Genomic DNA, 57047 nt, shown 5'->3' on the forward strand with positions numbered 1-57047 from the left:
GCGCAGAATGCCGCCGCGCGCGCATTCAAACACCGCCACTTCAACGCTGGGCTCGCGCAGTACAAGACCCGCGCTCTTTGGGCCCGAGCAATCACCCGAAGCAATTTTATCTGCGCCAAGGTAAATACCGGTGGTGGTGGTCAGCCCGACCGTGGCACCAGTGGCTTCAAGTATATGCGCCAGCATCCGCACGGTGGTGGTCTTGCCGTTGGTGCCAGTTACCGCAAAGATCGGGATGCGGCCTTGCGAGCCTTGGGGGAACAACAGTTCCAGCACCGGGCGGGCGACGTTGCGCGGCCGACCCTGAAACGGCTCCAGATGCATCCGAAAGCCGGGGCCGGCGTTGACCTCAATGATACCGCCACCTGTCTGCCGCACAGATTTGGTAATGTCAGGACAAACGAAATCTATCCCGGCGATGTCGAGCCCGACAATTCGGGCTGCCCGTCGAGCGACCAAAGCATTTTCCGGGTGAATCTCGTCAGTTCGGTCTATCGCGGTGCCACCGGTCGAAAGGTTCGCCGTGGGCCGCAGCCAGACCGTCTGACCCGCTTCTGGCACGCTGCCTGCGTTCATGTTGCAGCGGTCAAGGTAGCGCAAAGTGATGTCATCAATCTCAATACGCGTCAGCACCGAGGCGTGGCCGTGGCCGCGTTTGGGGTCAAGGTTCACCTCGGCCACAAGTTCGGCGATACTACGTTGGCCGTCGCCTGTGACGTGGGCAGGAACGCGTTCGGCTACAGCCACCACCTCACCGCCTATTACCAGAATGCGGTGATCGGAGCCGACGAAATGCTGCTCGACGATGACAACACGTCCGTACTCTCTCGCAGTTCTGAACCCCCACTCGACCTCTTGTGTCGAAGCGATCCCGATGGTCACGCCGCGCCCGTGATTTCCGTCCAAGGGCTTCGTCACTACCGGAAATCCCAGCCGCTCTGCCGCCCGGACGGCCTCGGCTTCTGTTGTCACAAGCTCACCTTTTGGCACAGGCAGATTGGCATCGTCCAAAAGCTGCTTGGTCAGATCCTTGTCGGCCGCGATGTCAGTGCCGATTTGCGAGGTCAGGTCCGAGCAACTGGCCCGGATGCGTTTTCGATGGATGCCTTGACCGAACATGATGAGACTGTCGTCATCCAGCCGCCGAGCGGGGATATTGCGCCGTTCGGCCTCTTTCATCAGCGATCGCGTCGTCGGCCCTAAAGCACGCCTTGCCGCAACCTCGCGCAAGTCTGCGAAGCCATCATCCAGCGTCGCGGGTAAGTCGCCAAGGCCGACCACGCCCTGCAGTTCGGCGGGCAGCAACTCATCAACCAAACGCATGGCAAGCCGTCCCGCAGCCAGCCCCACGGCTTCATCGACATAGGCGAACATGACATTATAAACGCCCAGCCGCCCCTTAACACCTCGCGTCTTTCCACGGCTAACTGGCATCCCCACCCCAGTCTGCAATTCAAGCGCGACATGCTCGATGACATGTCCAAGCCATGTTCCCTCGCGCATCCGACGCACGAAACCGCCGGGTTCGCCGTAGCTACAGCCGTGGTTTGCAAGCCCCGGAAGTCGCATAAGCAGCGCCTCGACAAAACCATCGAGCGTCGTGGTGGGCCGCTCTTCTAGCGCGCCAAGGTCGATCTCAAATCGGATCATCGGCGTTTGCGAATAAAGGTGCGGTCCGCGGAACACTCTGGTGCCTAAAAGCTGCATTGGCTGCGGTTTGGCGTCTTGCAATGCTGCGGATCTAACGGGCGTGATCATGTCTTTTCCAATCCCGGACGAGGTTCTTCCGCGATGGCGCACCTGATTTTCGAGTGGCAGCGCCAGCGTATGGCCTGTCAACGAGTTTGTATGATGGGCAGTTCCCGGCCTGTTCGCTCGGTACGGAAACGTACGTAGTCTTGGGCTGCACCACTGCTTCTGGTTGCGTTACATTGGAATCGTACACAGCCGAGCTGGCTGGAATGAGCGAGGTAAGCGAATGGGCAGACAGAACTTTTTTCAGGTCGACGCACGGCCCATGGCTCTAGAATCGGTTAGCCCGGATTGGGTGGCCGAAAGCAATCACCGCATCGCAAACAGTCTTAGTCTCGCGGCGGCGTTCCTTCGGATGCAGGTTCGCCAATCCGACAGTGAAGAAGTGCGCTCTGCTTTGCTCTGCGCCCAGTCGCGCTTGGCAAGCATCGCTAGGGTACATGCCTATTTGCAGCACCACGCAACGTCAGCACAGATTGATCTGGCAGAGTATTTTTCCGAAACACTGCCCGACCTTGCCGCCGCTGTAGGTATCCGATGCTCCCTGTCAATAAACGCGACCAAGCCGCTTAAGGTTTCTGCCCGGGCTGCGATGCAAGTGACAATCATCGTCAACGAACTAATGACCAATGCAATTAAGCACGGTTTGAAGTCGCATTCACGCGACACCTCATGTTCTGATGGATGCGTCTCGCTTGATGTGGACGCAGGTGAAGACGGAACTATACGGCTTCGGTTTGCGGACGGTGGCGCCGGGCTGCCAGAAGGCTTCGACATCAATCAGGGTAACGGCCTAGGGTTGAAAATCGTAGCCTCAGCGGTGCAGGATCTGGGTGGCTCACTGAGCGCCCAAACGGGCCGGGGTGCCGAATTTGTTGTCAGGTTCCCCGCAGACTATACCCAATGAGCCGCTCATATTCTGATTCCGGCTGGCCATAAGAGCCGCCCGCCCCCGCCTCAAGCCCCTCACGGTCTAGGATAACAACCAAGCCGCGCGTGGATTTGATAAGATGACGGCCCTCTAATATATGCAGCGCCGAAGTCACGCCGGCCCGCCGAACCCCAAGCATGATTGAAAGAAACTCGTGGGTGAGCTCAAGCTCGTCCTGACCGAGGCGATCATGGCTCATCAAAAGCCAGCGGCAAAGGCGCTCTTCCAGCACGGACTGTGCGTTTGAAACCGCGGTTTGCGAGGTCTGCATTAACATCGCCTGTACGAAGCGAAGAAAAAACACCCGAAGCGCCGGGGCATCGTCCATCGCCTTGCGCAGTGCATCGCTTTCAACGCGAACGCCCTTGCCGGCCACTTGGAAGAAGCATTCTTGCAGCGAACGGTCGCCACCCATCACGACGGGAATACCTGACATCCCTTCCCGACCGAATATGCCCACTTCGGCGCGCTTGTCACGTCCGGCCGACACAACAGTGGATGCGATACCGCTTACCGGGAAATACACATAATCAATCGGTGCCATAGGCTTTTCTACAAAAAAACGAACCGGCAATTCTACTGGCTCCAGTAGGGTATCTATGCTCTGCCAAAGCGTACCCGGCATCGCCAGAAGGAGAGTGTTGCTTGGTCGATTTGCGTAATTTGAAATCATCTGGTCCACCGTTATAAACGGGATGAGGAATTAAATCTGACACTCACAGATAGACTATCACGTTACCTAGTACTCAAAAAACGTATTCTGCGGATTAGCGCTATTGTGCGTTTACAGCGTAACTACTGTGGCGGCCCCACCGCAATTCTTTGAAGCAGCTTCCGCCGGATCAACGTTTGGCAAAAATATAAATCGTCCGCTTCTTCAACTAAGAACGCCTCGACGGTAGTCTTGCCTTCCAGCTCGATAAAGCGCCCATCCTCCGATCAGCATGGCCGCACCCCAGACCAAAAAACCTATATCCCAGTAGACCCATTGGTCAGCGGGCACCGTCTCGTTCACGTGGTGAAGCTGCAAGAGATGGTGATCGACAACGCCCTCCACCAAATTGAACGTGCCGAAGCCGATCAGCATGGTTCCCGCCAGCAATTTGCCCGACCACCAGAGATGCGAGCGGTGCGCAGTGCGCCACAGCAAGAGCAGACCGATGACGACAAAGACGTAGGTACTGGCGTGAAAGAGGCCGTCCCAAAGGGTGTTCAGCTTAAGCGCCGCCACGTCAATCGGTGGGTGCGTTTGACTCAGCATGTGATGCCATTGCAGGATTTGGTGGAGCACAATGCCATCGAAAAACCCGCCGAGGCCCAAGCCGAAGAAGATGCCCGCCGAAGTCGGAAATGCGCGATCGGCTAATCTGGCAGTGTCGCGCATGGGAGGCTTCCCGGTATTATGAAGTGCTTCAGACATAACGGTTTGAGGCAGAACTAGTTCCTACCGCGCATGAGGGCGGGGATTTAGATCAAACGGCATACAATTTAAGGCCACATGGACAGCGGTGAACCAAGAAGCGTCCTGCGCGTTATCCGTCGTTGACAGCTGGCGCAGGACAAAAGATGAAATTTCTACACGACAACGGGCTTACGCTCACGCTTCTGATCATAACGGCGCTTTGCATCTGCGGGATGGTGGCGTCCGGTCTGCAGGTCGAGAATGAGATGCTTGCTGCGCATGGTCAGACCCCGATAAGTCTTTTGTTCTACATCCAGTCCGGCACGTTTTTGTCAGCGCTTTTCGAGAATTGGGAAAGCGAGTTTTTGCAGATGGCGGCATACGTTATGCTCACTTCATATCTGTTTCAGCGCGGCTCAGCCGAGTCTCGAGACCCCGACGAACCTGCGCGGGACGGCAACGCAGTGCCGCTGTCGTGGCGCGCGCAAAGCTCCTTTTGGCGCTGGCTTTATGCGCATTCTCTGGGGCTCGCATTGGCAGCGATGTTTTTCGCATGTTTTGTAGTGCATTGGCTCGGAAGTTGGGCCGCATCGAATAGCGAAGCCTTGGTTCACGGAGAGGTGCCAACATCGGCGTGGGCGTACCTTGAAGATGCGCAGTTCTGGTTTGAGTCTTTCCAGAATTGGCAGTCCGAATTCCTATCGACGGCGGTCTTGGTCGTACTCTCCATTTTCCTGCGGTTTCGCAATTCTCCGGAATCAAAACCTCTGATCGCCGCCAACAGCGACACCGGTGCTTCGTAGGGAGGGGTGTTTTTACGGCCCTCGTTCGCTTGACCATGGCGATCACGATCCGCGGTCTATTTCTTTCCTAAACCAGAGCAACCCAACGAATGCTCCTTTGACCAACCGCAAAACCACCAGCGTCAATATCGCAATGATAATTGTCGTCCATATTAGCAGCGTTTGCGGTTCTGGTCTCCACGCAACATAACTCAGCCCAAGAACGGGAATCAGTAGCAGCCCCACTATCGACGTGGTGAAAAACGCCGGCCCATCTGCTGATCGGTATATCGCGAGCGGCTCGCCGCAGAAACTGCAACTGCCCTGAACCGACAGATAACCGTCGAATAGCTTTCCTTTACCACATTTAGGACATTTGCCGAGCAACCCCCGATAGAAAGCCGTTCCCGCGGAAATGTCTTCCGATGTCATGTTCACCACCTTCGAACGAAGAACTCCATCAATCTACTCTCGCGCTTGTCGTCGTCGATCGACTTAATGCGTGCAAGCGGCAACTCGGGCTCCGGCACACCTCATTTTCAGCGAGACAACGCATAGATCAACACCACCAGCACGATGAATAACCCAGCGGCCCATATCCACTTTGAAACTTTAACGTCGCGGGTATCGACCGATGGTTTCGGCGCAGAGCGGATTTCCTGCGCGCTCGCCATCCGCAGCTGTTCTTTCGTTGGGGGATGTCCACCTGCCTCATCATCCGTGCCCAAGGGAGCGGCCGCAGGGTCGCTGGCCGATACTTTGTCAGAGCCTGCACCGTGATCAAGCTGATGACGCAGGGCATCGCTGGTAACAATGCCTTCTGGCGAGCGCCCCGAAGATGCCTGGGCTTCGGCGCTGTCCAAAGGGCGATTGGGCGGCGAGTCAGAGTTATTCATCGGGGACTTCATTTTGCATCTTTCCATTGAGGTCATGCGAGCGCATCGGGCGTTTTTTAGTCGGAGCCGGATGAAAATATGTGCAGCGATTTACCGCCTTCACCCCATTGGGCGAGGGCGGTATTTTACTAGGAAGATTAACGCGACGCTTGATAAAGCTTGGCAGCAATTTCATACATCTCTTCCGGCGCATAATCCGGCGTGAATGCCGACGGCACGCCATTCAACTGCTGGATTTTACCGCCGTCGGGCATCCCCTCAACGACAGTCAACTCTCCCGGAGGATCATCCGGCAATGCAACTTCACCGTTACCCCAAATTCCCGACATTTCTTGGTAATCGTCCGGGCTGAAAGTATACAGTCGGCGGTGTGAGCCCTCTTCCAGATACTTTTGACATTCCGGGATGTTACCAAGGGGAATATTCGGCACGGGCAACATTTTCTCGATTGAAACGCCGGTTATTTTTTTCAGGGCCAAGGCATAGGCATGAGCATGGACCGAACCGCGTACCAGAAGGTACCCGCAGACTTCCCGGCCAGTAGGATCCGTCAACGACTCATAAACCCGCAGTTTGTGGAGGCGCGCGCCGCATTCGAGGTGGAAGTTGTGCAGAAGATCAAAAATTACGTTGCCGGTTGTGGTGACAAAATCGTTATTCCACGATTGCCCGTTGCTGTTTACCGGCACTGCGCCGCCGCCATTGGAGAAAAACGCGGCTGCGAGGCGAACGTCTGCCATCATTTCGTAAGGTGCGCCCGAGATGTCTCCGCCATATTCCTCGTCCAGACTCGTATCGGGGCCATTGTTCAGCATGGCGACACCGTTGCTGACCAATTCAACATGGCCCAATTCTTCAGCGGTAATCGCGGCTACCAAGCTGTAAAAAGGCCGAAGTTTGCTCTTGCTGCGAAAGTTAAAGCTTTGAAACATATAGTTTCCAAGCGTAGACATTTCACCGTATTTTCCGCCCAGCAATTCTTGAAGCGCAGCACCTGCGTTGGGATCGGCCCTGAGCGGAGCAGGCAGTTCAATTTGTAGCTTGTCGACACGAAGAAACATGTTGCATCCTTTCTGTTGGTTTTTCAGTTGCTCTTTCTCTTTCCCAACCATCAAGAACATCCCTCGTTCCCCGCAAATCGCCATATCAAGAAATTAAATTTCTCAATTTCAATTTATCCTGAAATAACAATGCGAGATGAGGATGCGTAATTTATAATTATTGCGGCGTGCTACGGATTGTTTCTGTGCGCTGTAATCTTCGCTACGGCTCGCATTCATATCCTTTGGTTAACTGCGATCTGGCCAATGGTGTTGCAGTTAGCTTGGAGCGTTTAAACACCGCTTACTGCGGTGCTTAATACCATAAGTTGTTGCGAGGCGGCCTGCACTTCGGATCGCGCTTGAGAGTGGTGGCGGCTGTTTGCCCGACATACGACACTCTCGCTTAGCTTCGCTCGTCGTAACGCCGACCATCGTCACAAACTCTTTCACGGGTAAGCGGAAAGGCCCTCCATTGGTTTGCCCTTCCGGCCAAATCAATTAGAGTTGGCCGTAACAAGCAAATGGTAGAGGTTCTTCATGCAGGTCACGCGGCGCAATTTTTCAATCGGCCTGTCCGCTTTGGGCCTGTCAGCCTGCGTCGGAGGTGGCCGCAGTTCCAGTCGTCCCGCAGCGCAAACCACAATGCCGATGGTGCCAGACGCGGGTTTTGACGCTTGGGTGCAAAATTTCCGTCCGCGTGCCGTCGCAAAAGGCGTCTCGGCGGCGACGTTTGACACTGCCTTTCGTGCTTCGGGTTTCATCCCTGGCGTGATTGAGAAAGACCGCAACCAGACCGAGTTCACCCGCACCACCGAAGATTACCTCGCCATTGCCGCCAGCGATGAACGCCTGAGCATGGGCCGCCAAATGCTGGCGCAGCAAATGGGCACCTTGCGCGCGATTGAGGCGCGTTATGGCGTGGAGCCGCATGTTGTTGCGGCGTTCTGGGGGCTCGAGAGCTTTTTCGGCACAAGGCGCGGCAATGTTCCGGTGATTTCGGCGCTAGCGACTCTGGCCTATGAAGGCCGTCGTGCGGCATTTTTTGAACAACAACTGGTTGCGGCGCTGAAAATCCTGCAAAACGGCGATACCAACACGCAGAACATGACCGGCAGTTGGGCGGGTGCGATGGGGCATACGCAGTTCATCCCGACCAGCTACCAAGCCTTCGCGGTTGATTTCAACGGCGATGGCCGCCGCGATATTTGGAGCGACGATCCCACCGATGCTCTGGCCTCGACCGCCGCCTATCTGTCGAAAAACGGCTGGACGCATGGGCAGCCTTGGGGGCAGGAGGTTACGCTGCCGTCTGGTTTCAACGTTGGCCTTGCGGGGCGTGGCAAGGGTCGCAGCGATTGGGCGGAACTTGGCGTGCGCGCGGTAAATGGCAGTTTGGGCGGTCATGGTGCCGCATCTCTGCTGCTGCCTGGCGGTCCGCGCGGCCCCGCTTTCCTGTTGTATCAGAACTTCAATGTCATCCTGCGCTACAACAACGCCGAGAATTATGCGCTGGGCGTCGGCTACTTATCGGACCGCTTGAACGGTGCTGGCCCGCTGCGCGCGGCTTTTGGCCCGGATGCACAAGGCATGACTTTGGCCGATCGGCAGAATTTGCAACGCAAGTTGACAGCGGCTGGGTTTGATACTCAGGGCTCGGATGGGGTGATTGGCGCTAAAACCATCGCCGCGATCAGCGATTTTCAACGCGCGCGGGGGCTTCCGGTGACGGGTCAGCCGAGCGTCGAATTGCTGCGGATGTTGTAAGCGTTAACGATTTCTTCACCACTGTCATGGCAGCTTGCTTGCCATGAACAAACCACGTGCCTTCAACGAAGCCCCCCTGCCGCTGTTCGCGCCCGACGTGGATGAGGCGGTGGGGAATGCGTTGCCGGGCAAGCTGCCGTCCTACATCGCCGATCATCGTAAACGGCTTCGTACCCGCTTCATGGAGGGCGGTGCTACTGCGATGCCCGACTATGAACTGTTGGAACTGCTGCTGTTTCGCGCCATTCCTCGCCAAGATGTAAAACCGCTGGCGCGTGAGTTGTTGGACACGTTCGGCGATTTCAACCGGGTGGTTACTGCAGTGCCGGCGCGGTTGATGATGGTGAAAGGTATTGGAGAGGCGGTGGTGCAAGAGCTGAAAATTGTTGAAGCGGCTGCCCAACGGATGATGCGAGCGCGGGTGATGAACCGCCCGCTGTTGTCGTCATGGGATGCACTGCTCGATTATTGTCACACCGCGATGGCGCACCGCGAAACCGAACAATTTCGCATTTTCTCGACCGTAAAAACGTGCTGATCGCAGATGAGGAACAGGCCAAGGGCACAGTCGATCATGTGCCGGTTTATCCCCGAGAGGTGGTCAAGCGCGGGCTAGAGCTGAACGCCTCGGCGCTGATCTTGGTTCACAACCACCCCTCCGGTGATCCGACGCCCTCGCAAGCCGACATCACCATGACCCTGCAAGTGCAAGAGGCCGCGCTCGTCTTGGGCATCACTCTGCACGATCACTTGATCATTGGCAAAAGCCGCGAGCTTAGTTTCCGGGCGGCGGGGTATCTATAGACTGCGCCGCTTTGCGGTTGTGCTTACGGGCATGCATCTTAGCTTTGGTCGCCTCGGCACGGCGCTGCTTCTCGGCGTCCCCCAGCTGCATCAGCGTTGCGTTGCCCGACAGAGCGACGACATTGTCAACCCGCTGCGGCTTGATGAAGAACCAAGAGCGGTAACGATTATAGGTCACGTCGCCCGCCTTATCGGTGATTTTCAGATGCAAGCCCAACTGCTGCACTAAATCATGTACTGCCCAAACCACCAGCGGCCAGCTTTTCACATCGTAATCATCCCCGGCCATAATGCCACCGGGCTTCAGCTTGGCATACCAGTTCAACAGGGTGCGGCCTCCCTCCTCGCCGGTGTGGGCGTAGCCGTCCACATAGATGAAATCGAAATAGCCGTCGGGGAACAGATCAATCGCCTGATCAAAGGTCATCCGCAGCAGATGATAGTTTTGATCCAAGCCCACCAGTCGCAGCGCAGCCTTATATTCGGCGGTGTTGTGCGAATCGGCATACATATCAACGCCCCAGAACCGCGCGAACTTGCCTGACGCCACCATCTTGGCCGAGAATGACCCCGCCGCGACGCCCAGCTCTATCCCCAGATTGCCACTAGGCGTTAGGTCGTCAATCACGTTCCAGCGGTAAGTGTCCGGCACTACTTCGGGCGTAACCTCAGGCATTTGGCTTTCTGCGATATCGCGCAGCTGGTCTTTTTGCATCTGGATTCCTTAAGGCTGGGATGGCGTGAAAGAAGGCTTTAGCCAAACCTCCACCCGGCGATTGAGTCGGCGGCCTGCGGCGGTTTCATCACATGCCATCGGCAACGCCTCACCAAAGGCTTCGACATGCGGAAAGGCGCTGTCCGGCATTCCGGTGGCTGCCTGCTTTAGCGCGGCAAGGATGCCATCGGCACGGTCTTGCGACAGGGCAAGATTGGCCTCCGCCGCGCCGGAGCCGTCCGAAAAACCCGCTAAGATCAGAGTCTTGTTTCGGAATGATCCAACTTCGATCTGTTGCGCCAAATCATTTAAGCTGTCTTGGCTTTCCGCATCCAGCGCCGAAGTGCCATCTTCAAAGCGGAACGTCAGCGACAGGCGATCCGCGCCGTCCATCAGGTCGACGAGGCGCTTCAGATCGGACAAAGTCGTCTCTTCGCCCGCGCCTTGAATGGCGTTGATCAGGCGCAGGCCGTCGGCTGTCATCGGTTGGCTTTCGAGGCCGCGATCAATATAGCCGCCGCGCGCGATGGCAGCTTGGGCGGTGGGTAACGCCAGAAATTCGAGAAACTCACGCGCCATCAGCGGCAGACGACGACGCGGGGTCAGCAAAAACACCGGAAGCGTAAGCGGATAGTCGCCTGCCTTCACCGCCAGAGCGCTGGGTGTCAGCGGAAAGCCGCAACTGTCCGACAAGGGCAAGGCGCGCGCTGCACCTTCCGAGGCGCGCCCGGTCAGCGCAATGCTCCATGGGTCTTTCGCCACCGCATCCGCCAGCGCGCGCAGATCGGCATGGGTGATCGTTGCCGCCGGGTCGCGCCCCAGCCGCGCAGAAAGTGCGCGTTGCAGATCGCTGTCTGGCGTAAGGCCGTGCAATACCAGCGGCATGTCGAGCCCACCGACTTCGGACCAGTTTTTCACCTCACCAGCCAGCACGCGCGCCAGATCAATCGTCGAAATCTTCGGCAGCGGATTGTCCGGCGCGACAATTGGCACCAAAGCATCGAGCGCAACGGCTTTTGAGCCGAAGTCTGGTTCGATTGCCGACGCGACCATTAATTCGGCGCGTCCAGCCTTCAACTCTGCGCGGGCCTGATCGGGAAGTAGCGGGCGAAAGGACATTTCGGCCAATACTTTATGGGTTGCGGGGTCTGTCAGCACTGCGCCTTCTGGGCCGACCGCATACAGCAAACCGCGCGATTTTGCGAACCCTGCGATCAGTAGCGGCAACAGCGCAAACCCCGCATCAGCTTCACCTACCAAGCGGATCACGGCTTTTGGGGCAGTCAGATCGGGGCAGGCCGGGCCATCGCAAATCACGCCGGAAGCGTCAATGGTCAGCAGGCCATAGGAGCTGTCGATACGGAAAAACTCGCCATCATAACCTTGCAGAGTGCCCGCAATCGCCAGCGCCCCATCGCGTGAGGTCAGCGTGACGTCTTGCGCCATCGCCACACATGGCAGAAGCGCGGCGAAAATCGCCGCGCGCCAGAAACTTATCATTAATCCCGCCCTGACCGTGAGTTGGCCGTTAGTTTGCAGAGGCGATAGTCATGTCCGGGACAAGATTTTTCAACACAAGATAGTCACCCACCGCGTTACAATCGGGCATTTCGAGTGACATATCACTAATCTTCACCGCTCCGGCGGTGGTGAGCAGAGTTTGCCCCAGCATTTCACGGCCGCAGGTGGCTTTGGTCACGGCGGCCTCTATCAAGATTTCGGGCTTGGTCGTGGTGTTTTTGGGATAGGTGTATACTTGCGCAAGCATCGGCAAGGTTGTTGAGGCATCACCCAGCACGGTCATAAAGCCGCCCTTCGCCGGAACTCCAGTCGCTGGCGCGTGCGGCATGGAAGCCGAGACATCACCGGCGCCGCCGAACTCAGAGGTATCCTCAAATGCATGGAGCTGAAAGGCATCGTCTTGTTGCCACTGTACCGCAAAACGCCGCAGGCTGGCCAGTTCTGGCACAAGTACTTTCGCGCTGACAGAGGTGTTATCCTTAAACATTACTTCGACTTCGGCATTTTGTACCAGTGCTGGCAAATCCGTCAACAACGCGCCCTTCGGCGAGGTTTTAGCGGTGAACGTCAGACCAGCGTGTTTCACCACGACCCGCTCAGAGGCGTGGCAAGGCGAAAGCAAGTTCACCTCAATCAATGCGTTTTCGCTGCTCGCAAGATTGAGCGCCACCGGGCAAGGATCAGATCCTGTCTTCAGGGGCACAGCAGGCACTGTCGCGTCAATGTGAGAGGGTTGCACTGAGACTGGCATCACCATTGTAACGGGCGAGGCGGGCTTCGGCGCCATGACGGTAAGTTGGAGCTTGGCGGCGTCTGTAGCTTTCGGCAACATCGCCACCGCGATCTTTTTAACCGGAAGCGCCACAGCCATATCTGTAGCAGCGAGACGCTCGATGTGTTTCGGCTGCTCGAGAAGCTGGGTGTTGGCGGGCTGATTGCTCGCATTGCGCGCGGCCATGGGCTTTTCCGACATGCTTTGCACCAGATGCCCTGCCCCCAAAGCAATCGTGATCACCGCGACGCCACGGGCCAGTCTGCGCTTCATATCGGCTGCCATCGGTTCCTCCAGCGAATCTGTTTGAGGGGTAGTGCCCGTCAAACACGGCGCTGATGCGGCGCAATCAAGGAATGTTTCCGAACTCCGCGGCAGCAAATAGGCAAGGGCAGCCGAAGCTGCCCCTGATCAATAGTGCTGTAACATTAAGTCGTTATCAGACCAGCTTGCCGTGACACGCTTTGAACCGTTGGCCCGAACCGCATGGACAGGGATCGTTGCGGGCCGGGTTGCCCCAAGTTGTCGGATCGGCTTCGTCAAATCCGGCGAGTGCTGCCGCCGTTGGAGAACCAACCGCAGGCGCTTCAATCGCAGTTGCTTCACGATCTGCGGCCTGTGCAGCTTGCTGTTGCGCGATAAACTGCGCCATCATGGCTTCTTGTTCCGCTTGGCTGACCGGGCGAATTTGCGCCAGTTTTTGCGTCACGTCTTGGCGCAAAGAGTTCAGCATGGACTCGAACAGCGTGAAGCTTTCGGTTTTATACTCGTTAAGCGGATCGCGCTGTGCATAACCCCGGAAGCCAACGACCGAGCGCAGGTGTTCCAACCGAAGCAAGTGGTCACGCCATTTCGCATCAATGCTTTGCAAAAGCAGCTGTTTTTCGATGTTCCGCATACTTTCCGGCCCGAAAGCCTCCAGCTTTTCGGCCATCAAGGCGTCAGAGGCCGCCACGATACGCTCGCGGATGGTTTGCTGGTCGGTGCCTTCTTCGGCGGCCCAAGTCGCTATCGGCAAATCGAGGCCCATCTTCTCGATCAGCGCCTCTTGCAGCCCGGCGGTATCCCAACGGTCGGCGTAGGTTTTGGCGGGCATGTAGTGATCGACCAAATCTTCGGCAACCTGATGGCGCATGTCCATCACGATCTCGCCCAGATCCTCGGCCTGCATGACTTCCATGCGCTGACCGAAGATGGCTTTGCGCTGGTCGTTCATCACATCGTCGAACTTCAGCAACTGCTTGCGGATGTCAAAGTTGCGGCCTTCGACCTTGGCCTGCGCGCGTTCCAGCGATTTATTGACCCAGGGGTGAACAATCGCTTCGCCTTCCTTCATGCCCAGCTTCGACAGCACGGCATCAAGACGCTCGGAGCCGAAAATCCGCATCAGATCGTCTTCTAGCGACAGGAAGAAGCTGGAGCGGCCCGGATCGCCCTGACGGCCCGAACGGCCACGCAACTGGTTGTCGATGCGGCGTGATTCGTGACGCTCTGTTGCCAGAACGAACAGACCGCCAGCCTTCTTAACCGCTTCCTCTTCATCGGCATGTTCAGCTTCAACCCGTGCGCGCACCTCATCCGGGTGCAAATGCGGATCGGCGGTGATCGCTTCCATCACCTTGAACTCAACGTTGCCGCCAAGTTTGATGTCGGTGCCACGGCCCGCCATGTTTGTCGCAATCGTCACGGCGTTCAGCTTGCCTGCATCGGCGACGATCTGCGCCTCTTGCTCATGCTGACGCGCGTTCAACACGTTGTGCGGGATGCCGGCCGCTTTCAACATTTCCGAAAGCGCCTCGGATTTATCAATCGAGGTGGTGCCGACCAAGATCGGCTGGCCCGTCGCATGGGCTTCCTGAATGGTTTTCACCACGCCTTCAAACTTCTCACGCGCGGTGCGGTAGACGGCATCATGCTCATCTTTGCGCTTCACTTCGCGGTTGGTCGGCACTTCGACCACGCCGAGTTTGTAGATTTCCATGAACTCGTCAGCCTCGGTCGAGGCCGTGCCGGTCATCCCGGCCAACTTGTCATAGAGACGGAAGTAATTCTGGAAGGTCACGCTCGCCAAAGTGACGTTTTCGGGCTGAATAGCCACGCCTTCTTTCGCCTCAATCGCTTGATGCAGGCCATCCGACAAGCGGCGGCCCTTCATCATCCGGCCGGTGAACTCGTCGATCAGCATCACTTCGCCGTCGCGCACGATATATTGCTGATCGCGGGTGAACAGCTTGTGCGCCCGCAAAGCCTGCGTGACATGGTGCACGATGGTGGTGCTTTCGGGCTCATACAGGCTTTGCTCGGCGGGCAGAATCCCGGCCTCGTGTAGCGCGTGTTCGATGAAATCGTTGCCGTCTTCCGAATAGGTGACGTTGCGAGTTTTTTCATCCAGCTTAAAATGCGTCTCATTCAGCAGCGGGATTAGCTTATCGACCAGTTGATAAAGCTCACTGCGGTCTTGTGACGGGCCGGAGATGATCAACGGCGTGCGCGCCTCATCGACCAAGATGCTGTCCACCTCATCGACAATCGCATAGTTGTGGCCGCGCTGGTTCATCTCCTCCAGCGAGGCTTTCATATTGTCGCGCAGATAGTCGAAGCCCAACTCGTTGTTGGTCGCATAGGTGATGTCGGCGCGGTAAGCCTCACGCTTTTCCGCCTCACCCTGATAGGGATAGACCACGCCAGTGGTCAGGCCCAAAGCCCCGTAGACCTTGCTCATCCATTCGGCGTCGCGCTTGGCGAGGTAATCGTTCACCGTAACCACATGCACGCCTTTGCCCGAAAGCGCGTTGAGGTAAGCCGGGAAGGTGGCGACCAAGGTCTTGCCCTCACCAGTGCGCATCTCAGCGATGTTGCCCTGATGCAGGAAGATCCCGCCCATCAACTGCACATCAAACGCGCGCAGACCCAAGGCGCGCTTGGCGGCCTCACGGCAATTCGCAAACGCCTCAGGCAGCAGCGCATCAAGGCTTTCGCCACCCGCAATCCGCCTCTGGAAATCGGCGGTTTTCGCCTTGATTTCATCATCACTGAGCGCCGCAAACTCCGGCTCTAACGCGCTAATCTTCGCAACCAAAGGGCGCACCGATTTGACCATCCGGTCGTTCGGTGTTCCAAACATCTTCCGCGTAAGCGATCCAAGACCCAGCATGTTTTCTCCGCCCGGTCGTATATACCACCGGTATTGACAATATCGTGTGAGGCTCTGGCTTGCTCGACTGCGGCGGCTTCCTTAGAAGGGCGTCAAAGCTTGGGCAAACTTGCATCACACGCGACCCGTGCGATGTAAGGGTAAGGCCCAGCATAGTCAACGTCGCGCAGGGTTGCGGACCGATCAGGAGAGTGTGAGATGGCAAAAGCGATGCGGTTTATGGCGGGAATGGCACTGTCCCTCGCCTTGGCAGCCCCAGCACTGGCGCAAGACCCAACCGCCGATACGGTGATCGCCACCGTCAACGGCACCAATATCACCTTGGGCAATATGATCGTGGCGCGCGAAAGCCTGCCAGAGCAGTATAAGACTTTGCCGCCGGATGTGCTGTTCAAAGGCATCTTGGATCAACTGGTGCAGCAGACAGTCCTGGCGGCGTCGCTGGAAGACAAGCTGACCAAAAAAGACACGCTGCAACTGGAAAACGACCGTCGCGGTTATCTGTCGAACGCCGCGTTGAAGCCGATTGTGACTGCCGCTGTGACCGATGCGGCGCTGCAAAAAGCTTATGACGAAAAGTTCAAAGATGTGGCCCCGGCGACTGAATACAACGCCTCGCACATTTTGGTGGATAGCGAAGAAAAGGCGAATGAGCTGAAAACCCAGCTCGCGGGCGGTGCCGATTTTGCCGAGCTTGCCAAGGCAAATTCCACGGACACCGGTTCGGGCGCGCAGGGCGGTGATCTCGGCTGGTTTGGTTTGGGCGCGATGGTCAAGCCGTTTGAAGATGCGGTTGTGGCGGCCAAAGTTGGTGAAGTTTCCGGCCCGATCAAATCGGATTTCGGCTGGCACCTGATCTTGGTGAAGGAAACCCGAGTCGCTGCGAAACCTACACTGGACGAAACACGCGATGAGTTGGCGCAAGCGATTGAGCAGAAGGCCGTCGAAGATCACATCAAGACGCTGACCGACGCTGCCAAGATCGAAAAGCCGGGTGAGGCGATTGATCCAAAGTTCCTCGGCGACGCCACGCTGCTTGATAAATAACAGTTACGCATTCTTGCTAATACGCTAAACATCGGCGCGCAGACCTTGCTGGTTTGCGCGCCGAATTCAGATAGACGCGGACATTTAGCGGGGGACGCAATGGCGAAAAAAGAGTTGAAGGCGAAGGTTAAGTCGTTGAAAGCCAAGCTGAAAGCCGTGGCACCTTCGCCTGTGGTTAAGGCAAAGAAAGCCAAGCCAGTCTCGCCGTTGGCTCCCGCCGCCTTCCCGAACCTACCGGTGATTGCGGGCGTTGAGTTTGCCGCTGTTGAAGCTGGCATCAAATACCAAAACCGCAAAGATCTGATGCTGGTGCGGCTTGCCCCCGGCACCGCGATGGCTGGGGTTTTCACCCGTTCGACCACCCGCTCGGCTTGCGTGCGCGATTGTCAGGTGAAGCTTGCGACCAAGGTGCCCGCTGGTGCTGGTGGCGCTATCGTGGTGAACTCGGGCAACTCTAACGCCTTTACCGGGCGCGTTGGCGATGAGGCCGTTGCTGCCGTCACCAATGGCGTGGGGGAGGCGCTGGGCATCCCCGCCTCCCGGGTGTTTTCATCCTCGACCGGGGTGATCGGGGAGCCGCTGCCCTATGCCAAAATCACCGACAAGATCGCTGATCTGGCGAGCGGATTGCGTGAGGATGCCATTGAAATGGCCGCCAATGCGATGATGACCACCGACACATTCCCGAAAGGTGCAGCCGCTTCCGTGCAGGGCGATGGCGGTGAGATTAAGATCGCGGGCATCGCCAAAGGCTCGGGCATGATCGCACCGGACATGGCGACGATGTTGGTTTATATTTTCACCGATGCCAAAATCAGCCAGACCAATCTGCAAAAACTGCTGTCGCGCAACACCGAGCCGACGTTCAACTCAATTACGGTGGACAGCGATACTTCAACCTCCGACACGCTTTTGCTGGCCGCCACTGGCAAATCTGAGGCCGCCGAGCTGAAAGGCGCATACCTGAAAGCCTTCGAGATCGCCCTGCGCGGCGTGATGATGGACCTTGCGCATCAAGTGATCCGTGACGGCGAGGGGGCGACCAAGTTCGTCGAAGTTCGCGTCACCGGCGCTGCCTCCAACTCTGATGCGCACAAAGTTGCGATGGCGATTGCCAACTCGCCGCTGGTGAAAACCGCTATCGCTGGCCAAGATCCGAACTGGGGGCGCATCGTTGCGGCGATCGGTAAATCGGGTGCCGAGGCGGATCGTGACAAGCTGAGCATCCGGTTTGGCGATGTCTTGGTGGCCGAAAATGGCTGGCGGAACCCCGAGTATAAAGAAGAAGACGGCGCGGCTTACATGCTGCAATCCGATCTGGTGATTGCCGTCGATATAGGCTTAGGCAAATCTGCGCGTTCGGTTTGGACTTGCGATCTAACCAACCGTTACATCGAAATCAACGCCGACTACCGTTCTTGATATATGAAAACCCTGCTCGTCTCTGCCGTGGCCTTGATCGACTCCGAAGGCCGGGTGCTGCTCGCCCAACGCCCAGAAGGCAAATCGCTCGCTGGTCTGTGGGAGTTTCCCGGCGGCAAGGTTGAGCCGGGTGAAACGCCCGAAGCCGCGCTAATTCGCGAGTTAAGGGAGGAGCTTGGCATCGATACTTGGGAAAGTTGCCTCGCGCCGCTGACCTTCGCCAGCCACACTTATGAAGATTTCCACCTGCTGATGCCGCTGTTTGCTTGTCGACGTTGGGCCGGTATCGCTGCGCCGCAAGAAGGCCAAAAGCTGGCCTGGGTGCGTCCGCAAAACCTGCGCGATTATCCCATGCCTCCCGCCGATCTCCCGCTGATCCCGATCCTGCGCGACTGGCTTTAGCGCATTGAAAAAGGCGTTCTGGGGCGAGCGGCATCAAATCGAAGCAACGCTCTTTAGAAACTGCATCATATTTCTGCAAGTTTTTCCATACGGCGATGAAATTGTGGTGGGAATTTTAACGAATCAGTTCTAGGCTTGAGAAATCATCGCTGATTGGGGGATTAGCACATGCTCAGAACGATTTCGGTAGGTAGTTGCGTTTCTATTCAAGGCTTGCTGGTGGGTCAGATGGCCGACGGCAAAATCATGGTAAAGGTCGATGAAAAAACTTTCGTAGGTTTTCCTGTCGCACGCATCAAATCGTCTTGAGTCTTACATCAGCGCTATGAAAAAAAGGCCGGGTTTCCCCGGCCTTTTCTATTTGGCGGCCCCCTGTTGCCGGAGAGCCAGTGATTAAGCCAAGGTGCGCTGAATTTCTTCGCGCTCGAAGATTTCGATGACATCGCCTGCGCGAATGTCGTCGTAACGCTCAAACGCCATACCGCATTCTTGACCCGAGATGACTTCCTTCACCTCGTCCTTGAAGCGTTTCAGCGTCTTCAGCGTGCCTTCATGGATTACCACGTTGTCACGCAGCAAGCGCACGCCCGCCGAACGACGTGCAACGCCTTCGGTGACCAAACAACCCGCGACTTGACCGATGCCAGTAACTTTGAAGACCTCTTTGATCGTCGCATAACCGATGAAAGTTTCGCGGATCTCGGCTTTCAACAGGCCCGAAGCTGCTGCTTTGATGTCATCCACCAGATCATAGATGATCGAGTAATAGCGGATTTCCACGCCCTTCTGATGCGCCGAGTTCCGCGCCGAGGCGTTCGCCCGGACGTTAAACCCGATGATCGGACATTTCGAGGCTTCCGCCAACATCACGTCGGTATCGGTAATCGCACCCACGCCATAAGACAGCACGCGGACACGAACCTCGTCATTGCCAACCTTTTCAAGCGCTTGCACGATGGCTTCGGCAGAACCCTGCACGTCAGCCTTCACAAGCACCGGGAGCTCCGCAACCGACTGATCCGCCTTGGCTTTCGCCATCAGCTGTTCCAGCGTAGTCGCAGCACCGGCCGCCGCACGTTTGTCTTTCGCGGTTTTCAGACGATAATCCGCGATTTCCCGGGCTTGCGCTTCGGTTTCGACCACGTTCAGCGTGTCACCAGCCGAGGGTGTCCCCGACAGGCCCAGCACTTCGACCGGAACCGAAGGACCAGCTTCGTCGATCCGCTCACCCTTGTCGTTGATCAAGGCGCGCACTTTGCCCCACTGCTCGCCGACAACAAAGATGTCGCCTTTGCGCAGGGTGCCATTTTGCACCAGAACCGTCGCAATCGGGCCACGGCCAACGTCAAGTTTAGCTTCAATCACAGCACCCGCAGCAGCCCGGTTCGGGTTGGCGCGCAGTTCCAGAATTTCAGCTTGCAGAGCAATGGCTTCCAGCAGTTCTTCGATGCCTTGGCCGGTCTTGGCCGAAACTTCGACGTCCTGCACGTCACCCGACATCGCCTCAACAACGATCTCGTGTTGCAGCAGATCGGTGCGCACCTTGGTTGGGTCTGCGCCGTATTTATCGACTTTGTTGATCGCCACGATCATCGGCACTTTCGCCGCTTTCGCGTGGGCAATCGCCTCAATCGTTTGCGGCATCACAGCGTCATCCGCCGCAACCACCAGCACGACGATATCCGTCACCTGAGCCCCACGCGAACGCATGGAGGTGAAGGCAGCGTGGCCGGGCGTGTCGAGGAAAGTCAGAACCTGACCTTTTTCGGTCGTCACCTGATAGGCGCCGATATGCTGCGTGATGCCACCAGCTTCGCCGGAAACCACATTCGCTTTACGGATAGCGTCCAAAAGCGAGGTCTTACCGTGGTCAACGTGACCCATGATGGTGACAATCGGCGGCCGGGTGATCCGGGTGCCATCGGCATCCGCCACCAGTTCGATCGCTTGCTCGACGTCAGCATCCGACACACGCACGACGCGGTGGCCGAACTCTTCAATCACCAACTCGGCAGTATCGGCGTCGATGGCTTGGTTCATCGTCACCATCATGCCCATTTTCATCAGGCTTTTGACAACATCCGCAGCACGTTCGGTCATCCGGTTTGCCAGCTCAGAAACCGTAATGGTTTCCGGCAACTGCACATCGCGGAATTGCTTTTCAGGCTTACCAATGCCCAAAGCCTTTTGACGCGCTTTTTCTTGTTTGCGCTTCATCGCAGCCATTGAGCGGGTCCGACCGCTTTCGCCAGCCAACGCATCATTCAGCGTCAACTTGCCCGTGCGGCGACCGTCATCGGTTTTAGCCTTGGCGTTACGCTCACGCTCTTCGCGGTCACGGTCAACTTTGCGGACGGCCAAAGCAGGCTTAGCGCCCATTGGAGCACGCGCAATCGCATCGTTAACAGCAGGTTGCGCCGGAGCGTTACGATCCGCACGATCACCACGACCCGAAGGGGCAGCAGCTTCCGCGGGTTTCTCAGGCGCAGCCGGTTGACGACGCGAGGTGCCAAGCACATCGGCCTTGCGAGCCGCAGCTTTGGAAACAGCCTCAGCGGCCGCTTCGACCCGAACGCGCTCTTCTTCGTCAGCTTTGGCTTTCGCCGCAGCCAGACGCTCACGCTCTTCTCGGTCTTTGGTTTCGGTTTCTTCGCGCTTGCGAGCACGCTCTTCGTCGCGGGCCTTGTCATCTTCAGCCCGGCGCGCATTGTCTTCGGCTTCGCGCGCTTTTGCTACGCGCAATGCCGCCAGACGGCGTTCCATTTCGGCATCGGAAATGCCAGCGGGGCGCTTCGAAGGATCGCCCAGATGTGATGCAGACCCCGGCGCAGCCGCAGCTCCGGGCGTACCCGGTTTGGCCGCTGCCACTGGCACGACCACGCGCTTGCGCTTCGTCTCAACCACAACGCTTTTCGTGCGGCCGTGCGAGAAGCTTTGCTTCACCTGACCGGGACGAGGTGCGCCGCCACCCAAGCCGAGGGGTTTCTTGCCGTCTGTATCGCTCATGCGTCCTACGTATCCTTCAAGGCGATCTCGTCGCCATCCTGCTGAACGATTTGCCCACGCAAACCAGCCAGCCTTGCCGCTTCCTCTACAACACGCGTCGTGAGTCCACCAGCCGCAAGCGCGGCGTGTATCGCACGTTCGCGCCCGAAAGCCAAACCCAATTCCTCCGCTGACAAAAAGCCGATATACGACCCCTCACCATCCGGTGCGCGCAGCTTCGTCTTACCGCGTTCGGACCCGTCGGCAGCTTGCAAAAGCACCCGAACCTTGTCCTTTTGCAGCCATTCTTTAACCTTTTCATAGCCCATCACGGCCCCACTGGCCTTGCGAGCCAAACTGATCAGGTCAACCACCCGCCGCAACAGCAGCGTTTCCACCAGATCGGCCAGATCATCCGGCACTTTCACCGGCTGACGCGCAGCCCGAGAGAACAGACCTTTTTTCGCGGCTTTCTCAATCGCCGCCCGATCTGCCGAGACATAGAATCCTCGGCCCGGCAATCGCGCCAGAATATCCGGCACGATCAAATCTTCTGGCCCCAGACAAAAGCGAATCAACCCCGCTTTCGGCTGGCTTTCACCGGTCGCAATACACTTGCGTTCCGGGTCGTCTTGCAGATTTTCCCGGCCACCGCGTGTCACGGTAATCCCCCGAGGCCTAAATTAGGCCTCGGCCTCCTCGTCTTGGGTGTCAACCTCTGTGGTTGCACCTGCGAGTTCGGTCGGATCGACCCAGCCCAGCATAACCCGCGCTGTCATAACCAAAGTTTGCGCTTCTTCCAGCGAAACGTCAAACTTCTCTAGAACGCCTTCATCCTTTTTGCGTTGACCGTTTTCTGTGGTCCAGCCACCGGCCAATTCCCAATCCGCACAGGTCGCGAAATCTTCGAGCGTTTTGATACCATCAAGCGCCAGCGCTTCCAGCATTTGGGGAGTGAGCCCCTCAAATTCAACCAGCGAGTCTTCGACACCCAATGCACGGGCCGCATCCATCGCTTTGGTGTTGACCGCTTCCAGATAATCGCGGGCACGCGCCTGCAATTCGCCAGCCGTGCCTTCATCAAAGCCGTCAATCGACAGCAGCTCGTCAGCCTCAACGTAAGCGACTTCTTCGAGATTCGCGAAGCCTTCGGACACCAGCAGCTGCGCCATCATCTCATCGATATCGAGGCTTTCCATGAACAGCTTGGTGCGTTCAGCGAACTCAGCCTGACGGCGCGCGGATTCGTCGGATTCGGTAACGATATCAATATCCAAACCAGTCAACTGGCTCGCCAGACGCACGTTTTGACCACGGCGACCAATCGCCAATGACAGTTGCTCATCCGGCACCACGACTTCGATCTTGCCCGCGTCATCGTCGATGACAACTTTTGAGACTTCGGCTGGCTGCAATGCGTTCACCAAGAACGTCGCCTGATCGGCATTCCACGGAATGATGTCGATTTTCTCGCCCTGCAATTCGTTCACAACAGCCTGAACCCGGCTGCCGCGCATACCAACGCATGCGCCGACCGGATCAATCGAGTTGTCATAGGAAATCACAGCGATCTTAGCCCGCGAGCCCGGATCACGCGCCACAGCTTTGATCTCAATGATGCCGTCGTAAATCTCGGGCACTTCCATCTTGAACAATTCCGCCATGAACTGCGGGTCGGTCCGGCTTAGGAAAACCTGCGGACCGCGAGCCTCGCGGCGCACGTCTTTGATGTAGCAACGGATCCGGTCGTTCGGGCGATACGACTCACGCCCGATCTTCTCGTTGCGGCGCAAGATAGCTTCGCCCCGGCCAATATCGACGATGATATTGCCGTATTCCTCGCGCTTGACCTGACCGTTGATGATCGTGCCTTTGCGGTCTTTGAATTCTTCATACTGACGGTCACGCTCAGCTTCGCGGACCTTTTGCAAGATCACCTGCTTGGCCGACTGCGCCGCGATCCGGCCCAAATCAACCGGCGGCACTTCGTCGACAATCTCATCACCCACAACCGGGTCTTTCAGGTGATCTTTCGCCTGTTTCACCGTCAACTGAGCGTGGTGATTCTCAACGCCGTCATCTTCAACCACCGTCCGAATACGCGCAAAGGTCGCGCGCCCGGTTTTGCGGTCAATCTTCACCCGGATGTCCATATCCGCGCCGTAACGCGACTTCGCCGCACGGGCGAGGCTGTCTTCCATCGCCTGAATGACCAGCTCGGGCTCGATCATCTTTTCGCGCGCCACCGCTTCGGCGGTTTGCAAAAGCTCAAGCTGGTTGGCAGAGGTAATAGCCATCGGAGGTCTCCCGCTTAGTGTTTGGTGGGTTCTGGAGCGTCTTCTTCGTCGCCCTCAGATGTTTCAATTTCGTCAAAGGCTGATTCGTCGATCACGCCGCTGGCTTTGCGTTGCCGCAGCATTTCGGTAATTAGCTCATCGGTCAGGATCAGCTTGGCATCCGCCAGCCATTCAAACTGCAAGCCGATAGTGACAGTGCCAGTCGGTTCTTCAATCTCAATCAGGACTTCGTCGCCCTCAACCCCGGCCAAAGTGCCTTTGAAGCGGCGGCGTCCGTCGATAAGTTCGGTGGTTTCGACGCGGGTTTCCCAGCCCTTCCACATCTCAAAATCCTTGAGACGAGTCAGCGGGCGGTCGATCCCCGGCGAAGACACTTCAAGAACGAAGTTCTCTTCAATCGGGTCTTCCACGTCCAGCACAGCCGAAACGGCGGTCGAAATCTCACCGCAATCATCGACCTCAATGCCGCCATCAGGACGGTCGGCCATGATTTGCAAGGTGCGAGTCGCCCCGCCCATCAAACGAATCCGCACCAGTTCAAAGCCAAGGCCCTCAATCACCGGAGTGACGATATCGGCGAGGCGGCGATCCATAGCGGTTTTGGCAATCAGATCAGACATGATGTTCCAAAAACAAAAAACGGGCCAACAGGCCCGCGTGTGACGATCGGTAGCTTCAGGTTTGGACCCGGAAGCAGCTGTTGCAGGGGATATATGCCGATCCCCTGCCGTTTGCAAGCTGCAACTAGCCCTGCATGATCACATATAGCTTGCGCACCTGTTCGATTACTCGCCATTCGCCCTTCCAGCCCAAGGGCAGTGCAATCGCGTCGCCTGGGCCGAATTTTTGTGTGCTGCCGTCGGGGTGGGTCATCTCGACTTGGCCGGAAATGAAATGGCAAAACTCGGCGGAGGCGGTGCGGTCGGCGGTGAAGCGGCCGGGGGTGCATTCCCAGATGCCGATTTCTACGCGGCCATCTGCCGAGGTGAAAAGTGCCGTCGAGGCTTCTTGTTGGTCGCCTTCGAAGCTGGTCGGTTTTGAGGTGAAGGCTTCTAAAGGGGTGTTGGCTAGGGCGAGGAAGGCGGAGAAGTCGATCATTTGGGCCTCAGGTTAAGTGTTAAGAAAGTATTAACGTGGCTAGTGTAAGCCATTGATTTTATGAGGGTCGGGCCGTGTCCACGCGTGAACACTTGAGTGCTTTAGCCCCGCAAAGCATCCATCGCGGCCACCAAAGCCTCGGAAATCCCCGGCTCTGACAACGCATGTCCGGCCATGGGTACCACCTTTAACCGTGCCTTATCCCAACCATCAGCGAGCTTAGACGACGAAATCGGCGGGCAGATCATATCGAACCGACCCTGCACGATATCCGCGCCGATATGGACGATTTTGTGCCGATTTTGCAGAATCCAACCGTCAGACTCCAAAAACGCGGCGTTGACGAAATAGTGGTTCTCTAGCCGCGCGAACGCCCTAGCATAATCTGAAGGCCCGTCGCCGCCCATAAAGCCCTCGGAAGACACCGAAGCCAAAGCATTCTCCCATCCGGCCCACATCCGTGCAGCTTGGGTTTCGACAACCAGATCGCCGCCAAACAACCGCCGATGATAGGCCGCAATCAGATCGCCGCGTTCTTCCGGTGGAACCAATCCAACAAACCGCGCCCACAAGTCGGGATAAAACGTCCCGGCACCGCCGCCGTAGAACCACGTCAACTCTGCTTGCGTCGCCAAAAACACGCCGCGCAACACCAAGTGTTTGACGCGGTCCGGGTGCGAGATCGCGTAAATCAGCGCCAGAGTTGCGCCCCAACTGCCGCCGAACAGGATGAATTGCTGAATTGCTAACGTCTCGCGGATCACCTCTATGTCACTGACTAGATGCCATGTAGTGTTAAGATCTACTGAAGCGTGGGGGCGCGAGCGCCCGCAACCGCGCTGATCGAACAGGATTACGCGATACACCGCCGGGTCAAAATAGCGCCGCATCGCAGGGCTACAGCCGCCGCCCGGACCGCCGTGCAGCACCAAAACCGGGATGCCATCCGGCCTGCCGCACTGCTCGACATAAATGCTGTGGCCGTCGCCCATGTCCAACGTCCGCTGATCGAAAGGTTCGACTGGCGGGTAAAGATATTCCTGCGCGCGCTTTTGTCCTGATCTGTGGTCCATAATCATCCTATATAGTGCCGTTAGACTGCCCCGACACTGCGCGGCGCGCAAGGAGTTACGATGAGCCAGACCAACACGATAGACCCCGCCGAAGTCGCTAAGTTTGAGGCGATGGCCGCAGAATGGTGGGATACTGAAGGTAAGTTCAAGCCGTTACATCTGATGAATCCGGTGCGGCTGGATTACATCACCACGCAGATCGCTGCCGAATTTGATCGGGAGTTGCAGGGGACGCAGCCGTTCAAGGGCTTGAGAATACTGGATATTGGCTGCGGTGGCGGGCTGTTGTCTGAGCCTATGGCGCGCTTAGGGGCGGATGTGGTGGGCGCGGATGCGGCGCCACGTAACATTCCGGTGGCGCGGCTTCATGCCGTGCAATCTGGGCTGACGATCGATTATCGTCACACGACGGCCGAGGATTTGGCGGCGTCAGGTGAGCAGTTTGATGTGGTTTTGAACATGGAAGTGATCGAGCATGTGGCTGATCCGCAGGGCTATTTGACCGCCTGTCAGCAGTTGTTGAAGCCGAATGGTTTGATGATTTGCTCAACTTTGAACCGCAATCCGAAAAGCTTCCTGATGGCGATTATTGGCGCGGAGTGGGTAATGCGGTGGCTGCCAAAAGGCACGCATGACTGGGCGAAGTTTATCACGCCGGATGAGCTTTACGCGCTGATCAAAAAAGCGGGACTTGATCCGGTGGATCGCAAGGGCATGGTGTTCAATCCGATCAGTTGGAAATGGGCGATTTCGGCGCGGGATTTCTCGGTCAACTATGTGACGGCGAGTGTGAAACGCTAAGGTGTTGAGGTCGCCTGGTTAATTGGCTGATTTAACGAAAGACTAATGACCCATAAAGCGACCATTTTTGGGCCAGAAAGCGGCCATATGATCGCCCCGCTCAGCTTAGGCTGGCGGGGCGTTAACCAAGTTCACCGAATCAGGCTTATCAGGCGAGTTCGGCGGATTGCGCCCAGAGGTTGACTGACTTTTCTTCGGCGACGGCGTCAATCGCGGAGAGTTCTGCGGCGGTGAAGTCGAGGTTGTTGATCGCGCCTACGCAATCGACAATTTGCGATGGTTTTGACGCGCCGATCAGCGCCGAGGTGATGCCGCCACCGCGTAGCACCCAAGCAATCGACATTTGCGCGAGGGTCTGACCGCGAGCTTGCGCCATATCGTTCAGCTTCTTCACCGACTCGATGGCTTTTTCTATTACTTCAGGAGCCAAGGATTTGTGTTGCGTGGCGCGGCTGCCCTCTGGGATGCCGTTGAGATACTTATTGGTCAACAGCCCTTGCGCCAGCGGGATGAAAGCAATCGAGCCGATGCCAAGCTCTTGCAAAGCAATTTTCAAGCCGTCCGTTTCGACCCAACGGTTGAGGATGTTATAGCTCGGCTGATGGATCAGGCAGGGGGTGCCGAGGTCTTTCAGGATGGCATGGGCTTCGCGGGTGCGCTGCTGGTTGTAGCTGGACAAGCCGACATACAACGCGCGGCCGGAGCGCACGATATAATCCAGCGCCTGCATGGTTTCTTCCAGCGGCGTTTCGGGATCGAAGCGGTGCGAGTAGAAGATATCGACATATTCCAGCCCCATCCGTTTCAGCGATTGGTCACAGGAGGCGATCAGATTTTTACGCGAACCCCATTCACCATAGGGGCCGCTCCACATTTCATAGCCGGCTTTCGATGAGATAATCAGTTCATCGCGATAGGCTTTGAAGTCTGTCTTGAGGATTTCGCCAAAAGCTTCTTCAGCAGAACCCGGAGGCGGGCCGTAGTTATTGGCAAGGTCGAAATGGGTGATGCCAAGATCAAACGCGGTCTGGCACATCGCGCGTTTGGTGGCATGTGGGGTGTCATGGCCGAAGTTGTGCCACAGGCCCAACGAGATTGCGGGCAGTTTCAGACCGGAATTGCCGCAGCGGCGATAAGGCATCAGTTCATAGCGATTTTCGGCGGCGATATACATGGCACGTCCCTTGATTGGATTGTGCTCACAGTTCGTGCGAAAATGACTTTGCGTCAAGGGTGTGAAAAACGCGCATCAAGCGAAAAATGTGATCAAGCGGCACGTTGCCCTTTATTAGCGATCACGGCATACTGTGGATAAGTCGGGGCGGAGTATCCATGTGTAGTGTTCAGATCAAGAAATCCGCCCGTGTCTTTGCGGGAGCATTGGCGCTGAGCCTGATCGCGGGCACTGCTGGGCAAGCCTTTGATCGGCTAGAGTTTACAGTGACGGGCGCGCCGAAAGCGTTGGAAAACGACCTGCGCGCGGCCTCTGTTCTGCTGACGAACAAGAAAACCGATAAAGTTTTGGCGCAAGACGCCTTTACCAATGCGCGGGCGGAATATGCCAGCTTGTTAAACGCGCTCTATGCCAATGGCTACTATTCCGGCGTGATCCACGTTTACGTCGATGGGGTCGAGGCGGCGAATATTGCGCCACTGGATGCGCCGACCTCGATCTCGAATATTAAAGTTGTGGTTGATCCGGGGCCAGCGTTCTCCTTTAGTCAAGCTCGGATTTCACCCTTGGCGCGGCGGACCGAGCTGCCGGAGGGTTTTGCCGTTGGCGCGCCTGCGGAAAGCGGTGTGATCCTTGAAGCGGTGACGGCGGGAGTGAACGGCTGGCGCGATCGTAGCTATGCGAAGGCCGAGGTTGCTAGCCAAAAGATTACTGCGGATCACGATAAGGCCAGGCTGGCGGCAGATATTGCGCTGAATCCAGGGCCGAAGCTGCGGTTTGGCCGGCTGGTGATCAAGGGTGCCGAGCGGATGCGACTTAATCGGATACGCGCGATTGCAGGGCTGCCTGAGGGTGAGCCCTATTCGCCCGAGGATATGGACCGGGTTGCCTCCCGCCTGCGGCGCACTGGTGTGTTCAAATCGGTGACGCTGGCTGAGGATGATTTCATCACTTCGCCTGATCTGCTTGGGATCACCGCAACTTTGGTGGAAGAAAAGAAGCGTCGCTATACGTTTGGGGCCGAGCTTAGCAGTAATGATGGCGCGTCGGTGAATGCCGAATGGCTGCATCGCAACCTGTTTGGCGGTGGCGAACGGCTGAAAGTGGGCGGCCAAGTTACCAATATCGGTTCGGTCGAAGGCGGCGCGGACTTTAAGCTTGGGGTTTCGCTGGAACGCCCGGCGACGTTTACCCCAGATACCACGGCTGGGGTTGAGCTTACGTATGAGCGGCTGGACGAGGAGGATTACGACGCCGACTTGTTCGACGCGACGGTTACGCTGACACAAATCGTGTCCGAGCAGCTGAGCTTCAAAGGCGGCGTCTCGTATGACTATTCCCGGATTACCGACCCGATGGGCACCTCAACTTATCGCGCGTTGTCGCTGCCGCTTAACGTTGTTTGGGATCGACGTGACAGCAAGACCGAGCCGACGCGGAACTTTTATCTCGCTGGGGAACTGAAGCCGTTCCTGGGCTTTGGCATCACCGATAACGGGTTGCGCGGGACGTTGGATTTGCGCGGCTATCGTGGCTTTGGCGATGCGCGGCGGTTCGTAGTGGCGGGACGGGTGCAGGCGGGCGCGGTGTTTGGGGCGAGCCTTGAAGGCACGCCGCGTGATGATCTGTTTTACTCGGGCGGCGGTGGCACTGTGCGCGGACAGCCCTATCAGTCGTTGGGCGTGAATGTGCTGGATGACGGCATGGGCGGTACATTTAAGACCGGTGGCAAGACGTTTCTGGGGGCTTCGGCCGAGGCGCGGGTGAGGGTGACGGAGTCGATTGGCGTGGTGGGCTTCGTCGATATGGGCCGGGTCGATGCTAATGATTTCTTTAGTGACGCCGGAGATTGGCAGGCAGGAGCCGGCATTGGCGTGCGCTATGCGACGCCGGTTGGGCCGATTCGGTTGGATGTGGCGGGGCCAGTTGGTGGAGACACCGGCGACGGCGTACAGGTTTATGTTGGCTTGGGGCAGGCGTTCTGATGCGGAAATATTTTCTGGCCGGTTGCCTTGCTCTGTTGTCGATGGCGGCTCCGCTGCACGCGCAGACTGATGACCGCGACTATCTTACGGCGTTTCTTGAGGATAGCCTTTCAGGCGCTGGGCGTAAGGTGGTGGTGACGGGGTTTGCGGGCGCATTGTCGTCGAAGGCCGGTTTGACCGAATTGACGATTGCGGATGATATTGGCGTCTGGCTGACATTGCGCGACGTGACTTTGGATTGGAGCCGATCCTCTTTGTTGTCCGGTGCTGTGGTGGTGAATGAGTTGACCGCCGGTGAGATCGTGCTGGATCGTCTGCCAGAGACAGGCTCGGATACTCCCGCACCCGAAGCGGGGACGTTTACGCTGCCAGAGTTGCCGGTTTCGGTGGAGATCGGCGAGATCGCCGCCAAGCATATCGTGCTTGGGCCGAGTGTGCTGGGCACCGGGCTGGAAGCGACGTTGCAAGCTTCGCTTTCGCTGTCGGATGGTGAGGGCAAAGCAACGTTGGTTTTGGAACGCACCGATGCTGGGCCTGCGGGTAAGGTCAGCCTAAACGCATCCTACATCAATGCGACGCAGCAGTTGTCGATTGATCTGGCGGCAGAGGAAGCCGCGGGCGGCATTGCTTCGGTGAAACTCGGGCTGCCAGGTGCGCCAGCTGTCGCCTTGACGGTGAAGGGGGCGGGGCCGGTTTCGGATTTTGCCGCTGATGTGGCTTTAACCACCGATGGGGTGGATCGGTTGGCGGGCAAGATCGCTCTGACAGGTAAGGATGATGGAGCCACGGCATTCTCGGCAGATTTGGCGGGCGATCTGGCACCGCTGTTTTTGCCGTCTTATGCAGAGTTCTTTGGCAACTCGGTTAGTCTGACAACTGTCGGGCAGCGTTGGCCGGATGGTCGGTTGGCGCTGGATAGTCTTGCGGTGAAAGCTAAAGCGCTTGAGTTGCAAGGCTCACTGGCACTGGCCGCTGATGGTCTGCCACAGAAGTTCAACCTGACAGGCAAGGTCGCGGGTCCGGACGGTGGCCCTGTTGTCTTGCCGTTGACGACCGATCTGCCGGTCAAGGTGAGGTCGGCGGATATTGCGCTGAGTTATGACGCGACGCAGGATGAAGGTTGGAGCGCCAACATTGCGGTTTTGGGCCTTGATAGAGCCGATTTCCGCGCAAGTTCTCTGGCGCTTTCTGGCTCGGGTCGGATCGCTCGGGTCGCCGACGCGCGGCAGGTTGGCGGCAGTTTCCGCTATACCGCTGAAGGGCTGGAACCAACTGACCGGAACCTTGGCCGCGCGCTGGGCTCGGTGATCTGGGGTGACGGCTCGGCCTATTGGCGCGAGGGCGATGGTAGCGTGACCGTGCAAAAGTTGACGCTATCGGGTGAGGATTATTCAGCGCAACTGAACGGAATGATCGAAGGCTTGGGCGACGCTTTTGCGATTACCGGCAAGGCCAGCGCAAAACTGGCCGATCTGTCACGGCTGTCGGGGCTGGCTGGCCGAAATCTGGGCGGTGCCGCGGAAGTCGAAGTTAGCGGCAATGGTAGCCCGATCACGGGCGCGTTTGACCTGATCGGCAGTGCTATCGGCACCGATATGCAGGCGGGCCAACCAGAGTTGGACAACCTGTTGCGCGGGCAAGCAGTGGCAAAGATTTCGATCAAGCGCGACACCGAGGGCACCACCCTGCGCGACATGACGATCAATGCCGCCACGCTGACAGCGCAGGCAACGGGCACTTTGGCGACCGCGGGCAGCGATATTGTGGCTGATCTGAACTTTGCCGATCTTAGCGTATTGGGCGGCCAATATCGCGGGTCACTGATTGGGCGTTCGCATCTGACCGGAACGCTGGCGGTGGGCCAAGCGACGCTGGACGCCACGGCGCGCGGGCTCGCGATTGGCAATCCGCAAGCCGACAAGCTGCTGGCGGGCAACTCGACCGTCGCGCTGGCGCTGTCGATGAAAGATGGCGTGATACAGGTCGACACTGCGACGCTGAGTAACCCGCAGCTAGAGGCTAAGGCGTCGGGCGCTGTTACCGGAGATAAGCAAACCGTCGATCTTACCGCGCGCTTAAACAATCTGGCGCTGATCGTGCCAGAATTTCCGGGTGCGTTGACGGTTTCCGGGACGGCGGTGCAGGATGGCTCCGGCGTGACACTTAATCTGGCTGGCAAAGGTCCGGGGCAGATTGACGCGACGGTGACGGGCAAACTCGCGCCGGGGTTTGGTTCGGCAGACCTTGCGATCAAAGGTACCGCGCAGGCGGCTTTGGCCAATGCTTTCCTGCTGCCACGGGTGATATCGGGACAGATGGGATTTGATCTGCGGCTGAATGGTCCGCTGGCTTTGGAATCGCTGTCGGGGCCGCTGACGCTTTCGGGCGGTCGTCTGGTCGATCCGAGTCTGGGGTTTGTCCTGCAAAACATCGCGGCGCGGGCAAATTTAGCGCGCGGTCGCACGGTTGTGGATGTGACGCTGGATGTCTCAACTGGCGGTAGCGTTGTGGTGACGGGCAGCGCCGGGTTGGTGGCGCCGTACGCTGGCGATCTTGCGGTGGATGTGCGGCAGGTGACGCTGCGCGACCCGGATTTGTACGAAACCACGCTGAACGGCAATGTGACCGTACAAGGCCCGCTGATGGGCGGTGCTGCGATTGCCGGTCGGATTGCGTTGTCGGAAACTGAGTTGAGGGTTCCGTCGACCGGTTTCGGCGGTGCGGCGGGTCTACCGGGATTGCAACATGCGAACGAGCCGAAGGACGTCCATGCGACGCGGGCACGCGCGGGGCTACTGAACGCTGACAAGAATGCCAGCCTCGGTGGTGGGGGACCTAGTTACGGGCTGAACCTTGTGGTGTCGGCACCGAGCCTGTTCATTCGAGGACGTGGTTTGGATGTGGAGATGGGCGGCGAGTTGCGGCTGCTGGGCGCGACGGATGCAGTGGTGCCGTCAGGCTCATTCGATCTGATCAGGGGACGGCTGGAACTTTTGGGCAAGAGGCTGGATCTGACCGAGGCGGTGCTGCAGATGGAGGGGGATTTGGTACCGTCCATCCACATCGTTGCCACCACGCCAGAAACCGGTGGAATCACCAGTGGTGTGACGATTGACGGTCCGGCGAATGACCCTGTGGTCACTTTCTTTTCGACGCCGGAACTGCCGCAGGAAGAAGTGCTGGCGCGACTGCTGTTCGGCCAAGATTTGCAGAATCTTTCCGCGTTGCAAGCGTTGCAGCTCGCCAATGCGGTGGCGACTTTGGCCGGGCGCGGTGGCGAAGGCATTGTTTCAAAGCTGCGGCAAGGCTTTGGGTTGGACAATTTGGACCTGAAAACAGATGCGTCGGGCGGGACTTCGGTTACGGCCGGCAAGTATCTGACCAAGAATATTTATTCGGAAGTGACCGTTGGGCAAGATGGACAAACTGACATCAACCTGAACCTTGATATCAGCAAATCCATCACGCTGCGGGCGCAATCAGGCTCGGATGGCGACACAGGCTTGGGAATCGTGCTTGAGAAAGACTACTGAAACGGCTTGCGGTTGCGGTTTTGCTCGGCATCGACAGCGGCGCCGAGCAGCACGGCATAGGCGCTGACGTAAAGCCAGACCATCAGCACGACGACCGCACCAATAGAGCCGTAGACGCGGTTGTAAGACGCGAAATTTGCCAGATACAGCGTGAAGGCGCGCGTCGCCAGCACCCAGAGAATCACCGCCACCAGCAGCCCCCATGACAACAAAGGCGGGCGGCTTTTGGTGTAATTTGGCCCCAACCTATAGGCCAAACCCACTGCCAATACGGCAGCCACGATTCCCAACAGCAGGTTGGAGTCCGCGAGTGTCGAGCTTGGCAGCACGCTTGGCAGATATGCCACCACGACAGGCATCACGACCGCCATAATAAGCGCGGCCAGTACCAGACCGACCAGAACGAATGTCAGCACGATCGCGCGCAACTGATGACGATGGCCGGAGCGATTCGGAAGATGGTGGATCGCATTCAGCCCTCGGATCAATGCCGCCACCCCGGCCCGCGCCGACCAAAGCGCGAGAGCGGTAGACAGCACCGTCGCCAAGCCCAAGCTGCCCGTTGGCACTGCCAACAACGCCTCCACCTGATCGCGAATCAATGAATAGGCATCGGCAGGCAAAAAGCCCCGCAACAGCTCAATTTCCTGGCGGATCACCGAAGGATTAGAGATGAAACCCCAGATCGCAATGATCGCAGCTGCGGCGGGAAAGATTGCAAGGAAGGCGTAGAAAGCGACGCCAGCCGCGATAAGATCAAGCTCGGCTTGTTCGGTGCGACGATAATAGCGCAACAGCGCCGCGTTGACATTGGGAGGCAGCAGCCGCAACCGCATCAGTCTTCACCTTCTAGCCGCACGCGCAGTTCGCGCAACACGGGTAACACCGCGCGCACCTTATCGGCTCCCAACGCGGTGACGACCTCTGCGATCAGTGGCGAAACCGACGCCACGGCGGCATCACGGGCAGATCGTCCTGATGGGCTGATGGCGACGAACTTTTGGCGCGCGTCGTCCCAGTCGGGGCGAATGTGGATATGGCCAGCCCATTCCAGCTTGGCCAGCGTATTGGTCATCGCCCCTCGGGTGACGTGGAAAGCGCGGGCGAGTTGCGCTGGTGTGCGTTCATCGTTCAGCCGTGCGAGATGGTTTAGCACCGAGAAATGCGACAGCTCCATTCCTTTCGGCAGCGCCTTCGAGATGCGGTTGCGCGCGAGTTGGTCAGCCATGAACAGCTCTCCAAACAATGCGACCGCGATCTCATCCGTGCGCGGGTCGATCATGGGCCGGTGAACTCCCGGTCATGGGTCAGGGATGGCACGCGGGTGCGGGCTTTTGTCACTGCGTCAAGGTCGAGGTCGATAAGGGTGACGCCGGGATCTGTGCCGGCGTCGGCCAAGATTTCGCCCCAAGGTGCAATCGCCAAGGAATGGCCGTAGGTGTTGCGGCCTGTTCCGTTGGTTTCGGGATGGAAGCCGGTTTGCGCCGGGGCCAGCACGAAGCAACCAGTTTCAATCGCACGGGCTTTCAGCAGCGTGTGCCAGTGCGCAGCGCCAGTGATATGGTTAAACGCCGCCGGAACCGTGAGGATTTGTGCGCCGCCTTGCGCCAGACGGCGATAAAGATGCGGGAAGCGCACGTCATAGCAGACCGTCATGCCGATTTTCGCAAACGTTGTATCAGCGACCACCGCCTTGGTGCCGGGCCGATAGCCTGCTGATTCGCGGTAAACCTCGGTTTCCGACACGTTCACGTCGAACATGTGGATTTTGTCGTAGCGCGCAACGATGTCACCCGTGGGCGAAATCAGGAACGAGCGATTGGCAAAGCGGCCGTCGGCATCATGAGTCAACACGCCCAGTGAGCCGATCAGCAGCCAAATCCCCGCCTGCGCCGCTTGGTCACGCAAGGCGGCTAGGGTTTCGTCTTCATCCTCATATCGCATCAAGTTGCGTTGGTGGGTTCGGCTGGAGGACAAAAGGTTGGTGCATTCCGGCGTCAACACAAAGTCAGCGCCGCCAGCAACGGCCTCGGCCACGCGCGCTTGCGTTACCGCCAGATTGACAACCGGATCATCGCCAACGGTAAGTTGCACCAAGCCTGCGCGCATCAGGCCAACATCGAATCAAGTTTGCCCGCATGATCCAGCGCATGCAGATCATCACAGCCGCCAATATGGGTGCCGCCAATGAAAATCTGCGGCACAGAGCGACGGCCCGCACGTTCGGTCATTGCTTGACGCAATGACGAGTCCGCGCTGACGTCGATCTCTTTGTAAGCGACACCTTTCTTCTTCAGCAAGCCTTTGGCGGCGATGCAGTAGGGGCAGGTTTGGGTGGTGTAAATTTCAACGGGTTTCATCAGCTTATCCTTAGAGTCAGATGTGACTATAAGGATTTAGGTATCCTTCGCAACGCGGGCTAGGGCCAGAACGGAAATCCCTATTGCACCGCCTGCAATACACGCCTCTGCCGCTGCGGCAAAAGTAGCACCCGAGGTCATCACATCGTCGATCAACAACACATGACGGCCCTCAACCCGATTGCCACGGCGCGGATGCAGGGTAAGGGCGCCGCTCATATTAGCGAATCGGCTGTCGCGGCTGCGGCCTTCCTGGCTGCCGGTATGCCTGCGCCGGATCAGCAGATCGGGGCAGTGGTCTAGGTCGGCCAGCTTGGCCACCGCCGCCGAAAGCAATGCCGCCTGATTATAGCGCCGTTTGATCAGCCGAAGCCAATGCAGCGGGATAGGAGCCACGATCATCCCAGGTTTTAGCATCGGCGCTGCGGCTCGGTGCAGCCAATTCGAGGCGGGTCGCGCAAGGTCCAAGCGATCACCATGCTTCAGCGCCAGCACGATCCGCCGCGCGTTGTCTTTGTACAACATCGCAGCACGTCCCTGCGACCAAGGCCGTGCGATGGTCAGGCAATCGTCGCAATGCTCTGGCTTTCCTGTATCTTCGCCGGGAAGCGGCACGCCGCAGAGATCGCAAACCAGCCCAGTGACAAAAGGCGTTTCCCGCCAGCATGTGCCGCATAGCCCGAAATCGCTGGTCACCCGTGTATCGCAGGTCAGGCATTGCGGCGGGTAAATCATATGCAGCGCGACTTGTAATCCCATGCCTTGTCCTTATGTTCCCGGCCCATGACGCAAGCCCTGACCGATCGCCACGCCCTTGCCCTGCACCGCGCCCGCGCGACGGCATTTTTCATGCAAGAGGAGGCGGTCGCTGAAGTGCAGGATCGCCTGAGTGAGGTTAACAGGACGTTTACAAAACCGGTGGTGGTGACGGGTTTTCCGCATTTGTGGCCGGATTTTCCGACGATTGCCGATGATGAGGTGCTGGCTCTGCAACCCGAGACGCATGATCTGGTGATCAACGCCCTGACGCTGCAGTGGGCGAATGATCCGGTCGGCCAGTTGGTGCAGTGCCGCCGCAGCTTGCAGCCGGATGGGTTGTTTATTGGGTTGCTATTTGGCGGCCAGACTTTGACCGAGTTGCGGGTGTCGCTGGCGCAGGCCGAGGCCGAGGTGATGGGCGGGCTTTCGCCGCGCGTGCTGCCGATGGCAGAGATTCGCGATCTGGGCGGGTTGCTGCAACGCTCGGGTTTCGCGTTGCCGGTGGCGGACAGTTTTACCAAAACCGTTCTCTATCGCGATGCGTTCCATTTAATGCGAGACCTGCGCGCGATGGGCGAGGGTAATGCCTTGGCGGCACGGCTGCGGCATCCGACCCGCCGCGCTGTTCTGGCTCGTGCAGCAGAAATTTATGCGCAGAACTACGCCTCGCCCGACGGACTGATTCGTGCGACGTTTGAGATCATTTGTTTGACCGGATGGGCTCCGCATGAGGGGCAGCAAAAGCCGCTGCGTCCGGGCACGGCTGCGGCGCGGTTAGAAGATGCGCTAAAGGCCGCAGCCAAGGACAGTTGACGGCGCGCACAGTCGCGTTATCTCGGTGTCAGCTTTAGGAGCCAACATGACCGACATAGCCCCCGGAACCGCACGCCTCGCGCACGCTCCAGCCAAACATCCGCCTGTGAAGGCTGCCAAAATCGGCATTCTGCTGGCAAACCTCGGCACACCTGATGGTTACGATTACTGGTCAATGCGGCGGTATCTGTCGGAATTCCTGTCAGATAAGCGGGTGGTTGATATCCCGAACTGGAAGTGGCAACCCCTGTTACAGGGGCTTATTCTGTCGGTGCGCCCGTTCACTTCCGGGAAGAATTACAAGTTGATCTGGAACCACGAGGCGAATGAAAGCCCGTTGTTGTCGATCACCAAAGCGCAGACAGCGGCGATTGCCGAAGCGGTTGCCGCCAAACACGGCGACCGCGTGATGGTGGATTTTGCCATGCGCTACGGCAACCCTTCGACCGGGTCCAAAGTGCGCGAGATGGTGGCGGCTGGGTGTGAGAGGATATTATTCTTCCCGCTGTATCCGCACTACGCGGGGGCGACGACGGCTACCGCGAACGATGCTTTCTTCGCGGCATTGGCACACGAAAAGCGCCAGCCTGCCGCACGCACGGTTGCGGAGTATTTCGACCATCCCGCCTACATCGACGCTTTGGCGCAATCGGTGGAACGGGCTTACGCTAAATTGGACCATCGGCCAGACGTGCTGATCACTTCGTATCACGGTATGCCGCTGCGCTACCTGATGGAGGGCGATCCCTATCATTGCCAATGCGCAAAAACCACGCGGTTGCTGCGGGAACGGCTTGGCTGGGAAAAAGGATCGATTGATCTAACGTTCCAGTCTATTTTTGGCCGTGAGGAATGGCTGAAACCCTATACCGTGCAGCATGTTGCTGAACTTGCCAAACAGGGCAAAAAGCGCATCGCGGTGATGGCCCCGGCGTTTTCTGCCGACTGCATTGAAACGCTGGAAGAAATCAACGGCGAGATTCGCGAGTCTTTTCAACATGCGGGCGGCGAGGAGTTCACATATATTGCATGTCTTAACGACGAACCGGCGCATATCAGCGCGTTGATGCAGGTTATCGAAGCAAATCTCGGTGGGTGGATTTAGAGGCTACGCAATCTGACATAACGCGACGACGAAAGCACAAAATAGAAAAAGGACGGCAGTTTGACCTGCCGCCCCTTCAAATTCGATCCAAGGATTAGTTGGACGAAACAGCAGCAGCTACAACGAGCAGCAACAGCAGCGGGATCAAGATGCCGCCCGAGGACGACGTGGTCGCCGCTTTGACGATTTCCGGTTCCATTACGGGTTCAACAACGCCGCCAGCAAAAGCGGTGGTAGCAGCAACCGACAAAGCGGCAGCAAGAGCGATTTTTTTCATGTCTATCTCCAGTTTTCTGCATACCGCCAATTCGCAGAGGCGACGGTACACACCCAAGAATATTCCTCGTAACTGCTCTGTAACCCGGCTCTCATCAAAATTGCAACGGTCCTCCAAATGCAGCACCACAGCACGTTGGGTTGTCGTCAATTTAGCAACACTTAGACAGCGATATTCTGCGGTGGCTTGGCTTGACCGAAAAGGCTTTGGTTTCAATAAGAACGAAAGCCCGCACCGCGGCCGAAACGGCAGCGATGCAGGCATGAAAAGACCCGAAATCTGACAGGCGCGCGTTAAATTAGCATCACCTGAGTGCCGACTTTGGCCAAGGCATAAAGCTCGAGAATATGCTCATTATAAAGCCCAACGCAGCCGCTGGAAGACCGGCGACCAATCTTGCGAGTGTCGTGGGTGCCGTGGATGCGATACGCGGGCCAGCCAAGATACAAAGCGCGCACGCCCAATGGATTATCGGGCGAACCGCCCGGGATCACCTTGGGCCAATCGGGATGGGCTGCCAACATCGACTGGGTGGGAATCCAGCGGGGATTCTCAACCTTTTGAATGACATCGGTGCGACCGCGCCGTGTCAACTCATCGTTCAACGGTACCGATGTCGGATAAAGCTTATAGGTGCTCAGATCTTCTGACCAGTAATGTAACGCGCGCGAGTTCAGATCGGCAAGGATAACACCATTGCGGGTGTTGTCGAAATAATCGCGCCAATCCAGCATCCGAAAGCCCGAGATATTATTGCGCACCGGACCAGCAAGCGGCGTGTCCATTTCGGTGCTATTGGCTTGCTGCGCGGCGGCTGGCAGGGCGGCGGCGGTCAAAACCGTAGCAGCGCCTCCCAAAAACAGGCGGCGGTTCAGCGTCTTGTGGGCTTCGGCGACCATGCGCTCTTCTCCATTATTCATCTGCTCTGGCCAGCTTTTACTGCCTCAACGCGCCCGCCGCAAATCAAACAGACGTTAGTAGGCGATCAGACGCCATATTTTACACAATTTATCTGCGATGGATTTGAAACCCGGCGCGGACTTCGCTAAGCACAAGCAAACAAAGGGCCATCCTCGGCCCACATAGGGTAAAAGACAAATGAACAGACGGACAGCCCTTGTCTCAGGCAGTGCAGCGTTATTGGTAGCTTCTTGTGGTATGAGTTCAGCACCTCCAGTGGATGCTTCGGGCAATTCCATGCCAAGGGTGTATCGCATCACCCGGGCGGAAGCCGAAAAAATACCGTTCCGGCTGCTCGATTCGGTGAATGCCTTGCGCGCCGCCAAGAACGCGCCGGCGCTATCCTACAATGCCGCGCTAAATGCAGCCGCTTTGACCCATTCGCGGGATATGTCGGTGCAGAATCGGCCTTGGCATTTCGGCTCTGATGGCTCGTCGCCACTGCTGAGAGTGCAGCGCGTTGGCTACACCGGCCAGTTTATGGGGGAAACCATCTCGGAAACCTATCAGACCGAGCTGGAGACGCTTTCAGCCTGGATGGCCGAGGCGGACACCCGCGATGTTATCCTAAATGCGGCCGCGCGGGAAATCGGTTTTGCGTGGTTCCAAGAAGAGTCTGGCAAGATCTGGTGGACTTTGATCACCGGCGCTTGATCGCGCCAACAGCTTGCCAGATTGGGGGCCGGTTGGCCCCCTTTTTCATGGCTCAGGGCAGGATCTGAATTGGCGTCCCGGGCTTGACCATCGCGTAGATGTTCTCAACCTCGTCATCGGTGACGGCGATACAGCCCGCGGTCCAATCAACGCTGGAAACTTTGCGCTTTTTGCCGTTGGCTTTGCGCGGCGGCCCGCCATGGATCATGATATCGCCGCCCGGAGGCTTGCCGAGCAACTCGGCATTGGCGCGATCTTCATCGTTGGGATAGCTGATGCCAAGTGACAGGTGATAGGCAGAGTTTGGATTGCGGTGGCTGATAAAATAGATGCCCTCGGGCGTCTTCATGTCGCCTTCAAACTCTTTGTCACCGATCGGCATGCCGCCCAGTCCGATGTCATACTGTTTGATGACTTTGCTGTTGTGGAGCAGATACATCTTGCGATTGGCTTTTTGCACCTGAATCGAAGTAATCTCTGGCCCGTGATAGGTCTTGAATTTCGACGAGCACGCCGTCAGAGCAAGCCCGGCCAACACTACCAAAATAATTCGCAAAAACTGCATCGACTGCCCGTCCGTTATTATATTTTCCTTGGGCAATAGCGAAATTTTGCGGTTTTGCCTAGTCTACGAATAGGCACAGTAGATCACGCTTTTTTCAACGGACGTGAGATTTGTCTAAGTGCGGCTAAAGCGGCCAACCAGCTCGACATGCGCCGACCAGCGAAATTGATCGACCACCTGCACCCAATCCAAGCTATAACCGCCCGCAATCAACATCTTAGCATCGCGTGCAAAGCTGATCGGGTTGCACGACACCGACGCAATCACCGGAACCTTGCTGCGCGCTAGCACTGCCATCTGCGCCTCGGCCCCGGCACGCGGCGGGTCGATCACCACGGCATCAATGCCCTTGAACTCATCGTCTTCCAGCGGTCGACGAAACAAGTCGCGGGTTTCCACCGTGACGCGCTTTAAGCCCTCGGTGTTATTGGCGGCTTTCGCCAGAGCAGCAGTCATCGCAGGCTCACCCTCGACCGCAAGCACTTCGGCGCGTTCGGCAAGCGGCAAAGCAAAGGTGCCAATGCCTGCAAACAGATCGACGATCTTCTTGGCCGGACCAATCGCCAAAGCCACAGTGCGCAGCAGAGCTTGTTCGCCCTCATGCGTTGCCTGCAAAAACGCTCCCGGCGGTGGTGACACCAAGGCGCGGCCAAACCGCTGCATCGGCGCGGTGCGCAAAGCAACCGTATCGCCATTCCACGTGAGCCGCGCGAAACCATAAGTTTCGGTCACGCGGGCGAGTTCCAGTTGCAACTGACCGTCAAGCGGCTTGCCGCCCACAACCATCACATCGGCCCCTGAAAGTGAGCGCGTCACCGTCAGCGAAACCTCAGCCGTGCGACTACCACCCAGCTTGACCATGGCTTGCAGCCCCGGAAACGTCGCGAGCAGATCGGGATGCAGCAGTTGGCAGTTCGGAACCTCAACCACCATGTCGGATGCCCGCGCGTGAAACCCCATCAGCGCGCCGTTCTTGGTCCGCCGCGCCGCAATCGTCGCACGACGGCGCGATTTCGGCGGTGACGTGATAATCGGCCTGAACTCGGCTTCCAACCCCTGCCCAGCCAACGCGCCCTTGACGATGCCCAGCTTCCAGTCGGCGACAAACGCCTCAGAAGCGTGCTGCATCATGCAACCACCGCAGGTTTTCGCATGCGGACATGGCGGCTTCACCCGATCAACCGAGGGCGTGACAATGCGGTAGTCTGCGAGCTGATCGCCTTGCAGATCGCCCTCGACTTCTTCTCCCGGCAGCATTCCGGGAACAAAGATTGCCCCCAAAGGCCCCTGTGCGATTCCGTCGCCAAGGTGACCCAGCCGGTCGATGGTAACTTTCACTCTGCCGCTTCCTTTTCCTCGATGCCGATGAAGCCGCCTGATTGACGATTCCAATAGCGCGCGTATAGCCCCGCTTGCGCAAGCAACTCTGCATGGCTGCCCTGTTCCACAACGCGGCCCGCGTCAAGCACCACAATTCGGTCCATTTCGGCAATCGTTGAAAGCCTGTGCGCTATAGCCAGCACAGTTTTACCCTGCATCACCGAAGTCAAAGCGGTCTGAATGCTGGCCTCAACTTCCGAGTCGAGCGCACTGGTCGCCTCATCCAACACCAGAATCGGAGCATCTTTTAGGAAAGCCCGCGCCAGTGCGATGCGCTGCCTCTGCCCACCTGACAGCTTCACGCCACGCTCACCGAGATAGGCGTCATAGCCTTTGCGCCCGGCAAAATCGCGCAGATTCAAGATAAACTCATGCGCTTCAGCCTGCTTGGCCGCGGCAATCATCATCTCCTCGGTGGCCTCTGGGTTGCCATACATGATGTTCTCGCGCGCGGTGCGGTTGAACATCGCGGTTTCCTGCGTGACCATGCCGATCTGGCGGCGCAAACTTTCCTGCGTCACCGTCCGCACGTCAATGCCATCAATCAGAACGCGGCCCTTTTCGGCATCATAGAGCCGTAAAAGCAGCGCCACGAGGGTCGATTTCCCCGCACCCGAAGCGCCGACTATGCCAATCTTTTCGCCGGCGTTGATCGTAAGGTTCAGATCATCCACCCCGCCGCGCCCGTCCTCGGTCTTGCGACCATAGGCAAACGATACATGCTCCATCCGCACTTCGCCCCGCACCCGTGGCATCTCAACCGCGTTGGGCGAGTCGTTTAAAGTGTAAGGCGGGGTTAGCGTTTTGACTCCATCCTCGACCTCACCCAGATTGCCGAACACCGCCATCAGACTGAACGAAACCCAACCAGTCATCTGCGCCAGGCGGAAAGCAATCGCTCCCGCCGCCGCAATATCGCCCGCAGTGGCACCGCCTTGCGACCAAAGGTAAACCGTCGCGCCCACCAACAGCACCGGAAGCACGCCCGCCAAAGCCATCAGGCTCAACCGGAACCAACTAGAGATAATACCGTACTCGATCGCCTTATCACGGAAAGCATTCATCGCTTCCAACGCCACGCCATCCTCATGCCGAGAATGGGCGAACAGCTTCACGGTTTTCATATTGGTGACGGTGTCAACAATTTGCCCTGTAACCATCGCGCGCGCCGCCGCCCGAGAGGCCGAAGCGCCGCGCACTTTCTTCAAGAAGCCCTTGATAAACAGGATATAAGCAGCGATCCATGCCACCAACAGCAGCGAAATCCAGCCATTGATCGTGCTTAGCAGCGCCACCGATCCTGCAACCGAAGCCAGCGAAAACGCCATGGTTTCGATGCTGCCCGAGACAACATCTGTCGCCGCCCGTGCCACCTGCATTTGCTTTTGCGCAATCCGCCCGGCGAAATCATTGTCGAAAAACGTCACAGCCTGGCCCAATGTCCATCGGTGCATCCGAGACAGGATCAGCGGGAACAGATTGGGTTCAACAATAATCGCCGCCGCATGGGTGGTCATCCCGAAGATCAGCGGGCGCGCGATCAGGTAGAACGCCACGAAACCAACGAATAACCAGATTTGATCCGTAAACACGGTCGCAGGGTTGGCAGTATTTGCCGCATCAATGACGTCGCCAAGAATCGTCGCCGAAATCGCCTCTAGTGACCCCGAACATGCTGACCAAAACGTCGCCCACAAAATTCCCGGCCAAGCGCCCTGCACCGCCCATAAGAAGAATTTCCATGTCGTTGCAGGCGGATTGGTTCCGGCTGGGCGAAACGGCTTGATCGTGGGAAAAAGTCTCATTCATCCGTCTCCAACCCAATGAACCCGCCCGATTGGCGCGCCCAAAACCGAGCGTAAAGCCCGTTCGCTTTCAGCAAGTCATTGTGCGAGCCGGACTCGGCAACGTGGCCATCCTCGAGCACCACAATCCGGTCCATTGCCGCAATTGTCGAAAGCCTATGTGCAATTGCGATCACGGTTTTGCCCTGCATGACACCAAAAAGCGCCTCTTGAATCGCCGCCTCGGCCTCAGAATCCAGCGCCGAGGTCGCCTCATCCAAGATCAAAATCGGTGCATTCTTCAGGATGACCCGCGCCAAAGCCACGCGCTGACGTTGCCCGCCCGACAATTTCACGCCACGCTCACCAACATGCGCGTCATACCCCCTACGACCTTCAGGGTCTTGTAACGTCAGAATAAAGTCGTGTGCATCGGCCTGCTTTGCCGCGGTAATCATCTGCGCTTCGGTCGCGTCTGGCCGCCCATACAAGATATTCTCGCGCACCGAGCGATGGAGCAGACTGCTGTCCTGACTGACCATGCCAATTCGTCTGCGCACCGAGTCTTGCGTCACCAGCGCGATGTCCTGGCCATCAATTAAAATCCGGCCCGCCTCGGTATCGTAAAACCTCAACATCAGCTTCACTAACGTCGATTTGCCCGCACCAGAGCGCCCGACAATGCCGATCTTTTCGCCCGGAGCAACTTCCAGCGAGATAGACTGCAAGCCACCCGAGCCGCGCCCGTAATGGTGCGAAACGCCTTCAATCTCAACGCGGCCCTCGCGAAACTGCAACTCTGGAGCAGCGGGACGATCCACCAGCGCAATCGGCTCTGTGATGGTCTGCATCCCCTCCTGCACCGTGCCGAGATTTTGAACCAAGTTGGTCGTCGCCCACATGATCCAATAGGTCATGTTGTTCAGCCGCAGGACCAACGTCACCGCAGCAGCAACCGTCCCGACACTTGCAAGGCTTTGATACCAAAGCCACATTGCCCAAGCCGTCACGGACACAATCAGCAGGCCGTTCAAGCCGGTCAGGATAATATCCATCTTGGTAACAACGCGCATTTCGGTAAATAAGGTCTGCCGGGCGCGCTCAATCGCCTCACGTCCGTAGTTTTCCTCAAGATCGTGATGCGCAAACAGCTTTACCGAATGGATGTTGGAATAGGCATCGACCACCCGTCCGGTCACCAAGGATCGCGCCTCGGAACTCGCGGTTGAGGCTGGCCCTGCCCGCTCGATCGTCCAACGCATCAGCGCGACATAGCCTGCAAACCACAACACCAGCGGCAACAAAAGCCGCACATCGGCGCCCGCCAGCATGATCGCCGCACCAACCAGTGTGGTCGAGGCAAACGCCACCGCGTCAAAGGTCTGAAACACCGCCTCGCCTGCTGCCGGAGGGGCCTGCATGATCCGATTGGCGATCCGACCCGCGAAGTCAGACTCAAACCAGCCAACAGGTTGCCGCAGCACGTGCCGATGCGCCCGCCAGCGCATCATCGTGCCAAAATTTGGCAGAATCGTATTGTGGAGCAAGGCGACTCCGGCGCCACTGATAACGGGGCGCAAGATCAGAACCACAAGCGCCACGAGGATAATTTCGCTGCCATGGCTTGCCCAAACCTCGGCGGGGTGGCCATTTGCCAGCAAATCCACCAGCCGACCGACGTACCAGATCAGCCCGACGTCGAATGCCGAATTTGCCGTGGCAATCAACGCCGTTGCCGCAAAAACCTTGCGAAACGGCCGGACATAATCGCGCAGAAACGGCCACAACTTACGGGGCGGCGTGTCGGTCTGGGCGTAAGAGATATAGGGGTCAACGAGACCCTCAAAGAATTTGAACATGCTGATCTCGGGTTTCCCCTTCGCATATAGCGCCGAAGGAGGGCGAAGGAAACCTTACGCCAGCAGATCAGACTTGTGCAGATGCAGATCAGAGGCAAGCCAGCGCGCCTCAATTTCGTGCAGTTTTTTACCCAGCGCCGGACCATGTAGCGCGGGCATCAGATCTGAGGCAGTCACCGGAATCTCGCTGGCCACGCCGCGCGCGATTTCGGCTTGCCAATTCTGCGGCAGATCGAATCCGAGTAACGCCGCGCGACACAATACAACATCAGTTGCGTCAACCTGCCCGACTTTCCACCCTAACGCAGCAGGGGCTAGGGATGACCTGATTGCGTCTCTCACAGCGTTGTTAGAGACTGTTTCTGATCGCGACAGCCTCAATGCATCGCTAGGATCAACACCACCCAAAACAGCCAGCCGCCGCTGCCAACGGGGTGTCAGGCGGTCCTCCAAATGCACCAATACTGACAGCGCCTTCGCATTGGAGCCCAGTAAGATCCGTGCGAGAATGCCGCTTTGCTCCATGGCACTTACCGCAGGCGCTGGGTCGGGCGCTGCCAACAATTTACGCATCTCTGCTCCGATGCGTTCGCGCGATAGTCCATCGATCCCGTCAGCATTGGCTGCACAAGCGGCCAATCCGTCTGCATCAATGCCATCATCCGCATTTCCATAAACCGCATAAAATCGAAAGAATCGCAGGATGCGAAGGTAGTCTTCCCGAATGCGCGCCTCGGCTTCTCCGACAAACCGCACGTGCCGGGTCAGGAGATCGGGCAAACCACCGAGAGGATCTAAAATCGTCCCGTCCGCGCGCGCATAGAGTGCATTCATTGTGAAATCACGCCGTGCCGCATCTTCCTCCACATTTTGTGAGAATGCGACAACAGCGCGTCGCCCATCGGTTTTCACATCTCGGCGAAACGTTGTCACTTCATGGCTCACGCCACGCGCCAACACCGTCACGGTGCCGTGGGCGATGCCAGTCGGAATTGTCCGAAACCCGGCATTTTCGGCGATGTTAGAGACCATTTCGGGAAGAGCATCAGTCGCGATATCAATGTCCGTAATTGTCGCCCCCATAAGCGCATTCCGCACACAACCGCCAACAAACAGCGCCGTATGGCCGCCTGCTTTGAGGGCTCCTAAAAGCGCCTGCGTACCGGGACGGTCAATCCAATCGCCCTTAACCTTCATGACGCGATCTCGGCCAAGTTGCGCAAAATGCGCGCGGTGGCACCCCAAATGTAGTAGGGGCCATAAGGCACCGCAAAGTAGCGTCTAGGCTGGCCTTTCCAAACGCGACCCTCGATGACGAATCGGCTCGGGTCGAGCACATGTGCTAAAGGCACCGTAAACACCTCATCGACTTCGCCGATCTCGCGCACGGGTGCAAATTCGTCTCTAACCAAGCCCAGAATTGGGGTGATCAGATAATTCGTTACGGTTTCATGGGTCGGTAAGCGACCTAAAACCTCGACCCTTGCGGGCGGTAAGCCGATCTCCTCCCAAGTTTCGCGCAAAGCTGCAGCCTCGGGACCGCTGTCGCCTGCATCTACTTTGCCGCCCGGAAAAGCGATCTGTCCCGGGTGGTGTTTCAGATGCGAAGATCGCTTGGTGAGGATCAGTCGCGCTCCCTCTGGCCGCAGCCAGACCGCGACCAGTACGGCAGCGGGGCGTAATATTCGGTTGCCCGGCAGTAAAACCGGATTGAGGTCAAAATCCGACGACTGGCCCGCTGGACGGGCAAGTGCATCTTTCAGGCGGGAAATTTCATCCCGCATCACCCGCCGCTTTCGCTGCTGCAAACCCAAGGGTTTTGGGGTCGAATTCGTAGTGTTTGCCGCAGAACTGGCAATCGGCGGTTACGACACCTTCGGGGGTGGTCATATGCTTTATGTCTTTCGCCGAGTAGATCGACATCGCCTGCACTACCTTGTCAGCTGAGCACGAGCAGCCGAAATGCACCACTTGCGCATCAAACACCCGAGGTTCTTCCTCGTGAAACAGCCGCACCAGCAGGTCGGTGGGCGAAACGGTTGGCCCGATCAACTCTATCTGCTCAACCGTATCCAGCAGAGCATTGGCACGCGTCCAATTTTCAGCCTCTTCGCCCGCCAAAATATCAACGTGGCTTAGCAGCCCGCCTTCGCCCGAGCCCGCTTCAGCAGCAACAGAGCCCCCCACTGACGGCATATGTTGCAGCATCACGCCGCCCGCCCGCCAACGCGAGGCTTCTCCGGGCACTTGATTTTTGCCAAAGGTCAGCGCGAACCGCGTTGGAACCTGCTCGGATTGGGCGAAATAAGTCTCCGCACAATCTGACAAAGATTTGCCCGCAATCGGGGTAAAGCCTTGATAAGGCTGCATATCCTGGCCTTGGTCAATCATCACTGCGAAATAGCCTTCACCGATTTGGCTGAACGGTTCGGCATTCAGATCCAGCCGATCAGAATCGTAGCTGGCATAGGCGCGAATGCGTGCAGGCTCGCCTGCCTCGGTCGGGCCATAATAATCGGTTGCGATCAGACGTGCCGGACCTTTGCCGCGAATTTGCAGGCTGAGCTTCCAGCGCAGTTTCACCGATTCGCCGATCAGCGCAGTCAGCACGGTGGCTTCAGCTACCAAAGCCTCAATCACGGGCGGATAGTTGTGCTGCTTCAGCACGTTGTCCAACGCGCCATCCAACCGGGCGACGCGGCCACGGATGTTCGAACGGTCGAGTTGAAAGGGCAGGACGGTATCGTCCCAAGCAATTTGCAAAGGGGAGGTCATGGGGTTTCCTAAACGTGCCATGCTTGGCATACCGCGCCTATATAGGCAGAGCAACCGCACACCCAAGGGGTCAGCATGATCAAACGCTATGGAGACCGCCCGAAAATCGGCCGTCATTACACCCGGAGGCCGGGAGTTTATGCGGTTCTTTGGGACCGCGGCGCGCTTTTGACTACCTTTCAGGCCGAGCCAGAGCCGGAATATCAGCTACCGGGCGGCGGTATTGATAAGGGTGAGCATCCGATTGCGGCGCTGCACCGCGAAGTGATGGAAGAAACCGGCTATCATATTGCTGGCATCCGTCGGCTGGGGACGTTTCGGCGGTTCACCTTCATGCCGGAATACGATCTTTGGGCCGAAAAGATTTGCACGGTTTATCTCGCACGGCCAGTTTTGCGCATTGGCCCGCCGACAGAGCCGGGGCATCAGGCAATCTGGATGCAGCCGGAGGCTGGCCTGCGTCTGCTAGGAAATCCGGGTGATCGCGCGATGTTGGCGCTGGCCATGCGTCAGCTTGGGCCAAGATAATCAAAAATCAGCCCCGAAACGTCATCTGGGAAAACCCCACCTCCAGCGAAAGTGTTCAGATCCCATAGCAAGGCTTCCAGCAGATCTTGGCTGTGCAACATGCTGTTATGTTTAAGTAATGCGATCAATCCGTCGCTGCCTAATTCATCGCCGGCAGCGTTCGGGCACTCTGTTATGCCGTCTGACACCAAAAGCAAACGGTCACCCGGTTGCAGGCGAAAGCTGGTTTGCGGATATTCTGCGCCTTCAATGAGCCCAATCGGCAAGCCACCATCGCCCAGCCGTTCAATCGCACCATTCGCGCGAAGCAGCAGTGGGTGCGGATGCCCTGCTTGCACCAGCGTCGCAAACCCGGTTTCAAGGTCAATCTCAGCATAGCCTAGTGTGAAATATTGATCGACCTGCAACTCCTCGAGCATCATCCGGTTTAACCGCGCCGCCACTATCGCTGGCGGCCAGGCATCGCGCCCACCATCCGGGGCAACCCGCAGCGCGATATTGTGATCCGGTGATGCGCCCGAAAGCAGCCCCGCCAGACGTGCCGTCATCATGGCCGAAGCGACGCCATGCCCAGAGACGTCTACTGAATATACGACGATTCTTGATGTATCGACTACAAAACTGCCGACTAGATCGCCACCGACATGACCCGCCGGCCGCAGCATCAAAGTAGCCTTCCCCGCGCCGAAATCGCGCAAACGGTCGCGCATCAATGTCTGCTGCAGCTTACGGGCTTCAATCAAATCGCGGTCGAGCGAATCATACAGCTTTTGCAGTTCGCCGAGCGTGCTGCCGATCAGGCGGTTCTTTTCGATCAGCTCATCCTGCATGCCCAAAATGCGCTCGCCCGCCCGCAACCTTGCGTGCAGCTCAGCCGCGCTGACGGGTTTGGTCAGAAAATCATCGGCGCCATGCTCTAGCCCATCGGCAATTTCGTTCGTTTCAGATTTCGAGGTGAGCAGAATGAAATAGCCGTAGCCCTCGCGTGGAAGCGTTCGGAATGCCTCGCAAAATGCCAAACCGGTCATGCCAGGCATCATCCAATCCGACAGAACAATGTCGAAATCTTGCAACCTGCACAGCGCCAAAGCCTCATCCCCGGACGCTGCTTCGGTGACCTGATAGCCCCAGCGGGTCAGTTGCATCTGCAGAATTTTGCGCTGCGCCTTGCTGTCATCAACCACCAAAACTGGTCGGGCCGCGAAAGCACTCAGCCTGCGCACATCGGCCATTTGCGGAAAAGAGTCTGGTTTCACGAGCGCGCCTATCTGGTTAAGCCTTTTTTGCGCTAAAAATCTTAACAGCCAGTGAACTTAAAACTCTGCAAAAACATCAGTGGTCACGAATTATTAAGCAGACACTGCCACTTTGCTGACGGTTAGGTGAAAGCAGGTGTGGTTTGATCGAATGGGACAGGGTGAAGGAGCTGCGGTCAGAGATCGGCAACGACGGCTTCGCCGAAGTGATAGCGATGTTTTTGGAGGAGGCGGATGAGGTGATTGGGCGTATCGGCGATACTGTCGGTACCGAAGCGTTGGAAGCAGATCTGCATTTTCTGAAGGGTGCGGCGCTCAACCTAGGCTTCGCGCAGTTCGCGGCTTTGTGTCAGGATGGTGAACGCCGAGCATCGGGGGGTGATGCTGGTTTTGATCTGGAGCAAATTTGTAGCAGCTATCAGGCGTCTAAAATGACATTGACGACTTGGCAGAAGGATAGCGCGGCTTAGATCAAAAATTCGGCCAAAATTTCATCATTGGTGATGTCGCGATAAGTGAAGGCGGCAGCGTCCAACTGATCGAACAGGTTCGTGAAATTTGAGGCTTGGCTGGTTTCAATGCCGATCAGGACCGAGCCAAAGTTGCGCGCGGATTTCTTCAGATATTCAAACCGCGCGATGTCATCTTGTGGACCCAACATACCAAGGAATTCTTTCAACGCACCGGGGCGCTGTGGCATCCGGAGGATAAAATATTTCTTCACGCCGGAATAGCGCTGGGCGCGTTCTTTCACTTCCGGCAACCGCTCAAAATCAAAGTTACCGCCCGAGGTAACGCAAACCACGGTCTTGCCAGCAATCTCGGCGGTTAAATCTTGCAACACATCGACCGAAAGCGCACCAGCAGGTTCAAGCACGATGCCTTCGACGTTCAGCATCTCGAGCATGGTGACGCAAATCCGATCCTCTGGGGCGAGCAGAACTTCCGCGGGTTTCACCCAACCCAAAGCCGCAAAAGTTTTGTCTCCTAACCGCGCCACAGCTGCGCCATCGACAAAACTGTTGATCGTTTTTAACTTTACCGGCTCTGACGCCGCCAAAGCCGCCGTCAGGCTTGCACCGCCCGCCGGTTCGACAAAGCGATACGCGGTATGGGGCGCTTCAACCCGCAGATATCGTGTCACACCCGAGGCCAGACCGCCGCCACCAACGGGCAAGATAACCAGATCCGGCGCACGGCCCAACTGATCCAGCATCTCAACCGCAACCGAGGCTTGACCTTCGATGACATCCTCATCATCGAACGGCGACAGAAAATGCGCGCCCTGCTCGATGCAATACTTCTGCGAGGCCGCCAACGTTTGATCAAAGTAATCCCCGGTCAACACGATCCGCACCGCGTCGCCGCCAAACGCTCGGGTCTTGTCGATCTTTTGCTGCGGTGTAGTCACCGGCATAAAAATCGTGCCCTTCACGCCGAAATGTTTGCAAGCAAACGCCACGCCCTGCGCATGGTTGCCCGCGCTCGCACATACAAACGCCATTTGCCCGGGATTGGTGGCACGTACCTTGCGCATGGCCGTGAACGCGCCGCGAAGCTTATAGCTGCGCACTGGCGACAGGTCTTCGCGCTTCAGCCAAATTTCCGCCCCATAGCGCCGCGACAAATAATCATTACGTTGCAACGGCGTGCGCGGGAACAACTCACGCAGGGCGCGAGTCGATTGGCGTGCAGCGTCGCAAAATTTGATGGCAAAATCATTCATAACCCCCGATTACGCCCGCCGAGAGCGTAAAAGCAAGTCAGACCAGCGGCCGTTTTTCAATGTAATGACCGTAAAGCGTCGTCAAAATCGACAAGCCCACCATCATCACCGGCCAGCCCGCGACAATTTGCCAAAGCTGCGCGACGATGCCGACCCCGCCAAACACGAACCAGCCGATCAGGTTGATCGCCCACATCGCCCCCGCCATAATCACCGCGAGTTGCAGCAACGGACGCCACTCGCCCGCCGTTGCCTGCCATCCGGCCATCAGCGGTGGATTGGCCCCCAAAGCCGTACCGGGAAGCGCCGCGGTCAGCCGAAGCCCCAGATAAATCATCGGCACCTGCACCATCGCGGCCATCAGCAACATTGCGATAAACATGCCGCTTGTCGCCATAAGGCGGCCGAACAACAGCCCGACAATCATTCCCAAAATCAGGCTCAGCGCCAAAAGCACCAGGCCGATCAGCAATGATTTGAAGAAATAGGACCCCATTCGGTCGGCCATGAACGGTGGTATCGGGCCATCGGGCACCTCACCCAGCAGTACATAGCGATGCCATGTCACTGCGATCCAGATACCGGTGATCAGCGCCACGATCAGCACCAGCGCCAAACTCAGCCCGAACCCACCGCCAATTTGACCAGCGTTCCGTGATGCAAGCGCATAGCCCAGCGCCAAGGTGACAATCACCTGAATTAGATACAGCAGGCCCGAAATCCTTATCGCCGGGCCAAGGTTATCCACCACTTGTCGCAAAGAATGCGAAAAAATCTGCACGCCTTTCATCCCGTCCCCCTTATTTTACCTGTTCGACTTACAGGGTCAGCCTCGGGCTATCCTGTCAACCTTTGCACTCGGCAATCGCCGCTTTTCCCCCGCAATGGTCGTAAAGCGTGGCCATGGTCAACGCTGCCATGACCCCAATCCCAGCCTGTCAACCGCCAGCCTTGCCCTTGGCCGCGTTTCCCGATAATCGCGGGCGAAACCCGCATCGGAGTTGCACATGACCGCCAAACTCGCGCCGAAGAAAGTCGTCCTCGCCTATTCCGGCGGTTTGGATACCTCGATCATCCTGAAATGGCTGCAAACCGAATATGGTTGCGAGGTGATCACCTTTACTGCCGATCTGGGGCAGGGTGAGGAATTGGAACCGGCGCGGCAAAAGGCGATTCTGATGGGCATCAAGCCCGAGAATATTCACGTCGTCGATGTCCGCGAAGAATTTGTGCGCGATTTCGTGTTTCCGATGTTCCGCGCCAATGCGGTGTATGAAGGGCTTTATCTGCTCGGCACCTCGATTGCCCGCCCGCTGATTTCGCAGCATTTGGTGCGGATTGCGCATGAAACCGGGGCCGATGCCGTGGCGCATGGTGCGACGGGTAAAGGCAACGACCAAGTGCGGTTTGAACTGTCGGCGGCGGCTTTGGACCCGGCGATCAAGGTTATAGCACCGTGGCGCATCTGGGATCTGACCAGCCGCACCAAGTTGCTGGAGTTTGCCGAAGCCAACCAAATCCCGATTGCCAAAGACAAGCGCGGTGAAGCGCCGTTTTCGGTCGATGCTAACCTGCTCCACACCTCGTCCGAGGGTAAGGTGCTGGAGAATCCCGCTGAGGAAGCGCCAGAGTTCGTCTATCAGCGTGTAACGCCGGTGGAAAAAGCCCCCGATACCCCGGAGTATGTCGAAATCGGATTTGAAGCTGGCGATGCGGTGTCGATCAACGGCGAAATTCTATCGCCCGCCACCATCCTTGCGCGCCTGAACGATCTGGGTGGCAAGCATGGCGTCGGCCTGCTCGACCTGGTGGAAAACCGTTTCGTCGGCATGAAATCGCGGGGCCTCTATGAGACCCCCGGCGGCACAATTCTGCTGGAAGCCCATCGTGGCATTGAGCAAATTACGCTAGATTCCGGCGCGGGCCATCTGAAAGACAGCATCATGCCGCGCTATGCCGAGCTGATTTACAACGGCTTCTGGTTCTCGCCCGAGCGTGAGGCGATGCAGGCGCTGATCGACAAAACCCAAGAATACGTCACCGGCACCGTGCGCTTGAAGCTTTACAAAGGCTCCGCCCGCACCGTCGCGCGTTGGTCCGATTACAGCCTGTATTCTGAAAAGCACGTTACGTTTGAAGAAGATGCTGGCGCTTACGACCAGAAAGACGCCGAGGGCTTCATCCGCCTGAATGCTTTGCGCCTGCGTCTGATTGCTTCGCGTAATGCGCGGGTTGCAAAAAAATAAGCTGTTTGGTGCATCGAAGCGGCGGGGGCCAAGCTCCCGCCGATTTGTTTTGTCACCGCACCGCTGACTTATCCAAACCGCGCGCTATCTCGACACTATGACCAAACCCCGCCTGATCCTTGTGCTTGGCGACCAGCTGACCGACAGCCTCGCGAGCTTGCGGCAGGCCGATGTCGCGCGCGATGTGATCGTAATGGCCGAGGTGATGGCAGAATCGACAGCCGTGCCACACCATCCGCAGAAGATCGCGCTGGTGCTTACGGCGATGCGCAAGTTTGCCAAGCACCTGACCGCGCAGGGCTGCCGCGTCGCCTATTCCAAGTTGGATGATCCCGAAACCGGCCCCTCGCTGCCAGCGGAAGTTCTGCGACGCGCCGCCGAATTTGGTGCGGATAGGCTTATCGTCACGACTCCGGGCGATTGGCGACTTTTGCAAGCGCTTGAAGCTGTGCCGCTTACGGTCACTATGCTGCCCGATGATCGCTTCCTTTGTCCGCCCGAAACCTTCACGGCTTGGGTCAATGAACGCAAGCAGCTTCGGATGGAGTGGTTTTATCGCGACATGCGTCGTCGCACCGGCCTTCTGATGGACGGCGATCAGCCCGTCGGTGGCCAGTGGAACTTTGACCCCGAAAATCGCAAAGCCGCCAAGCCCGACCTGCTGCGTCCTAAGCCGCTGCGCTTCGAGCCTGATGCCGAAACCGAAGCTGTCTTGGAGCTGGTGGAACAACGCTTCCCAAAGCATTTTGGCAAACTGCGCCCGTTTCATTGGCCGACAGATCGCGCCCAAGCCCTTGAAGCGTTGGATCATTTCATCAAGCACGGCCTGCCGCGCTTTGGCGACGAGCAAGACGCGATGTTGTGTGATGACCCGTTCCTCAGCCATTCGCTGCTGTCGTCCTGTATCAATCTTGGCCTGCTGTCGCCTTTAGAAGTCTGCCAGCGCGCCGAGGCGGAATACCCTGCAGGTCGCGCTCCGCTGAACGCTGTGGAGGGTTTTATCCGGCAGATCATCGGCTGGCGAGAATACATGCGTGGCATTTGGGCGCTGAACGGCCCGGACTATCCGACGTGGAATGCGCTGAACCATAAGGCGCCGTTGCCGTGGGTCTATTGGGGGGGCGAAACCAAAATGGCCTGCATGAAGGCCACGGTTGCCCAGACCCGCGATCTGGCCTATGCGCACCACATTCAGCGATTGATGGTTACGGGAAATTTCGCCCTTTTGGCAGGAATAGAGCCTATTTTAGTCCATGAATGGTATCTCGCGGTCTATATTGATGCCTTCGAATGGGTGGAGGCTCCCAACACCATTGGGATGAGCCAGTTTGCCTGCGGTGGTCAGCTTGGGTCGAAACCCTACGTCTCCTCCGGCGCGTATATCGACCGCATGTCCGACTACTGCGGCCATTGCGCCTACAATGTTAAAGACCGCACCGGGCCTGACGCTTGTCCATTCAATCTACTGTATTGGCATTTCCTCGACCGCCACCGCGACCGCTTCGAGAAAAACCCTCGCATGGCCCAGATGTATCACACATGGGACAAAATGGCTGATACCCATCGCGAAACTGTTCTGCGCGAAGCCAATGATCTGCTGGCCTCGCTTCATAGCGGCGCGCCGATCTAAAGTTTATACGCCACCAATCGCTCATAATACGGCAACGCCTGCCGAGCTAAATCTGCATAAACCCCGCCCAGTCTCGGCAGCGGCCCCTCAGCCCCAGCAAACCCCGTGCTGCGATGCACCGCCGCATACCAATGCGGTGCCCAAGCCCCATCGGCTTCATTACCGCCCGCAGGCCAGTGCAGCATCTTGCGGGTAAACGGCACCTCAATCGCCATGCATAATCTGCGCAACATAGCCTCTGGTTCAACGCGAATATCGTCGCTGTCGATCACCACCGGAGCAGCGCCAAACCACTGAGCCACCTCGTCAAAAAGCTCCGCTTGCTGCACAAACCCGACATCGTCCAGCGTCGTGCCTTCACGCTTCTTGGCATAGCTGGCGATAACGCGCGCCGGATGCCGGATCAGAAAAACGTTGGTACAGGACCGCATCCAGCGGCGATCAAATTGCGCAAGCATGTGCAACGCCGGATGCTTTTGGTAAAACATAGTATTGCCGCCGGGCACCGGACCCTTGCAAATAGAGGCGACGACATCCGGGTCAGGCTCGTGCATCGCAAGCACATCATCGCGTAACGGATGATTGACCCCGGTATATTCTAGGTAGGCGGCGTAAAACGGTGCGTCCCAAACCGTGCAATCGCCCCGCGCCGCAAAACTATACATCATTGCGGTGGACAGACCGCGCGGCACGGACCACATCGCGATGCGTTTGGCGGCAGACGTCATGTTTTATCCTCGACCAAGGCTCTAACAGGCCCAAGTCACCGATTTGGTGGCTATGCCTGCGGTGATCTCAACTCGGCGACGATGGCTCGCGCCGCCGCTGCGGGATCTGACATCTGCCAAACCGGACGCCCCACCACGATATGATCGACACCATCGGCGATTGCTTGCGCCGGTGTTGCAACCCGTTTTTGATCACCCAAAGCTGCCCCCGCGGGCCTCACGCCCGGCGTCACGATCAACTTGCCAACCGCTTGCGGCAAAGTCCGGATCAGCGCGGCTTCTTGTGGCG

At 57.7% G+C, this 57047-nt stretch carries 52 protein-coding genes and 1 pseudogene (1 of these 53 running past the window's edge); 17 read left to right on the top strand and 36 right to left on the bottom strand.

All coding sequences use genetic code 11. The features are described from left to right. On the bottom strand, positions 1 to 1758 hold a 1758-nt coding region (gene cphA / locus JWS10_RS08135), incomplete at its 3' end, for a cyanophycin synthetase (protein ID WP_299506219.1). A gap of 259 nt (positions 1759 to 2017) precedes the next feature. On the opposite strand from cphA, the gene JWS10_RS08140 reads away from it, so the two are divergent. Next, positions 2018 to 2659, top strand: coding sequence for a sensor histidine kinase (locus JWS10_RS08140; protein ID WP_299506222.1), 642 nt, complete (start codon positions 2018 to 2020; stop codon positions 2657 to 2659). Here JWS10_RS08140 and JWS10_RS08145 read toward each other — a convergent pair. Further along, a complete protein-coding gene (locus JWS10_RS08145) occupies positions 2631 to 3356 on the bottom strand; it encodes a Crp/Fnr family transcriptional regulator (protein ID WP_299506224.1) in 726 nt (241 codons plus the stop codon). The genes JWS10_RS08140 and JWS10_RS08145 overlap by 29 nt on opposite strands. A gap of 204 nt (positions 3357 to 3560) precedes the next feature. Continuing rightward, a complete protein-coding gene (locus JWS10_RS08150; RefSeq protein WP_299506227.1) occupies positions 3561 to 4067 on the bottom strand; it encodes a DUF2243 domain-containing protein in 507 nt (168 codons plus the stop codon). 182 nt (positions 4068 to 4249) lie between these two features. Between JWS10_RS08150 and JWS10_RS08155 the strand changes: the two genes are divergently transcribed. Next, positions 4250 to 4888, top strand: coding sequence for a DUF6766 family protein (locus JWS10_RS08155; protein WP_299506230.1), 639 nt, complete (start codon positions 4250 to 4252; stop codon positions 4886 to 4888). Positions 4889 to 4930: 42 nt separating this feature from the next. Here the strand turns inward: JWS10_RS08155 and JWS10_RS08160 are convergent, their stop codons facing one another. The 3 genes from JWS10_RS08160 to JWS10_RS08170 all read right to left on the bottom strand — a co-directional run bounded on the left by JWS10_RS08160 (position 4931) and on the right by JWS10_RS08170 (position 6884). Beyond that, complete coding sequence (locus JWS10_RS08160) at positions 4931 to 5299, bottom strand: DUF983 domain-containing protein (protein WP_299506233.1); 369 nt, start codon at positions 5297 to 5299, stop codon at positions 4931 to 4933. 107 nt (positions 5300 to 5406) lie between these two features. Further along, a complete protein-coding gene (locus JWS10_RS08165; protein ID WP_299506236.1) occupies positions 5407 to 5763 on the bottom strand; it encodes a hypothetical protein in 357 nt (118 codons plus the stop codon). A 137-nt stretch (positions 5764 to 5900) separates the two neighbouring features. Then, positions 5901 to 6884 carry a manganese catalase family protein gene (locus tag JWS10_RS08170; RefSeq protein WP_299506239.1) on the bottom strand — a complete coding sequence of 328 codons (984 nt, stop codon included), beginning with the start codon at positions 6882 to 6884 and terminating at the stop codon, positions 5901 to 5903. A gap of 459 nt (positions 6885 to 7343) precedes the next feature. On the opposite strand from JWS10_RS08170, the gene JWS10_RS08175 reads away from it, so the two are divergent. Both JWS10_RS08175 and radC read left to right on the top strand, forming a co-directional pair. After that, on the top strand, positions 7344 to 8570 hold the full coding sequence (locus JWS10_RS08175) for a lytic murein transglycosylase (protein WP_299506242.1): 1227 nt from the start codon (positions 7344 to 7346) through the stop codon (positions 8568 to 8570). Between the two features lie 43 nt (positions 8571 to 8613). After that, positions 8614 to 9374 (top strand): annotated as a pseudogene (gene radC / locus JWS10_RS08180) (DNA repair protein RadC). Here the strand turns inward: radC and JWS10_RS08185 are convergent. From JWS10_RS08185 to secA, 4 genes are all read right to left on the bottom strand, one after another. Further along, entirely contained in the window at positions 9346 to 10089 is a 744-nt protein-coding gene (locus JWS10_RS08185) for a class I SAM-dependent methyltransferase (protein WP_299506244.1), read from the bottom strand. The pseudogene radC and the gene JWS10_RS08185 overlap by 29 nt on opposite strands. A gap of 9 nt (positions 10090 to 10098) precedes the next feature. Further along, positions 10099 to 11589, bottom strand: coding sequence for a phosphate ABC transporter substrate-binding/OmpA family protein (locus JWS10_RS08190; RefSeq protein ID WP_299506245.1), 1491 nt, complete (start codon positions 11587 to 11589; stop codon positions 10099 to 10101). A 28-nt stretch (positions 11590 to 11617) separates the two neighbouring features. Further along, entirely contained in the window at positions 11618 to 12667 is a 1050-nt protein-coding gene (locus JWS10_RS08195) for a hypothetical protein (RefSeq protein WP_299506248.1), read from the bottom strand. 154 nt (positions 12668 to 12821) lie between these two features. After that, entirely contained in the window at positions 12822 to 15536 is a 2715-nt protein-coding gene (gene secA / locus JWS10_RS08200) for a preprotein translocase subunit SecA (protein ID WP_299506250.1), read from the bottom strand. Positions 15537 to 15734: 198 nt separating this feature from the next. Here secA and JWS10_RS08205 point away from each other — a divergent pair, with 198 nt between their 5' ends. The 3 genes from JWS10_RS08205 (at position 15735) to JWS10_RS08215 (ending at position 18407) form a co-directional block, all read left to right on the top strand. After that, positions 15735 to 16583: a peptidylprolyl isomerase gene (locus JWS10_RS08205; protein ID WP_299479217.1), complete on the top strand. Its 849-nt coding sequence runs from the start codon at positions 15735 to 15737 to the stop codon at positions 16581 to 16583. A 99-nt stretch (positions 16584 to 16682) separates the two neighbouring features. Next, positions 16683 to 18005 (top strand): bifunctional glutamate N-acetyltransferase/amino-acid acetyltransferase ArgJ, encoded by a 1323-nt coding sequence (gene argJ, locus JWS10_RS08210; protein ID WP_299506251.1) that lies wholly within the window; start codon positions 16683 to 16685, stop codon positions 18003 to 18005. Positions 18006 to 18008: 3 nt separating this feature from the next. Next, positions 18009 to 18407 (top strand): (deoxy)nucleoside triphosphate pyrophosphohydrolase, encoded by a 399-nt coding sequence (locus tag JWS10_RS08215; RefSeq protein WP_299479223.1) that lies wholly within the window; start codon positions 18009 to 18011, stop codon positions 18405 to 18407. Between the two features lie 393 nt (positions 18408 to 18800). On the opposite strand, the gene infB is transcribed toward JWS10_RS08215, so the two are convergent. From infB to pip, 6 genes are all read right to left on the bottom strand, one after another. After that, on the bottom strand, positions 18801 to 21413 hold the full coding sequence (gene infB / locus JWS10_RS08220) for a translation initiation factor IF-2 (protein ID WP_299506252.1): 2613 nt from the start codon (positions 21411 to 21413) through the stop codon (positions 18801 to 18803). 5 nt (positions 21414 to 21418) lie between these two features. Next, on the bottom strand, positions 21419 to 22054 hold the full coding sequence (locus tag JWS10_RS08225; RefSeq protein WP_299479229.1) for an RNA-binding protein: 636 nt from the start codon (positions 22052 to 22054) through the stop codon (positions 21419 to 21421). Positions 22055 to 22075: 21 nt separating this feature from the next. After that, positions 22076 to 23689: a transcription termination factor NusA gene (gene nusA, locus JWS10_RS08230; RefSeq protein WP_299506254.1), complete on the bottom strand. Its 1614-nt coding sequence runs from the start codon at positions 23687 to 23689 to the stop codon at positions 22076 to 22078. Positions 23690 to 23703: 14 nt separating this feature from the next. Then, the gene (gene rimP, locus JWS10_RS08235) at positions 23704 to 24309 is read right to left on the bottom strand and encodes a ribosome maturation factor RimP (protein WP_299506256.1); all 606 of its coding nucleotides are present in this window, start codon (positions 24307 to 24309) and stop codon (positions 23704 to 23706) included. A 124-nt stretch (positions 24310 to 24433) separates the two neighbouring features. Continuing rightward, positions 24434 to 24787, bottom strand: coding sequence for a cupin domain-containing protein (locus tag JWS10_RS08240; protein WP_299506259.1), 354 nt, complete (start codon positions 24785 to 24787; stop codon positions 24434 to 24436). A gap of 101 nt (positions 24788 to 24888) precedes the next feature. After that, positions 24889 to 25860 (bottom strand): prolyl aminopeptidase, encoded by a 972-nt coding sequence (pip, locus tag JWS10_RS08245; protein ID WP_299506260.1) that lies wholly within the window; start codon positions 25858 to 25860, stop codon positions 24889 to 24891. 60 nt (positions 25861 to 25920) lie between these two features. On the opposite strand from pip, the gene ubiG reads away from it, so the two are divergent. Next, complete coding sequence (ubiG, locus tag JWS10_RS08250; RefSeq protein ID WP_299506262.1) at positions 25921 to 26661, top strand: bifunctional 2-polyprenyl-6-hydroxyphenol methylase/3-demethylubiquinol 3-O-methyltransferase UbiG; 741 nt, start codon at positions 25921 to 25923, stop codon at positions 26659 to 26661. Positions 26662 to 26809: 148 nt separating this feature from the next. On the opposite strand, the gene mgrA is transcribed toward ubiG, so the two are convergent. Next, positions 26810 to 27835: an L-glyceraldehyde 3-phosphate reductase gene (gene mgrA, locus JWS10_RS08255; protein WP_299506265.1), complete on the bottom strand. Its 1026-nt coding sequence runs from the start codon at positions 27833 to 27835 to the stop codon at positions 26810 to 26812. 158 nt (positions 27836 to 27993) lie between these two features. Here mgrA and JWS10_RS08260 point away from each other — a divergent pair, with 158 nt between their 5' ends. Together JWS10_RS08260 and JWS10_RS08265 are read left to right on the top strand one after the other, a co-directional pair. Next, on the top strand, positions 27994 to 29820 hold the full coding sequence (locus tag JWS10_RS08260; RefSeq protein ID WP_299506267.1) for an autotransporter assembly complex family protein: 1827 nt from the start codon (positions 27994 to 27996) through the stop codon (positions 29818 to 29820). Next, positions 29820 to 33353 (top strand): translocation/assembly module TamB domain-containing protein, encoded by a 3534-nt coding sequence (locus JWS10_RS08265; protein WP_299506269.1) that lies wholly within the window; start codon positions 29820 to 29822, stop codon positions 33351 to 33353. The genes JWS10_RS08260 and JWS10_RS08265 overlap by 1 nt, the downstream gene beginning before the upstream one ends. Here the strand turns inward: JWS10_RS08265 and JWS10_RS08270 are convergent. The 5 genes from JWS10_RS08270 to JWS10_RS08290 are packed head-to-tail and all read right to left on the bottom strand — an operon-like array spanning position 33347 to position 36472. Continuing rightward, positions 33347 to 34189: a YihY/virulence factor BrkB family protein gene (locus tag JWS10_RS08270; protein WP_299482732.1), complete on the bottom strand. Its 843-nt coding sequence runs from the start codon at positions 34187 to 34189 to the stop codon at positions 33347 to 33349. The genes JWS10_RS08265 and JWS10_RS08270 overlap by 7 nt on opposite strands. Beyond that, positions 34189 to 34632, bottom strand: a complete 444-nt coding sequence (locus JWS10_RS08275) for a MarR family transcriptional regulator (RefSeq protein ID WP_299482754.1) — start codon at positions 34630 to 34632, stop codon at positions 34189 to 34191. Before JWS10_RS08275 ends, JWS10_RS08270 begins: the two co-directional genes overlap by 1 nt. Next, positions 34632 to 35462 (bottom strand): carbon-nitrogen hydrolase family protein, encoded by an 831-nt coding sequence (locus tag JWS10_RS08280; protein WP_299506271.1) that lies wholly within the window; start codon positions 35460 to 35462, stop codon positions 34632 to 34634. The genes JWS10_RS08275 and JWS10_RS08280 overlap by 1 nt, the downstream gene beginning before the upstream one ends. Then, on the bottom strand, positions 35462 to 35713 hold the full coding sequence (gene grxC / locus JWS10_RS08285; protein WP_299482726.1) for a glutaredoxin 3: 252 nt from the start codon (positions 35711 to 35713) through the stop codon (positions 35462 to 35464). Before grxC ends, JWS10_RS08280 begins: the two co-directional genes overlap by 1 nt. Positions 35714 to 35749: 36 nt before the next feature. Then, positions 35750 to 36472 carry a double zinc ribbon domain-containing protein gene (locus JWS10_RS08290; protein WP_299506273.1) on the bottom strand — a complete coding sequence of 241 codons (723 nt, stop codon included), beginning with the start codon at positions 36470 to 36472 and terminating at the stop codon, positions 35750 to 35752. Between the two features lie 24 nt (positions 36473 to 36496). On the opposite strand from JWS10_RS08290, the gene JWS10_RS08295 reads away from it, so the two are divergent. Both JWS10_RS08295 and hemH read left to right on the top strand, forming a co-directional pair. Further along, positions 36497 to 37285 (top strand): methyltransferase domain-containing protein, encoded by a 789-nt coding sequence (locus JWS10_RS08295; protein WP_299506275.1) that lies wholly within the window; start codon positions 36497 to 36499, stop codon positions 37283 to 37285. Between the two features lie 46 nt (positions 37286 to 37331). Continuing rightward, a complete protein-coding gene (gene hemH, locus JWS10_RS08300; protein WP_299506278.1) occupies positions 37332 to 38390 on the top strand; it encodes a ferrochelatase in 1059 nt (352 codons plus the stop codon). A 94-nt stretch (positions 38391 to 38484) separates the two neighbouring features. Here hemH and JWS10_RS08305 read toward each other — a convergent pair whose 3' ends face one another. Beyond that, positions 38485 to 38667, bottom strand: coding sequence for a hypothetical protein (locus JWS10_RS08305; RefSeq protein WP_299482715.1), 183 nt, complete (start codon positions 38665 to 38667; stop codon positions 38485 to 38487). Between the two features lie 293 nt (positions 38668 to 38960). Beyond that, entirely contained in the window at positions 38961 to 39566 is a 606-nt protein-coding gene (locus JWS10_RS08310; RefSeq protein ID WP_299482751.1) for a L,D-transpeptidase, read from the bottom strand. A 199-nt stretch (positions 39567 to 39765) separates the two neighbouring features. Here JWS10_RS08310 and JWS10_RS08315 point away from each other — a divergent pair, with 199 nt between their 5' ends. After that, the gene (locus JWS10_RS08315; protein WP_299506280.1) at positions 39766 to 40281 is read left to right on the top strand and encodes a CAP domain-containing protein; all 516 of its coding nucleotides are present in this window, start codon (positions 39766 to 39768) and stop codon (positions 40279 to 40281) included. A gap of 52 nt (positions 40282 to 40333) precedes the next feature. Here the strand turns inward: JWS10_RS08315 and JWS10_RS08320 are convergent, their stop codons facing one another. From JWS10_RS08320 to JWS10_RS08350, 7 genes are all read right to left on the bottom strand, one after another. Next, positions 40334 to 40846, bottom strand: coding sequence for a L,D-transpeptidase family protein (locus JWS10_RS08320; protein WP_299506283.1), 513 nt, complete (start codon positions 40844 to 40846; stop codon positions 40334 to 40336). A 114-nt stretch (positions 40847 to 40960) separates the two neighbouring features. Then, positions 40961 to 42184, bottom strand: coding sequence for a class I SAM-dependent RNA methyltransferase (locus JWS10_RS08325; RefSeq protein WP_299506286.1), 1224 nt, complete (start codon positions 42182 to 42184; stop codon positions 40961 to 40963). Next, positions 42181 to 44031, bottom strand: coding sequence for an ABC transporter ATP-binding protein (locus JWS10_RS08330; RefSeq protein ID WP_299506288.1), 1851 nt, complete (start codon positions 44029 to 44031; stop codon positions 42181 to 42183). Before JWS10_RS08330 ends, JWS10_RS08325 begins: the two co-directional genes overlap by 4 nt. Next, on the bottom strand, positions 44028 to 45869 hold the full coding sequence (locus JWS10_RS08335) for an ABC transporter ATP-binding protein (RefSeq protein WP_299506290.1): 1842 nt from the start codon (positions 45867 to 45869) through the stop codon (positions 44028 to 44030). The genes JWS10_RS08330 and JWS10_RS08335 overlap by 4 nt, the downstream gene beginning before the upstream one ends. 54 nt (positions 45870 to 45923) lie before the next feature. Beyond that, positions 45924 to 47066, bottom strand: coding sequence for a CCA tRNA nucleotidyltransferase (locus JWS10_RS08340; protein ID WP_299506291.1), 1143 nt, complete (start codon positions 47064 to 47066; stop codon positions 45924 to 45926). Continuing rightward, a complete protein-coding gene (locus tag JWS10_RS08345) occupies positions 47063 to 47653 on the bottom strand; it encodes a CoA pyrophosphatase (RefSeq protein WP_299506293.1) in 591 nt (196 codons plus the stop codon). The genes JWS10_RS08340 and JWS10_RS08345 overlap by 4 nt, the downstream gene beginning before the upstream one ends. After that, entirely contained in the window at positions 47643 to 48644 is a 1002-nt protein-coding gene (locus tag JWS10_RS08350; RefSeq protein ID WP_299506296.1) for an Hsp33 family molecular chaperone HslO, read from the bottom strand. The genes JWS10_RS08345 and JWS10_RS08350 overlap by 11 nt, the downstream gene beginning before the upstream one ends. Before the next feature lie 75 nt (positions 48645 to 48719). Between JWS10_RS08350 and JWS10_RS08355 the strand changes: the two genes are divergently transcribed. Then, positions 48720 to 49172 (top strand): NUDIX hydrolase, encoded by a 453-nt coding sequence (locus tag JWS10_RS08355; RefSeq protein ID WP_299482689.1) that lies wholly within the window; start codon positions 48720 to 48722, stop codon positions 49170 to 49172. On the opposite strand, the gene JWS10_RS08360 is transcribed toward JWS10_RS08355, so the two are convergent. Next, entirely contained in the window at positions 49154 to 50404 is a 1251-nt protein-coding gene (locus JWS10_RS08360) for a SpoIIE family protein phosphatase (protein WP_299506341.1), read from the bottom strand. The genes JWS10_RS08355 and JWS10_RS08360 overlap by 19 nt on opposite strands. A 185-nt stretch (positions 50405 to 50589) precedes the next feature. Between JWS10_RS08360 and JWS10_RS08365 the strand changes: the two genes are divergently transcribed. Beyond that, complete coding sequence (locus tag JWS10_RS08365) at positions 50590 to 50898, top strand: Hpt domain-containing protein (protein WP_366943523.1); 309 nt, start codon at positions 50590 to 50592, stop codon at positions 50896 to 50898. Here the strand turns inward: JWS10_RS08365 and ilvA are convergent. Beyond that, positions 50895 to 52154 carry a threonine ammonia-lyase IlvA gene (gene ilvA, locus JWS10_RS08370; protein WP_299506300.1) on the bottom strand — a complete coding sequence of 420 codons (1260 nt, stop codon included), beginning with the start codon at positions 52152 to 52154 and terminating at the stop codon, positions 50895 to 50897. The genes JWS10_RS08365 and ilvA overlap by 4 nt on opposite strands. A gap of 37 nt (positions 52155 to 52191) precedes the next feature. Beyond that, positions 52192 to 52944: a hypothetical protein gene (locus JWS10_RS08375; RefSeq protein ID WP_299506302.1), complete on the bottom strand. Its 753-nt coding sequence runs from the start codon at positions 52942 to 52944 to the stop codon at positions 52192 to 52194. A gap of 217 nt (positions 52945 to 53161) precedes the next feature. On the opposite strand from JWS10_RS08375, the gene JWS10_RS08380 reads away from it, so the two are divergent. Next, positions 53162 to 54400: an argininosuccinate synthase gene (locus JWS10_RS08380; RefSeq protein WP_299506305.1), complete on the top strand. Its 1239-nt coding sequence runs from the start codon at positions 53162 to 53164 to the stop codon at positions 54398 to 54400. Between the two features lie 97 nt (positions 54401 to 54497). Beyond that, positions 54498 to 56030, top strand: a complete 1533-nt coding sequence (locus JWS10_RS08385; protein ID WP_299506308.1) for a cryptochrome/photolyase family protein — start codon at positions 54498 to 54500, stop codon at positions 56028 to 56030. On the opposite strand, the gene JWS10_RS08390 is transcribed toward JWS10_RS08385, so the two are convergent. Continuing rightward, on the bottom strand, positions 56027 to 56731 hold the full coding sequence (locus JWS10_RS08390; RefSeq protein WP_299506343.1) for an HAD family hydrolase: 705 nt from the start codon (positions 56729 to 56731) through the stop codon (positions 56027 to 56029). The two genes, JWS10_RS08385 and JWS10_RS08390, sit on opposite strands and share 4 nt — an antisense overlap. 77 nt (positions 56732 to 56808) lie before the next feature. Next, a protein-coding gene (pyrF, locus tag JWS10_RS08395) for an orotidine-5'-phosphate decarboxylase (RefSeq protein WP_299506345.1) crosses the window boundary here: on the bottom strand, positions 56809 to 57047 show its final stretch. Its footprint extends 463 nt past the window's final position; 239 of the gene's 702 nt are visible here — the last part of the coding sequence; its start codon lies off the right edge, out of view; the stop codon is at positions 56809 to 56811.

Source organism: Cypionkella sp., assembly GCF_028290025.1.
Classification (GTDB): Bacteria; Pseudomonadota; Alphaproteobacteria; order Rhodobacterales; family Rhodobacteraceae; genus Cypionkella.

Coding starts and splice junctions, on each gene's coding strand:
- JWS10_RS08140 (WP_299506222.1), top strand. CDS start 2,018: ATGGCTCTAGAATCGGTTAGCCCGGATTGGGTGGCCGAAAGCAATCAC.
- JWS10_RS08145 (WP_299506224.1), bottom strand. CDS start 3,356: ATGATTTCAAATTACGCAAATCGACCAAGCAACACTCTCCTTCTGGCG.
- JWS10_RS08150 (WP_299506227.1), bottom strand. CDS start 4,067: ATGCGCGACACTGCCAGATTAGCCGATCGCGCATTTCCGACTTCGGCG.
- JWS10_RS08155 (WP_299506230.1), top strand. CDS start 4,250: ATGAAATTTCTACACGACAACGGGCTTACGCTCACGCTTCTGATCATA.
- JWS10_RS08160 (WP_299506233.1), bottom strand. CDS start 5,299: ATGACATCGGAAGACATTTCCGCGGGAACGGCTTTCTATCGGGGGTTG.
- JWS10_RS08165 (WP_299506236.1), bottom strand. CDS start 5,763: ATGAATAACTCTGACTCGCCGCCCAATCGCCCTTTGGACAGCGCCGAA.
- JWS10_RS08170 (WP_299506239.1), bottom strand. CDS start 6,884: ATGTTCTTGATGGTTGGGAAAGAGAAAGAGCAACTGAAAAACCAACAG.
- JWS10_RS08175 (WP_299506242.1), top strand. CDS start 7,344: ATGCAGGTCACGCGGCGCAATTTTTCAATCGGCCTGTCCGCTTTGGGC.
- JWS10_RS08185 (WP_299506244.1), bottom strand. CDS start 10,089: ATGCAAAAAGACCAGCTGCGCGATATCGCAGAAAGCCAAATGCCTGAG.
- JWS10_RS08190 (WP_299506245.1), bottom strand. CDS start 11,589: ATGATAAGTTTCTGGCGCGCGGCGATTTTCGCCGCGCTTCTGCCATGT.
- JWS10_RS08195 (WP_299506248.1), bottom strand. CDS start 12,667: ATGGCAGCCGATATGAAGCGCAGACTGGCCCGTGGCGTCGCGGTGATC.
- secA (WP_299506250.1), bottom strand. CDS start 15,536: ATGCTGGGTCTTGGATCGCTTACGCGGAAGATGTTTGGAACACCGAAC.
- JWS10_RS08205 (WP_299479217.1), top strand. CDS start 15,735: ATGGCAAAAGCGATGCGGTTTATGGCGGGAATGGCACTGTCCCTCGCC.
- argJ (WP_299506251.1), top strand. CDS start 16,683: ATGGCGAAAAAAGAGTTGAAGGCGAAGGTTAAGTCGTTGAAAGCCAAG.
- JWS10_RS08215 (WP_299479223.1), top strand. CDS start 18,009: ATGAAAACCCTGCTCGTCTCTGCCGTGGCCTTGATCGACTCCGAAGGC.
- infB (WP_299506252.1), bottom strand. CDS start 21,413: ATGAGCGATACAGACGGCAAGAAACCCCTCGGCTTGGGTGGCGGCGCA.
- nusA (WP_299506254.1), bottom strand. CDS start 23,689: ATGGCTATTACCTCTGCCAACCAGCTTGAGCTTTTGCAAACCGCCGAA.
- rimP (WP_299506256.1), bottom strand. CDS start 24,309: ATGTCTGATCTGATTGCCAAAACCGCTATGGATCGCCGCCTCGCCGAT.
- JWS10_RS08240 (WP_299506259.1), bottom strand. CDS start 24,787: ATGATCGACTTCTCCGCCTTCCTCGCCCTAGCCAACACCCCTTTAGAA.
- pip (WP_299506260.1), bottom strand. CDS start 25,860: ATGGACCACAGATCAGGACAAAAGCGCGCGCAGGAATATCTTTACCCG.
- ubiG (WP_299506262.1), top strand. CDS start 25,921: ATGAGCCAGACCAACACGATAGACCCCGCCGAAGTCGCTAAGTTTGAG.
- mgrA (WP_299506265.1), bottom strand. CDS start 27,835: ATGTATATCGCCGCCGAAAATCGCTATGAACTGATGCCTTATCGCCGC.
- JWS10_RS08260 (WP_299506267.1), top strand. CDS start 27,994: ATGTGTAGTGTTCAGATCAAGAAATCCGCCCGTGTCTTTGCGGGAGCA.
- JWS10_RS08265 (WP_299506269.1), top strand. CDS start 29,820: ATGCGGAAATATTTTCTGGCCGGTTGCCTTGCTCTGTTGTCGATGGCG.
- JWS10_RS08270 (WP_299482732.1), bottom strand. CDS start 34,189: ATGCGGTTGCGGCTGCTGCCTCCCAATGTCAACGCGGCGCTGTTGCGC.
- JWS10_RS08280 (WP_299506271.1), bottom strand. CDS start 35,462: ATGCGCGCAGGCTTGGTGCAACTTACCGTTGGCGATGATCCGGTTGTC.
- grxC (WP_299482726.1), bottom strand. CDS start 35,713: ATGAAACCCGTTGAAATTTACACCACCCAAACCTGCCCCTACTGCATC.
- JWS10_RS08290 (WP_299506273.1), bottom strand. CDS start 36,472: ATGGGATTACAAGTCGCGCTGCATATGATTTACCCGCCGCAATGCCTG.
- JWS10_RS08295 (WP_299506275.1), top strand. CDS start 36,497: ATGACGCAAGCCCTGACCGATCGCCACGCCCTTGCCCTGCACCGCGCC.
- hemH (WP_299506278.1), top strand. CDS start 37,332: ATGACCGACATAGCCCCCGGAACCGCACGCCTCGCGCACGCTCCAGCC.
- JWS10_RS08305 (WP_299482715.1), bottom strand. CDS start 38,667: ATGAAAAAAATCGCTCTTGCTGCCGCTTTGTCGGTTGCTGCTACCACC.
- JWS10_RS08310 (WP_299482751.1), bottom strand. CDS start 39,566: ATGGTCGCCGAAGCCCACAAGACGCTGAACCGCCGCCTGTTTTTGGGA.
- JWS10_RS08315 (WP_299506280.1), top strand. CDS start 39,766: ATGAACAGACGGACAGCCCTTGTCTCAGGCAGTGCAGCGTTATTGGTA.
- JWS10_RS08320 (WP_299506283.1), bottom strand. CDS start 40,846: ATGCAGTTTTTGCGAATTATTTTGGTAGTGTTGGCCGGGCTTGCTCTG.
- JWS10_RS08330 (WP_299506288.1), bottom strand. CDS start 44,031: ATGAGACTTTTTCCCACGATCAAGCCGTTTCGCCCAGCCGGAACCAAT.
- JWS10_RS08335 (WP_299506290.1), bottom strand. CDS start 45,869: ATGTTCAAATTCTTTGAGGGTCTCGTTGACCCCTATATCTCTTACGCC.
- JWS10_RS08340 (WP_299506291.1), bottom strand. CDS start 47,066: ATGAAGGTTAAGGGCGATTGGATTGACCGTCCCGGTACGCAGGCGCTT.
- JWS10_RS08345 (WP_299506293.1), bottom strand. CDS start 47,653: ATGCGGGATGAAATTTCCCGCCTGAAAGATGCACTTGCCCGTCCAGCG.
- JWS10_RS08350 (WP_299506296.1), bottom strand. CDS start 48,644: ATGACCTCCCCTTTGCAAATTGCTTGGGACGATACCGTCCTGCCCTTT.
- JWS10_RS08355 (WP_299482689.1), top strand. CDS start 48,720: ATGATCAAACGCTATGGAGACCGCCCGAAAATCGGCCGTCATTACACC.
- JWS10_RS08360 (WP_299506341.1), bottom strand. CDS start 50,404: ATGGCCGATGTGCGCAGGCTGAGTGCTTTCGCGGCCCGACCAGTTTTG.
- ilvA (WP_299506300.1), bottom strand. CDS start 52,154: ATGAATGATTTTGCCATCAAATTTTGCGACGCTGCACGCCAATCGACT.
- JWS10_RS08375 (WP_299506302.1), bottom strand. CDS start 52,944: ATGAAAGGCGTGCAGATTTTTTCGCATTCTTTGCGACAAGTGGTGGAT.
- JWS10_RS08380 (WP_299506305.1), top strand. CDS start 53,162: ATGACCGCCAAACTCGCGCCGAAGAAAGTCGTCCTCGCCTATTCCGGC.
- JWS10_RS08385 (WP_299506308.1), top strand. CDS start 54,498: ATGACCAAACCCCGCCTGATCCTTGTGCTTGGCGACCAGCTGACCGAC.
- JWS10_RS08390 (WP_299506343.1), bottom strand. CDS start 56,731: ATGTGGTCCGTGCCGCGCGGTCTGTCCACCGCAATGATGTATAGTTTT.